The 57,671-nt window shown below is 59.9% G+C and carries 48 protein-coding genes (1 of these 48 only partly in view); 16 read left to right on the top strand and 32 right to left on the bottom strand.

Annotated features, from left to right (window positions below; all coding sequences use genetic code 11):
• A protein-coding gene (locus OK411_RS02215; protein ID WP_016772213.1) for an efflux RND transporter permease subunit crosses the window boundary here: on the top strand, positions 1-342 show its final stretch. It extends 2,721 nt beyond the left edge of the window; only the last 342 of its 3,063 coding nucleotides appear in the window; its start codon lies beyond the left edge, outside the window; its stop codon occupies positions 340-342.
• 89 nt (positions 343-431) lie between these two features.
• Positions 432-2,684 (top strand): glycoside hydrolase, encoded by a 2,253-nt coding sequence (locus OK411_RS02220; RefSeq protein WP_264364353.1) that lies wholly within the window; start codon positions 432-434, stop codon positions 2,682-2,684.
• Position 2,685: 1 nt separating this feature from the next.
• Here the strand turns inward: OK411_RS02220 and OK411_RS02225 are convergent, their stop codons facing one another.
• Together OK411_RS02225 and OK411_RS02230 are read right to left on the bottom strand one after the other, a co-directional pair.
• Entirely contained in the window at positions 2,686-3,312 is a 627-nt protein-coding gene (locus OK411_RS02225; RefSeq protein ID WP_016772211.1) for a class I SAM-dependent methyltransferase, read from the bottom strand.
• A gap of 105 nt (positions 3,313-3,417) precedes the next feature.
• Positions 3,418-3,774 (bottom strand): DUF6124 family protein, encoded by a 357-nt coding sequence (locus tag OK411_RS02230; RefSeq protein ID WP_016772210.1) that lies wholly within the window; start codon positions 3,772-3,774, stop codon positions 3,418-3,420.
• 457 nt (positions 3,775-4,231) lie between these two features.
• On the opposite strand from OK411_RS02230, the gene OK411_RS02235 reads away from it, so the two are divergent.
• Positions 4,232-7,042 (top strand): RHS repeat domain-containing protein, encoded by a 2,811-nt coding sequence (locus OK411_RS02235; protein WP_264364354.1) that lies wholly within the window; start codon positions 4,232-4,234, stop codon positions 7,040-7,042.
• Positions 7,043-7,224: 182 nt separating this feature from the next.
• Here the strand turns inward: OK411_RS02235 and OK411_RS02240 are convergent, their stop codons facing one another.
• From OK411_RS02240 to OK411_RS02290, 11 genes are all read right to left on the bottom strand, one after another.
• The gene (locus OK411_RS02240; protein ID WP_039756400.1) at positions 7,225-7,869 is read right to left on the bottom strand and encodes a methionine ABC transporter permease; all 645 of its coding nucleotides are present in this window, start codon (positions 7,867-7,869) and stop codon (positions 7,225-7,227) included.
• A complete protein-coding gene (locus OK411_RS02245; protein WP_264364355.1) occupies positions 7,859-8,980 on the bottom strand; it encodes a methionine ABC transporter ATP-binding protein in 1,122 nt (373 codons plus the stop codon). Before OK411_RS02245 ends, OK411_RS02240 begins: the two co-directional genes overlap by 11 nt.
• A gap of 2 nt (positions 8,981-8,982) precedes the next feature.
• On the bottom strand, positions 8,983-9,792 hold the full coding sequence (locus OK411_RS02250) for a MetQ/NlpA family ABC transporter substrate-binding protein (protein WP_016772206.1): 810 nt from the start codon (positions 9,790-9,792) through the stop codon (positions 8,983-8,985).
• Between the two features lie 126 nt (positions 9,793-9,918).
• Entirely contained in the window at positions 9,919-11,277 is a 1,359-nt protein-coding gene (locus tag OK411_RS02255; protein ID WP_136492450.1) for an LLM class flavin-dependent oxidoreductase, read from the bottom strand.
• Positions 11,277-12,476: an SfnB family sulfur acquisition oxidoreductase gene (locus tag OK411_RS02260; protein WP_264364356.1), complete on the bottom strand. Its 1,200-nt coding sequence runs from the start codon at positions 12,474-12,476 to the stop codon at positions 11,277-11,279. Before OK411_RS02260 ends, OK411_RS02255 begins: the two co-directional genes overlap by 1 nt.
• Positions 12,477-12,503: 27 nt before the next feature.
• Positions 12,504-13,745, bottom strand: a complete 1,242-nt coding sequence (locus OK411_RS02265) for an SfnB family sulfur acquisition oxidoreductase (RefSeq protein WP_217879140.1) — start codon at positions 13,743-13,745, stop codon at positions 12,504-12,506.
• Between the two features lie 263 nt (positions 13,746-14,008).
• On the bottom strand, positions 14,009-14,773 hold the full coding sequence (locus OK411_RS02270; RefSeq protein WP_136492448.1) for a hypothetical protein: 765 nt from the start codon (positions 14,771-14,773) through the stop codon (positions 14,009-14,011).
• A 459-nt stretch (positions 14,774-15,232) separates the two neighbouring features.
• The gene (gene tcyN / locus OK411_RS02275) at positions 15,233-15,982 is read right to left on the bottom strand and encodes an L-cystine ABC transporter ATP-binding protein TcyN (protein ID WP_076565047.1); all 750 of its coding nucleotides are present in this window, start codon (positions 15,980-15,982) and stop codon (positions 15,233-15,235) included.
• 4 nt (positions 15,983-15,986) lie between these two features.
• On the bottom strand, positions 15,987-16,652 hold the full coding sequence (gene tcyL, locus OK411_RS02280) for a cystine ABC transporter permease (RefSeq protein ID WP_016772200.1): 666 nt from the start codon (positions 16,650-16,652) through the stop codon (positions 15,987-15,989).
• On the bottom strand, positions 16,652-17,452 hold the full coding sequence (gene tcyJ / locus OK411_RS02285) for a cystine ABC transporter substrate-binding protein (protein ID WP_016772199.1): 801 nt from the start codon (positions 17,450-17,452) through the stop codon (positions 16,652-16,654). Before tcyJ ends, tcyL begins: the two co-directional genes overlap by 1 nt.
• Before the next feature lie 347 nt (positions 17,453-17,799).
• On the bottom strand, positions 17,800-18,798 hold the full coding sequence (locus OK411_RS02290; RefSeq protein ID WP_016772198.1) for a D-cysteine desulfhydrase: 999 nt from the start codon (positions 18,796-18,798) through the stop codon (positions 17,800-17,802).
• A gap of 190 nt (positions 18,799-18,988) precedes the next feature.
• Between OK411_RS02290 and epsC the strand changes: the two genes are divergently transcribed.
• Both epsC and betT read left to right on the top strand, forming a co-directional pair.
• Positions 18,989-19,915 carry a serine O-acetyltransferase EpsC gene (gene epsC / locus OK411_RS02295; protein ID WP_264364357.1) on the top strand — a complete coding sequence of 309 codons (927 nt, stop codon included), beginning with the start codon at positions 18,989-18,991 and terminating at the stop codon, positions 19,913-19,915.
• A gap of 397 nt (positions 19,916-20,312) precedes the next feature.
• The gene (betT, locus tag OK411_RS02300) at positions 20,313-22,274 is read left to right on the top strand and encodes a choline transporter BetT (RefSeq protein WP_160768576.1); all 1,962 of its coding nucleotides are present in this window, start codon (positions 20,313-20,315) and stop codon (positions 22,272-22,274) included.
• Between the two features lie 213 nt (positions 22,275-22,487).
• Here the strand turns inward: betT and OK411_RS02305 are convergent, their stop codons facing one another.
• A complete protein-coding gene (locus OK411_RS02305) occupies positions 22,488-23,525 on the bottom strand; it encodes a LacI family DNA-binding transcriptional regulator (RefSeq protein WP_217879142.1) in 1,038 nt (345 codons plus the stop codon).
• Positions 23,526-23,728: 203 nt separating this feature from the next.
• On the opposite strand from OK411_RS02305, the gene OK411_RS02310 reads away from it, so the two are divergent.
• The 3 genes from OK411_RS02310 to mgrA all read left to right on the top strand — a co-directional run bounded on the left by OK411_RS02310 (position 23,729) and on the right by mgrA (position 28,506).
• On the top strand, positions 23,729-25,954 hold the full coding sequence (locus OK411_RS02310; RefSeq protein WP_217879143.1) for a TonB-dependent receptor: 2,226 nt from the start codon (positions 23,729-23,731) through the stop codon (positions 25,952-25,954).
• Position 25,955: 1 nt separating this feature from the next.
• Positions 25,956-27,275 carry an LLM class flavin-dependent oxidoreductase gene (locus tag OK411_RS02315; RefSeq protein ID WP_016772193.1) on the top strand — a complete coding sequence of 440 codons (1,320 nt, stop codon included), beginning with the start codon at positions 25,956-25,958 and terminating at the stop codon, positions 27,273-27,275.
• A gap of 193 nt (positions 27,276-27,468) precedes the next feature.
• Positions 27,469-28,506, top strand: a complete 1,038-nt coding sequence (mgrA, locus tag OK411_RS02320) for an L-glyceraldehyde 3-phosphate reductase (protein WP_016772192.1) — start codon at positions 27,469-27,471, stop codon at positions 28,504-28,506.
• 129 nt (positions 28,507-28,635) lie between these two features.
• Here the strand turns inward: mgrA and tauD are convergent, their stop codons facing one another.
• From tauD to OK411_RS02355, 7 genes are all read right to left on the bottom strand, one after another.
• Complete coding sequence (tauD, locus tag OK411_RS02325) at positions 28,636-29,478, bottom strand: taurine dioxygenase (protein WP_264364358.1); 843 nt, start codon at positions 29,476-29,478, stop codon at positions 28,636-28,638.
• Positions 29,479-29,622: 144 nt separating this feature from the next.
• The gene (tauC, locus tag OK411_RS02330; protein WP_264364359.1) at positions 29,623-30,456 is read right to left on the bottom strand and encodes a taurine ABC transporter permease TauC; all 834 of its coding nucleotides are present in this window, start codon (positions 30,454-30,456) and stop codon (positions 29,623-29,625) included.
• Positions 30,453-31,247 carry a taurine ABC transporter ATP-binding subunit gene (gene tauB, locus OK411_RS02335; protein WP_110602205.1) on the bottom strand — a complete coding sequence of 265 codons (795 nt, stop codon included), beginning with the start codon at positions 31,245-31,247 and terminating at the stop codon, positions 30,453-30,455. The genes tauC and tauB overlap by 4 nt, the downstream gene beginning before the upstream one ends.
• A gap of 15 nt (positions 31,248-31,262) precedes the next feature.
• Complete coding sequence (tauA, locus tag OK411_RS02340) at positions 31,263-32,240, bottom strand: taurine ABC transporter substrate-binding protein (protein WP_076565061.1); 978 nt, start codon at positions 32,238-32,240, stop codon at positions 31,263-31,265.
• Between the two features lie 238 nt (positions 32,241-32,478).
• On the bottom strand, positions 32,479-34,062 hold the full coding sequence (gshA, locus tag OK411_RS02345; RefSeq protein WP_041477477.1) for a glutamate--cysteine ligase: 1,584 nt from the start codon (positions 34,060-34,062) through the stop codon (positions 32,479-32,481).
• A gap of 304 nt (positions 34,063-34,366) precedes the next feature.
• On the bottom strand, positions 34,367-34,750 hold the full coding sequence (locus OK411_RS02350) for a PaaI family thioesterase (RefSeq protein WP_122611138.1): 384 nt from the start codon (positions 34,748-34,750) through the stop codon (positions 34,367-34,369).
• A complete protein-coding gene (locus tag OK411_RS02355) occupies positions 34,750-37,074 on the bottom strand; it encodes a Tex family protein (RefSeq protein WP_264364360.1) in 2,325 nt (774 codons plus the stop codon). Before OK411_RS02355 ends, OK411_RS02350 begins: the two co-directional genes overlap by 1 nt.
• A 358-nt stretch (positions 37,075-37,432) precedes the next feature.
• On the opposite strand from OK411_RS02355, the gene ompR reads away from it, so the two are divergent.
• Entirely contained in the window at positions 37,433-38,173 is a 741-nt protein-coding gene (gene ompR / locus OK411_RS02360; protein WP_016772186.1) for a two-component system response regulator OmpR, read from the top strand.
• A gap of 114 nt (positions 38,174-38,287) precedes the next feature.
• Positions 38,288-39,601, top strand: coding sequence for an ATP-binding protein (locus OK411_RS02365; protein ID WP_016770645.1), 1,314 nt, complete (start codon positions 38,288-38,290; stop codon positions 39,599-39,601).
• A 127-nt stretch (positions 39,602-39,728) separates the two neighbouring features.
• Here OK411_RS02365 and rimK read toward each other — a convergent pair whose 3' ends face one another.
• The 3 genes from rimK to OK411_RS02380 are packed head-to-tail and all read right to left on the bottom strand — an operon-like array spanning position 39,729 to position 41,906.
• Positions 39,729-40,634 carry a 30S ribosomal protein S6--L-glutamate ligase gene (gene rimK, locus OK411_RS02370; RefSeq protein ID WP_024011184.1) on the bottom strand — a complete coding sequence of 302 codons (906 nt, stop codon included), beginning with the start codon at positions 40,632-40,634 and terminating at the stop codon, positions 39,729-39,731.
• A complete protein-coding gene (locus OK411_RS02375) occupies positions 40,631-41,092 on the bottom strand; it encodes an ATP-dependent zinc protease (protein ID WP_172667902.1) in 462 nt (153 codons plus the stop codon). The genes rimK and OK411_RS02375 overlap by 4 nt, the downstream gene beginning before the upstream one ends.
• A gap of 34 nt (positions 41,093-41,126) precedes the next feature.
• Positions 41,127-41,906 carry an EAL domain-containing protein gene (locus tag OK411_RS02380; protein WP_136492441.1) on the bottom strand — a complete coding sequence of 260 codons (780 nt, stop codon included), beginning with the start codon at positions 41,904-41,906 and terminating at the stop codon, positions 41,127-41,129.
• Positions 41,907-42,022: 116 nt separating this feature from the next.
• On the opposite strand from OK411_RS02380, the gene OK411_RS02385 reads away from it, so the two are divergent.
• Positions 42,023-42,430, top strand: a complete 408-nt coding sequence (locus OK411_RS02385; protein WP_016772182.1) for an RNA-binding S4 domain-containing protein — start codon at positions 42,023-42,025, stop codon at positions 42,428-42,430.
• Positions 42,431-42,527: 97 nt separating this feature from the next.
• On the opposite strand, the gene OK411_RS02390 is transcribed toward OK411_RS02385, so the two are convergent.
• Entirely contained in the window at positions 42,528-43,328 is an 801-nt protein-coding gene (locus tag OK411_RS02390) for a phosphatase PAP2 family protein (RefSeq protein WP_150741778.1), read from the bottom strand.
• A gap of 107 nt (positions 43,329-43,435) precedes the next feature.
• Between OK411_RS02390 and hslO the strand changes: the two genes are divergently transcribed.
• Both hslO and OK411_RS02400 read left to right on the top strand, forming a co-directional pair.
• Positions 43,436-44,338: an Hsp33 family molecular chaperone HslO gene (gene hslO / locus OK411_RS02395; RefSeq protein ID WP_136492440.1), complete on the top strand. Its 903-nt coding sequence runs from the start codon at positions 43,436-43,438 to the stop codon at positions 44,336-44,338.
• Between the two features lie 181 nt (positions 44,339-44,519).
• Complete coding sequence (locus tag OK411_RS02400) at positions 44,520-46,061, top strand: phosphoenolpyruvate carboxykinase (RefSeq protein WP_136492439.1); 1,542 nt, start codon at positions 44,520-44,522, stop codon at positions 46,059-46,061.
• 177 nt (positions 46,062-46,238) lie between these two features.
• Here OK411_RS02400 and OK411_RS02405 read toward each other — a convergent pair whose 3' ends face one another.
• The 3 genes from OK411_RS02405 to OK411_RS02415 form a co-directional block, all read right to left on the bottom strand.
• The gene (locus OK411_RS02405) at positions 46,239-46,511 is read right to left on the bottom strand and encodes a type II toxin-antitoxin system RelE/ParE family toxin (RefSeq protein WP_136492438.1); all 273 of its coding nucleotides are present in this window, start codon (positions 46,509-46,511) and stop codon (positions 46,239-46,241) included.
• Positions 46,511-47,161: a hypothetical protein gene (locus tag OK411_RS02410; protein ID WP_264364361.1), complete on the bottom strand. Its 651-nt coding sequence runs from the start codon at positions 47,159-47,161 to the stop codon at positions 46,511-46,513. Before OK411_RS02410 ends, OK411_RS02405 begins: the two co-directional genes overlap by 1 nt.
• A gap of 121 nt (positions 47,162-47,282) precedes the next feature.
• Positions 47,283-48,425, bottom strand: coding sequence for a hypothetical protein (locus OK411_RS02415; RefSeq protein ID WP_217879150.1), 1,143 nt, complete (start codon positions 48,423-48,425; stop codon positions 47,283-47,285).
• A 273-nt stretch (positions 48,426-48,698) separates the two neighbouring features.
• Here OK411_RS02415 and OK411_RS02420 point away from each other — a divergent pair, with 273 nt between their 5' ends.
• The 3 genes from OK411_RS02420 to OK411_RS02430 all read left to right on the top strand — a co-directional run bounded on the left by OK411_RS02420 (position 48,699) and on the right by OK411_RS02430 (position 52,626).
• Positions 48,699-50,633, top strand: coding sequence for an ATP-dependent DNA helicase RecQ (locus OK411_RS02420; protein ID WP_264364362.1), 1,935 nt, complete (start codon positions 48,699-48,701; stop codon positions 50,631-50,633).
• Positions 50,634-50,757: 124 nt separating this feature from the next.
• Positions 50,758-51,984 (top strand): 3-hydroxyacyl-CoA dehydrogenase, encoded by a 1,227-nt coding sequence (locus OK411_RS02425; RefSeq protein WP_264364363.1) that lies wholly within the window; start codon positions 50,758-50,760, stop codon positions 51,982-51,984.
• 216 nt (positions 51,985-52,200) lie between these two features.
• On the top strand, positions 52,201-52,626 hold the full coding sequence (locus OK411_RS02430) for an acyl-CoA thioesterase (RefSeq protein WP_016772173.1): 426 nt from the start codon (positions 52,201-52,203) through the stop codon (positions 52,624-52,626).
• A 55-nt stretch (positions 52,627-52,681) separates the two neighbouring features.
• Here OK411_RS02430 and OK411_RS02435 read toward each other — a convergent pair whose 3' ends face one another.
• From OK411_RS02435 to OK411_RS02450, 4 genes are all read right to left on the bottom strand, one after another.
• Positions 52,682-53,167: a glycine zipper domain-containing protein gene (locus tag OK411_RS02435; RefSeq protein ID WP_016772172.1), complete on the bottom strand. Its 486-nt coding sequence runs from the start codon at positions 53,165-53,167 to the stop codon at positions 52,682-52,684.
• A 332-nt stretch (positions 53,168-53,499) separates the two neighbouring features.
• Entirely contained in the window at positions 53,500-55,848 is a 2,349-nt protein-coding gene (locus OK411_RS02440; protein ID WP_056787127.1) for an FdhF/YdeP family oxidoreductase, read from the bottom strand.
• Positions 55,845-56,684: a formate dehydrogenase accessory sulfurtransferase FdhD gene (gene fdhD / locus OK411_RS02445; protein WP_071174078.1), complete on the bottom strand. Its 840-nt coding sequence runs from the start codon at positions 56,682-56,684 to the stop codon at positions 55,845-55,847. Before fdhD ends, OK411_RS02440 begins: the two co-directional genes overlap by 4 nt.
• Positions 56,685-56,776: 92 nt before the next feature.
• On the bottom strand, positions 56,777-57,664 hold the full coding sequence (locus OK411_RS02450) for a LysR family transcriptional regulator (RefSeq protein ID WP_024011190.1): 888 nt from the start codon (positions 57,662-57,664) through the stop codon (positions 56,777-56,779).
• Positions 57,665-57,671 lie beyond the last annotated feature (7 nt).

The raw sequence follows: 57,671 nt of genomic DNA on the forward strand, positions 1-57,671 counted from the left end.
TTCGTGGCGATCCTCGGGATTCTCGCGCTGATCGGCATCATCATCCGCAACTCGGTGATTCTGGTGACGCAGATCGATGAGTTCGAGCAGAAAGGCTATGCGCCATGGGACGCAGTCGTGGAAGCCACCGAACACCGACGCCGGCCGATCCTGCTGACCGCAGCGGCAGCGAGCATGGGCATGATCCCGATCGCCCGCGAAGTGTTCTGGGGGCCGATGGCTTACGCAATGATTGGTGGCATCGTCGTGGCGACGCTGCTGACGCTGTTGTTTCTGCCGGCGCTGTATGTCGCCTGGTACAAGATTCGCGAGCCGCAGAAGGATGAAAAGCCGGCGCAGTGAGATAGCCCCTGCGATCTTTGGGAAAGGTCTGACTTACAGGGTGAGCTGACTGCGCTAACGTCCCTTCTTCATTCGAAGAGGGACGTGCCATGTCGACTGTTTCCGGCTGGTTACGCGGATGGTTGCTGCTCGCTGGCTTGAGCCTGTCGCCGGCAGTACTGGCCGAAGTGCTGCTGGAAAACCAGCTTTGGCGGGTGCAGGTCGATCCTGCGACGCTGGCGGTGCGCGTTGAAGCCGCCGGCGCTGCGCCGGTGCAGGCCTCGGCCGGTATGCTGCGGCACAAGGTCAGCGACATGGTCAGGCGCGGCAATCGCATCGAATGGCAATGGGACGACGGGCGATGGTTGCTCAGTGTTGACTTGGACCAGCGTGACCTGACGTTTTCGATTACGGCTAACTCGCCCTCGCAAATCGAGTTTATTCATCAGCCCACCAGTGCAATGGGCCAGGCGCTGATCTGGCCGCTTGCCGAGGGGCGCTACGTGCCGCGCGGTGACCGGGTGTGGCAGAAGTTCCTGCTCGCGCAGGGCGCGCTCGATACCACCCAGGACTTGAGCCTGCCGCTTTGGGGAATGGAGTACGAGAATTTCAGCCTGCACTGGCTGCTGACCAATCCTTACAACAACCAACTGCGCTTCAAGACCAATGGTGATGCACTGGGGCTGTCGGCCCGGCATCGATTCACATCGCTTGAACCCGCAAAACCGCTGACCTTCAGCCTGTTTCTTGGCGATGTCGATCCCTTGGCTGGCGCCAAGCGCTACAAGCAGTGGCTCATCGAAAGCGATCAATATGAAACCTTGGCGAACAAGCTGATCAAGACCCCGCAAGCCGCCAAGCTGATCGGTGCCGCGCATGTCTATCTGTGGGGCAACGATCTCCTCGGCCCCGACGATGTGCGCAACTGGCCGCTGCTGATTGCCCGGTTGCGCGGCTCGGGTGTGCTGGTCAGTGAACTTCGGGCAGCGATGGATCCTGAAGCGCTGCGGTTGCTCGCCAGCGGGACCGTACTCAATCGCTATCAACAGACTGTGATGCTGCGCAGTCTCAATCGCGCGCTGAACGTTCAGGCGCGCAAAACCTGGCAGGCGCGTGCGGTGCCGGACATGCAGGCGCTGGTCAAAGGGTACGCTGAGGTGCGCGAGCAGCTGGCCGTTGTTCTGAAGGATACGTTGGCGCCTGATCCTGCGCGCTGGGGGCGCACCTTGTCGCGGCGAACCATTGAACGATTGCAGGGCGCAGGACTTTCGCGTTTATGGCTTGGGCTCGGCGAGGGCTGGGAAGGTGGACTCTGGCACCCGGAGACGGTGCGCGCCGCCGTCTCTGCGGGATATCTGATTGCCCCCTATGACTCCTACGAAACTGCGTTGCGCGAGGACGAAAATCCGGACTGGGCCACCGCGCACCTCGGCGATCGGGCCAATACCGAGTGCGCGATCGTGGAGGAAAACGGTGCGCTGAAAAGCGGGTTTCAGCAGTCCGGTCACTATACCGATCCGCGATGTGTGCGACCGTTGCTTGAGCGGCGCATCGATGCAATCCAGAAGGTTGCCGGGTTCAACAGCTGGTTTCTCGATGCCTATGCCGCTGGGATGCTCTTTGACAGTTATCGTCCCGGCGCACCGATGACCCAGGCGCAGAATGCCGCGGGCAACGTCGGAGCATCGCGCTGGATCAGCGAAGTGTTGCAGCTGCCGAGCGGCTCCGAGGATGGCAATGCGGCCACCGCTCAAGGGGTTTTGTTCGCACATGGCATGCAGACGCCAGTGATCGGTTGGGGCGATCGCGACATGCATCAGCCGGGCACAGCGGACTTTTTCGTCGGCCAATGGTACCCACCGGAGCAGCCAGCGGTGTTCTTCAAACCGACCCGGTTGAAGGCTGACTACCGACGCGTTCATTTCGCCCCCGTCAGCCGTTTACCGTTGTATCAGGCGGTGTTCCACGGCTCTGTCATCACCAGTCATCACTGGTTGTTCGATAACCTGAAACTGAGCGACGTGCGGGTGGAAAACGAGCTCACGCAGTTGCTCTACAACGTACCGCCGCTGTACCACCTGAGTGCGGCCAGCCTTGATCAGCGCTTGCCGTTGATCGTGCGTCAGGATCGATTCTTTCGTCCGCTGCACGAACGTCTGGCGACGCAAGCGCTGACCGCTTTTGACTGGTTGAGCGAGGATCGCCTGGTCCAGCAGACGACGTTTGCCGACGGCACGCGACTGCTGGCCAATTTCGACGCCGCTCCACGCAACTGGCAGGGCCGGACGTTACCGGGACACAGCATGACTGCACTGTTAGCGGACGGCAGCGACAGCCAGTATCAGGTACAAGCGGCGCCCTGATTCAGACTTTGCGCCACACGCTCGCCAGCCACGGCTGCTGTTCGCGCGGCAAGCCCGCAGGCCGGTAATAATGCTCCAGCTCGACAAAACCCGCCGCCGTCAGCAACCCGCGCCAGGCCTCGAGATCGTGATACGAGCCATAGCGCGGCCCGTTCCAGCCCTCTTGGTTGTCGCCACGCGGATTGGAACTGAACAGCGCGCCACCCGGTTTCAAGGTGCCGTGCAGTTGCCGTAGCACTTGCGGCAACACCTGCAACGGCACATGAAACAGCACGGCATTGGCGAAGATGCCGTCGAAGCGCTCGGCCGGCAGATCAAGCTTGAGAAAGTCCTGCTGCCAGACTTCGCAACCGCTGTCCTGGCGGGCCATGCGCGCGAATTCCTGTGAGCCATCAAGGCCGATCGCGACGTGGCCCATGCGCGTGAAGGTTTGCAAATCCCGGCCCGGACCGCAGCCGAAATCGAGAATCGAGAAGGGTGCTTCACCGTGAATGTGGCGCAGCAAGGCCTCGATGTTCTGGCTGACATCGTGGTCGCGAGTGCCTTCGCGGAAATCCTCAGCCACCGAGTTGTAGTGACCGAGGGTAGTGGCGGTGATCTGTTCGAGGTCGCTGGGCGTTTGCTTCATGATCGATGCTGTATTGGCGGTGTGAGGGCGGACTATAAGCTTTTTCACCGGCAAAAAAACGCCGCCTGCGCTGGGGCCAGTGCAGGCGGCAATGGGTGCCAGGCTTCAGTGCTGCTTGGCTCCCAGACAATCGATCGAGCGGTCCATCATCGCCTTGGCCATTTCCAGCAGATGCCAGACCGAGAACACCATGGCCCGATCCGCGCCCCCGAGCTGGTCACCGCATTGATGGACGGTCACCGAAGCGCAGCGCAGCAGATCGGCAACATACAGTTGGGCGTCCTCCAGCGTCACATCTTCGCTGATACTGTAGACGCGTTTCTGTCCAGCCAACGTGACCTGATTGCCGGCCAGATGTGAGTCGACGGCGCGGCACAGTGCAGAGCGATCCTTGAGCAAATCCTCGGTGAACCGCTTGCTTGAGGTAAGGCTGAGTGGCGGATCGGCAAGTTTCTTTTCCATGGGTAAACTCCTGACTTCAAGTGGGAGCCAACCATTTCGCGACTAAACGAGCAGGACGGCGGCTGCACGCGGATCAGTTGCCGGCCGGACAACTGAATCCAGTCACCGCAAAACAGTGACGACCGGAGATTAGCTACAGGATATTTCGGGTACAAGCGGGCAAATTATTCTAGGAATCGTCCTGCAAACCCGCGTGCTTCAGGCTGGCGAAACGACAAAAGTGGTGTAGGAAGCATCTGATTTTTGCGAAGGGCGTTGCCCAAAATACTGCGATCACATGGGCCTGGTTGATGGCCACCTGCCGCCATCGACCTTAGCGCTTATTCAGCCCCCGCGCCAGCCTGTCTGAATGACCGCATGGGTGCGCAAACCTGAATGCAACTGGTAGTTCTTACAGTATCGGGACGGAGAAAACTGGTTCAGTCTCAGCGTATAGACATCAGGGACTCGCGTAGCCGTGAATACCCGCCATGACACCGCCACTCCGACCTTGTCGGTCATTGACCCGCGCGCACTGGTGGTTCGCAGCGTTGCCTATTGCCGACACCCGGATAAAGCCGACATCGAATCGCGCATTACCCGGCAGATCTTTGATGAGGCGGGGCGTCAGGTAGCGTCGTGGGATCCGCGTTTGTACGGCGTTGCGCCCAAGCCGAATCTGGCCACGATCTACGCATTGAGCGGTCAAGCGTTACTCGCAGACAGCGTCGACGCCGGTTGGCAGGTGCGGCTGTTGAATGAAGCGGGCTCGATGTGTTCTGGCTGGGATGCGCGGGGCAGTCAGAGTCACCGCCAATACGATGATCTGCTGCGACCGCTAGCCCTCACCGAGCAGGCGCACGACGGGCAGCCTCACGTGGTCGAGCGCTGGACCTATGCAAAAGCCACCGATGATCGTGCGCTGCACAACCAGTGCGGTCGAGCGATCCGCCACGACGACCCGGCCGGCAATCGGCAATTTGATCACTATGGCCTCGGCGGTGCAGTGGTGGTGGAGTCGCGACGTTTTTTGATCGAACTCGAGACACCTGACTGGCCACTCGATCCCGACCGCCGGGATGACTATCTCGAGGAAACCATCTACGTCACCCGACAGAACTTCAACCCAACCGGCGACTTGCAGCATCACACCGACGCGGTTGGAAACCTCAGAACGCAGCATTACAACGTCGCTGGGCAATCCTGCGCGACCTGGCTGTCACAGGCCGGCGAGGGCAGGCAGCCGAAGTGCCTGGTCAGCGCCATTCGCTACAACGCGCAGGGTCAGATCGAAAGTGAAACGGCCGGCAACGGAGTCATCGCCCGTGCCGAATACAGCCGCGATGACGGCCGGTTGCTCAGACTGCTCGCCAGTGTCGGCACGCACCCTCCGTTGCAGGATCTGAATTACGTCTACGATCCGGTGGGCAACGTCATCAGTCTGGAAGACAAGACTCAAGCCGTGTCGTGGTTCAACAACCAGCGCATCGATCCGGTCAGTCGGTATCGCTACGACAGCCTTTATCAACTGATCGAGGCCAGCGGCTGGGAAGTCAGCCAGCCCAGCCATGGTCCGGCCTTGCCGGAGCTGCTGCCCACACCACTGGACCCCAATCAACGGCGCAACTACACGCAGAAATTCGACTACGACGCAGCGGGCAACCTGATCACTCGCCAGCATAGCGGTGCGCCGGGTTTTTCGATGTACACCTCCCAGCGCAGCAACCGAAGCCTGGCGCAGCGTGACGATGGTTCTTTGCCCGGGGAAACGGAGATAGCGCTGGGATTTGATGCGGCGGGCAATCAGTTGGAGTTGCAACGCGGTCAGGCCATGTACTGGAACGTACGCAATGAGTTAAGCCGGGTTGTGTTGGTGAAGCGTGCGAATGAAAGCGATGACTACGAGTGTTATGGCTGCGACGAGCCGGGCCATCGGTTGCGTAAAACGACTGTCAGCCAAGCGTCCGGTCAGACGCTGACGGTAGAAGTTCGTTATCTGCCGGGGCTCGAGATTCATCGCGAAGTCGATGGTGTCGAGCGACATGTCGTCAATGTCGACACCGGGCGCAATCAGGTACGACTGCTGCACTGGCCAAGCGCGGTGGACGGAGACCAACTGCGTTACAGCCTCAGTGATCATCTTGGTTCCAGCACGCTGGAATTGGATGATGGTGCGGGGATTTTGACTCAGGAGCACTATTACCCGTTTGGTGGCACCGCGTGCTGGGCGGGTAAAAATGCATTGGCGGCGAAAAACAAAACGATTCGTTACTCAGGCAAAGAGCGGGATGCGACCGGTCTTTACTATTATGGCTATCGTTATTACGCGCCGTGGTTACAGCGGTGGTTGAACTCCGATCCTCTTGGTGATATTGACGGCCCCAATCGTTATTTGTTTACGGTTAATAATCCGGTGTCCAAGTTGGACTTTTTTGGTGCGAACTCCACGCCTCCGCTTGATGTGGCTCATGCTTACGATCTCATGTTCAGTGAGGGTGAAGTATGGGACGGATTGAGTTTGGTATCTGAAAGTGGAGTTGACACGATTGCACGTGTCTCCTGTGCTAATGTTATTCTCTTGGATAGCGAGGTCGATAGTGAGCGACAAAGAAAGCTTGTTAAGAGTTTTTCGCGTTTTTCGATTGATGATTATTCAATTACGCATTTCAGTAACGCAGATTTTACTGATCAGGATGGAGTTCATTTCAAAACGTTATTCACGTTGCGAAGCGAAAGAACCAAAGAGGATTATCTGGGTAACTCAGGAACAATTAATATTTCGCGTTATGGAAATCACGATTTTGTTTTTTTTGCCCTGGACGCTGGTGCTCAGCCCCAAAAGACCACCTCAAAATTCGGGGAGTTTCGCTACCACGCATCTTTCGCAGCCTTGAATGCCAAGTATCAATATACGCATATGGAGATAGGAGACTTATTGAGACCGAACTCTCGTGATATTAGTATCGGGCGAGCCAAAAGCTTGCCTTGGTTAGCTGCCGCCAGTGACGATGAGTTAATAGATTTTAAAAATAGAGCGGGGCTTCGGCCTGACAATGAGAAAGATCTGTTGTTTTACGGAAAGGATATGCTTCAAGGTTTGGGTTTGAAAGTTGCCGTGGATCTCGGGTCTCTGAACGATTTCGTACAGGAGGCGGTGATTGAGTGGGCTGATGGAGATCGTACAATTGATAATATAACCGAAATAATTAATGTTTTTTATCGTCCGCAAATTTTGGTTCCGGGAGGGATCAAGTTCAGGGGCGGTGAATTTATATTGCGCAAGCCTTAGAGTTCAGGTTTATTGCCTATCCGCTAGTAGTGCCCTGCTCCACTCGTTTGTCGTTGTAAGCGACGTGCACCAGCGGAGCAAAGTCGAAGATGCAAATGTTAGTTGCGGGTTTGACGTAGCAGTTGGTAGTCGGCCGGTTTTAGTGTTGGCTCACTTCACGTAGCCAACATCACAAGATTTGCTCACCGCTTGTTCAGCCCCCGCGCCAGCCTGTCGCCACCCAACTGAATCACCGCCACCAGCGCCACCAGCAAGACGATCACCGTCAACATGATCTGGCTATCGAAGCGCTGATAACCGTAGCGGTAAGCGATATCCCCCAGCCCACCAGCACCAATTGCCCCAGCCATGGCCGACGAATTGATCATCGTCACCAGGGTGATGGTGAACCCGCCGACGATCCCCGGCAGCGCCTCGGGCAGCAGCACATGCCAGACGATATGCCAGCGCCGGCAACCCATGGCCTGTGCGGCTTCGATCAGACCATGATCGACCTCGCGCAGACTCACTTCGGCGATCCGCGCGAAGAACGGCGTTGCGGCGATTGTCAGCGGCACCACAGCTGCCCACACGCCATAGGTAGTGCCGACGATCAGGCGGGTGAACGGAATCAGCGCAACCATCAGGATCAGGAACGGGATCGAGCGGAACAGATTGACGAATGCACCCAGCGCACGGTTCAACAGCGGCGCCTCATAGATCCCGCCCTTGTCACTGGTGACCAGAATCACCGCCATGGGAATCCCCACCAGCAGCGCGATCAACGAGGACACGCCAACCATCAGGAAGGTGTCGATAAAACCCTGCAGCAAGCGATCAAACCACATAGCCCAATACCTCCACTCGTTGCGCCCATTGCCCGGCGCGTTCGCGCAATTGCTCGGCGCTGAACGCCGAGCCGCTGACGGCCAGTAAAAGCTGCCCCAGCGCATGACCCTGAATCCGTTCCACGCCGCCCTGAAGCAGCTTCACTCGGCCACCCAACGCCGCAAACAACGCGGCCAGATCCGGCTCATCAGCGGCACTGCCGGTGAACTGCAAACGCAATACCACCGCTGCATCAGAAGCCGTGGATTGCGCCTGCAAGCGGCTTTGCAGTTCTTCCGGCAAGGCGTGTTGCAGCGGTGCGAGCAAGGTCTGGCTGACTGCGTGTTGCGGATTGCCGAGCACTTGCCATACCGGGCCTTGCTCGACCACATGACCGTGCTCGAGCACGACGACGCGATCGCAGATCTCGCGGATCACTGCCATCTCGTGAGTGATCAGCACAATGGTCAGGCCCAGGCGGTTGTTGATCTCGCGCAACAGGCCGAGGATCGACTGCGTGGTCTCCGGATCCAGCGCCGATGTCGCCTCATCGCAGAGCAGAATGTCCGGGTCATGCACCAGCGCGCGGGCAATGCCGACACGCTGTTTCTGCCCACCGGAGAGCTGCGCCGGATAAGCCTTGTGCTTGCTGTGCAGGCCGACCAGTTCAAGCAGTTCGCGGACCTTGTTGTCGCGCTGCTCCTTCGGCACGCCGGCGACTTTCAGCGGCAACTCGACGTTCTGCCAGACGGTCTTGGCCGACATCAGATTGAAGTGCTGGAAGATCATGCCGATGCGCCGGCGCAGGGCGACGAGGCGGTCTTCATCGAACTCGCCGATATCCACCTGATCGATCAGCACCCGCCCTGACGTTGGCTGCTCCAGGCGATTGATCGTGCGAATCAGCGACGACTTGCCGGCGCCGCTGCGGCCGATGATGCCGAACACTTCGCCGCGTTGAATCGCCAGGTCGATGCCCTGCAAAGCCGCGACCGGACCTTGCCGGCCGTCGTAGGTTTTGCCCACGCCAATAAAGCGTACGTGGGCGCGATTCAACTCGGGGTGCAGCTCGGTTTTTTCAGCATTGTGTGGCTCTGGAAGCTCCAGTCGCCGTTGGATCGCCGCAGTCATGTTCAGCTTTCCCAACCGGCCTGATAGAGCTTGCCGTGGGCCTTGTCCAGTGCCGCGCGAACGGCCGGCGAATGCTGATAGATGTCGACGAACTTGATCAGGCGCGGGTCGGTTTTGCTCTTCGGCTGGATGACGAACTGGATCACGTATTCCTTGTGGTCCAGACCGTCGAACAGCAGCGCCGAGCCGGCATCGAAGGTCTTCGCCAGGCGGATATAGGCTGGATAACCCTGGACCAGGTCGGCGTCGTCATAGGCGCGCACCAGTTGCACGGCTTCGACCTGAAGGATCCTGATTTTCTTCGGATTGGCGACGATGTCGTCCTCGGTGGCTTTGTAGCCGACGCCCGGTTTCAGGGTGATCAAACCGGCCTTGGCGAGCAATTGCAGACCGCGACCGCTGTTGATCGGGTCGTTGGCGATGGCGACACTGGCGCCTTCGGGCAGTTCATCGAAGCTTTTGTATTTCTTCGAATACAGGCCGACGTTGTTGATGATCCCAGGAGCGAATGGCACCAGATCGAAACCGGACGCGGCTTTGGCATTTTCCAGGAACGGGATGTGCTGGAAGTAATTCACGTCGATGTCGCCAGCGGCGAGGCTGACGTTGGGCGCGATCCAGTCGGTGAACTCCACCAGCTCGACTTTCAGGCCCTGTTTGGAGGCTTCTTCGACGGCGGCTTCCAGCGGAATGGCGAAAGCGGCGGTGGTGCCGATTTTCAACGGGGCGTCGGCGGCGAAGATAGCCGAGCTGAACAGGCCGAAGGCCAAGGCCAGTGCTTTGACTGGGTGGGACAGGTTTTTTTTGGTCATGGTGGTTTTTCCAGTCAGTGCATAAGATTTGTGGTGTCTGTTGTGGCCTCATCGCTGGCAAGCCAGCTCCCACAGGTTTTGTGTGCGCCGCAGACCCTTGTGGGAGCTGGCTTGCCAGCGATGCTTTTAGCGTCGGTACGAAGAGCCGGTATGTTGTTCAGGCAACTGCGCCTCGCCGTGAAACAACTTCTCGCGCAAGGTCCCGCTGTCATACGCAGTCTTGTACGAGCCGCGCCGCTGCAACTCGGGAATCACCAGTTCGATGAAATCGACATAGCTTTCCGGGGTGACGATGCGGGTCAGGTTGAAGCCGTCCAGACCGGTTTCGGCGATCCACGATTCGAGTTCATCCGCCACTTGCTCGGGCGAGCCGACCACGGTGATGTAACGACCGCCGAGGGCGTGCTGGTCGAGCAATTTGCGCCGGGTCCAGTCATTGTTCTGCAGGTTTTTTGTTGCCGATTGAATGGCGTTGCTCTTCACGTACTGGATCGGTTCGTCGATTTCGTACTGGGCAAAGTCGATACCGGTGGAGGCGGAAAAATGCGCCACGCCGGCCTCGGCGCTGGCATAGCTGAGGTACTCGGCATGCTTGGCCCACGCTGCTTCTGCGGTGGCGCCAACGATTACATTGAGGCCCATGAACACCTTGATGTCTTGAGGATTGCGTCCGGCTTCGACGGCGCTGGCGCGGACGTTGTCGACCTGCACTTTGGTCGATGGTTTGTTCTGGCCGCTGATGAACACGCACTCGGCATGACGCCCGGCAAACAGCAAGCCGCGGTCGGAGCTACCGGCCTGAAACAGCACCGGCGTGCGCTGCGGTGACGGTTCGCAGAGATGATAACCCTCGACCTGATAGAACTCGCCCTGGTGCTCGACCTTGTGCACTTTGTCCGGGTTGGCGTAGATGCGCTGCTCGCGGTCGTTGCGCACCGCGCCGTTTTCCCAGCTGCCTTCCCAGAGCTTGTACAAGACCTGCAGATATTCTTCGGCCTGGTCGTAGCGGCGGTCATGTTCGACCTGCTCGTTGAGACCCATGGCTTTGGCGGCGCTGTCCAGGTAACCGGTGACGATGTTCCAGCCAACGCGGCCGCGACTCAAATGATCGAGCGTCGACATGCGTCGGGCGAACAGATACGGCGGTTCGTAAGTGAGATTGGCAGTCAGGCCAAAGCCGAGATTTTTGGTGACGGCGGCCATCGCTGAAACCAGCAGCAGCGGATCGTTGACCGGCAACTGGATCGACTCTTTCAGCGTGACGTCCACCGAGTCCTGGTAGACGTCGTAGACGCCGACGATGTCAGCGATGAACAAGCCATCGAACAATCCACGCTCAAGCAACTGCGCCAGTTCGGTCCAGTACTCGATCGTGTTGTAGCGGGTCGAGGTGTCGCGCGGATGCGTCCACAGGCCGTGATTGATGTGGCCGATGCAGTTCATGTTGAACGCGTTGAGCAGAATCTTCTTTTTCGCAGCAGTCATCAGATCGTCCCTCGCAGCGGAGGGTTTTCATCGTTGAGGTAGTAATTGCCCACGGCGTGATATTTCCAGCGCACCGGGTCGTGCAGGGTGTGCACGCGCGCGTTGCGCCAGTGCCGGTCGAGGCCGTGTTCACTCAGCGTCGCCTGGCTGCCGGCCAGTTCGAACAGCGTGCTGCCGGCGGCGAGGGAAATTTCCGTGCTGATCGCCCGCGCCTCGGCAACCGCGATCGACGCGGCGGCGACGGTTTCCGCGTTGGTTTCGGCTTGCGCGGCATCGAGGATTTCGCCGGCACATTCGAGCAAGGCTTCGGTGGCGTGCAGCCGAATGCTCAAGTGGCCGAAGCTCTTCAATGTCAGCGGATCTTCGGTGGCCGTGTCGTTGCCGGAATCGATCCACGGACGGGTCTTGCTGCGCACGAAATGCAAGGCGTCTTCGTAAGCAGCGCGGGCAATGCCGGTGTCGATGGCGGCGTGGAGAATCTGCGCCAGCGGGCCGACCGTGGTCGGGCGCTCGAAAGCGCTCTGGAACGGCAGCACGTCTTCCGCCGCTACATACACATCTTCGAACACTACCGAGCCGCTGCCAGTGGTGCGCTGGCCGAAGCCGCTCCAGTCGTCGATCACCGTCAGGCCCTTGCTTTCGCGCGGGAGGAAGGCCAGTTGCTGTACGCCGTTTTCATCGACCACCGACGTCGGAATGCGCTGCGCGTAAATCGCCCCGGTCGAGTAGAACTTGCGACCGTTGATTCGATAACCATAACCATCACCATCGCGGGTGAGACGGGTGACGCGGTCGTGAGCGGTTCTGGTGCCCAATTCTGCCAAGGCATTGCCAAAGCGCTGGCCGGCGAGCACCTCGGCGTACAGGCGCTGTTTCTGTTCATCGCTGCCATTCACGCGCAGCACTTCCAGTGCGTAGAAATGGTTCTGCGGAATCTGCCCGAGCGAGCCGTCGGCCTGAGCGATGAGTGCGATGACTTTGCCCAGGGTGACGTTGGATACGCCCGCGCCGCCATATTCTTTCGGCACGCTGATGCCCCACAGGCCGGAGCGGGAAAACACTTCCAGCTCGGCCAATGGCAGGCGGCGTTCGCGGTCGCGCAGGGCGCTGTCGCGTTTGAAATCTTCGGCCAGGTCGCTGGCGACGATCAGGGCTTGCTCATCGCTGGTGATGAGCGCGACGTGATGGGAAAGCGTCATAGGGGGTTCTCCAGATGACTGGTCGTCTCAGATCCAGGAATGGCGAGCCGGCAAAGTGCCGTTCAGGCGATAGGCGCCGACCGTGTGATATTTCCAGCGCACCGGGTCGTGCAGGGTGTGCACGCGGGCGTTGCGCCAGTGGCGGTCGAGATTGAATTCGGCAAGGGTCGCGCGGCTGCCGGCCAGTTCGAAGAGCTTTTCGCTGGCCAGCAGCGAAATCTCGGTGGTCAGCACTTTTGCTTCGGCCACGGCGATCGAAGCGCGTGCGGCGGATTCGGCAGTCAGCGGCGCGGCGTGGACTTCATCGAGCACTTTGCCGGCCTTGCGCAGCAGCGCTTCGGCGGCGTGCAGTTCGATTTTCAGTTTGCCGATATCGGCGATCACGTAGAGGTCATCGCTGGCGCGCTCGACCTTGGCGTCGATCCATGGCCGTGCGCGGGTTTTGACGAAGTCGATGGCGTCGTCGATGGCGCCACGGGCGATGCCGGCGTCAATGGCCGCTTGAATCAGCTGCGACACTGCGCCTTGGGTGTTCGGCTTGTCGTTGATCTTCCAGTTGTCGATGACCAGGCTCGACTCGACGCGCACGTTGTTCAGCAGGATCGTGCCGCTGGCCGTGGTGCGCTGACCGAAGCCCGACCAGTCATCGACGATGCGCAAACCCGGCGTGCCGCGACGGACGAAGGCCAGCACCTGTTTACCGTCATCGTTGAGCGCTTTCACCGCGACCCAATGCGCAAACAGCGCGCCGGTGGAGTAGAACTTCTGGCCGTTGATTACGTAATCGTCGCCGTCGGCGCTGATTCGCGCCTTCAGTTCCAAGGTGTTTTTCGTGCCACGTTCCGGTCCGGCATTGCCGATGCGCCAGCCTTCCAGAACACTCTGGAACAGCTGCTTTTTCTGCGCTTCGGTAGCGGTGCCGAGCAGCAGATGGATGATGCCGAACTGGTTCTGCGGGATCTGCCCGAGCGCCGGGTCGGCGGCAGAAATGATCGCGAATACTTCGGCCAGCGTGACGAAGGAAACTTGCGGGCCACCGTACTCACGCGGGATGGCAATGCTGCCCAGACCGCTGCGGGTGAACTGTTCAATTTCCGACCAAGGCAGCTTGCGCTGCCGGTCGCGTTTGGCCGCCTGCACTCGGGCGGCTTGCGCCAGATCAAAGGCGGCCTTGATCGCTTGAGCGTCGTTGCGCAGTACTTGCGCGGGCAACAACAGCGGGGCGATGTCCAGATCGGACTGCACGTTGGCATCTGCAAGACTGGACATCAGTGCCGCTCCCTGGCTGCACGCAATGCCCTGGCGATCTGCACTGGGGTGATTGTGTTCTGGACCATACCTACCTCACATCTCATGAAAAACGTCGCGATGGCGACGATTGAAAGAATGTCCGGTGGTCCGGTGCATATACCCTAAGCGTGTATAAAAATTAAATAAACTAACTTTTAGGAATATGTATAGAAGGGTGGATGTTCGGCTTGGTTAACGAGGGTCAGGTGAGAGATAACTGACCTCCCACCCCTGAGCAGGTCTCACTTGGTAGGTGATTCAGCGGCCTTGAATTCGGGTTTCCACGGGACTTTTACGTACGGATTCACGCAACCGATTTTCAACGTGCGCGGCGGTGCCCAGCGCGAGTTGTTACCGACCCGATCGAGGATGCAGTACGTCACGTCCAGCCGCAGATCCTCGCCTGCTTCGACGATGACAGTCGGTGGTATCCAGACCTGAATCGGCAGGCCGACATCCGCTGCCGTGACTGGCGCCAGATCCATGCGCACATCGCCCCAGCGCAGGGTGATGGCGTCGTCTTCGGCCATGTTCAGATAAGGCTCGATGGTCAGCGGCACGCCGCGTTTGATCTGGCTGGGATTCACGCCCTGACGGCGAATCGCTTCGGGGATGATCACTGGTGCCAGTTGCTGATTTTCGTCTTCGCACTGCCCAGTGGGCTGGCCACCAGGGCAATCGAGTTTGACCTGCACCCGAGTCGCCGCCGACAGTGCCGGACCCTGGCCGACCTGCATCACGCGGTAGTGAATGCGCGCGGTGCCATTGGTGATGAAACTCTCCGGCACCCGCAGGCTGACCGACTCGCCCACATCGGCCGCGCTGAGGACTTTTGACGCGACATAGCATTTGTCCCAGAACAGTTCGATCAGATCGCCAACGTCCATGTCGCAGTAGGGCGGCACGTCGATGAGCAGGTGAGCTGCTGTTGCCAGGTTAATGCCGGTTTTTTGTGCGCATGCCAGCGTTGGCGCTGCAAGTTCGGGTGTATGCGAAGTGCGGGTCATCGGTTTCTCTCCTTGAAGTCTTGCAGCGAAATCCGTTTCTGGAAAAAAAAGGCGCGAATCAACTGGCAATAAAAGCGACAAGTATTTGCTCGGTATTAGTGCGGGTTATTTGAACTAAGGGGCGCCGGTTGCCGACTAGATAAAAGTCTGCGGAGAGGGGTGTCAATAGAGGGGGTTAGTTAATGCGTAAATTACAAGTTAATCAGAAAGCTCCTACGTCACCGAGGCACTAAGCCTAGGTGTAAGCGCGAAATCAGCTACAGATAAACAGCGGTTTCGCGACGTTTTGTGCGGGTTCGTTCACCGGCAAACGTATGGAAATATGACGAATCGAGAATGTGCGTCATCGTTGCGCAATGTATATCTGCGCGCACAAGTAATAAATGTTCAGAAGAATGAAATACCGGGGCAGGGATAACTTCCGTCCGTGGAAGTTGAGGGCTGTGGCAGAGAAAGTTCTCAGGCGTGATTCAGAAACTTGCTGAGAAACTGTTTGGTGCGTTCTTCTTTCGGGTTGGCAAACAGTGCCTTGGCTTCACCCTGTTCAACAATTACGCCCTTGTCGAAAAACACCACGCGATTGGCCACGTCACGGGCAAAACCCATTTCGTGGGTGACAATCACCATCGTGCGATTTTCTTCGGCAAGACCGCGAATGGTCGCCAGCACTTCACCGACCAGTTCCGGGTCGAGCGCTGAAGTCGGTTCGTCGAACAGAATCACTTCCGGCTCCATCGCCAGCGCCCGGGCAATCGCCACGCGCTGTTGCTGGCCACCGGAGAGACGGCGCGGGTAGGCGTCCTCTTTGCCGGCAAGCCCCACTTTGGTCAACAGCTTTTTACCCAGAGCAACTGCCTGGTCGCGCGGCATCTTCTTGACCACGATCGGGCCTTCGATGACGTTTTCCAGGGCGGTGCGATGGGGAAACAGGTTGAAGTTCTGGAACACGAAGCCGACGTGCTGGCGCAGGTTGCGCACCAGACTTTGCTGCTGGTTCAGCGGGCGGCTGGTATCGATTTCGATATCGCCGACCTTGATCCGGCCGCTGGTGGGTTCTTCGAGGAAATTCAGGCAACGCAGGAACGTCGTTTTCCCCGAGCCGCTGGGGCCGATGATCGCGACGACTTCGCCTTCCTTTACCTCAAGGTCGATGCCGTTGAGCACGACCTGACCCTTGAATTGCTTGGTCAGTTTTTCCACGACAATCATCGCGTCAGGACTCCTGGTCGTGCCGATTGACCCGCTCTTCCAACTTGTTCTGCAAGTGCGAAAGCACCGTGGCCAGAATCCAGTAGATCAGTGCGGCGGCAAGATACATGGTGAAGACTTCGAAAGTCCGGGCGGTAATCAGCTGCGCCTGACGGAACAGCTCCGGCACCTGAATGGTCGCGGCCAGCGCCGTGTCCTTGACCAGCGAAATGAAGCTGTTGCCCAGCGGCGGCAAGGCCGTGCGCATCGCTTGCGGCAGGATGGCCCGGCGCAGGGTCTGCGCGCGGGTCATGCCGATACTCGCAGCAGCTTCCCACTGACCGCGTTCGATCGAACCGATCGCGGCACGCAGGATTTCACAGGCGTAGGCGGCCATGTTCAGCGAGAAACCGATCAGCGCTGCTGGCAGCGGATCAAGCTCCATGCCCAATTGCGGCAAGCCGTAATAGATCACGAACAGCTGCACCAGCAACGGCGTGCCGCGAAAGAACGACACGTAGATGCGGGCCAGCCAACTGACCGATTTGAAGCGTGACAGACGCATCAGCGCGAGGCCGAAGCCCAGCAGCAGACCGAAGAACATCCCGCCGAGGCTGAGGACTACCGTGTAGTACGCGCCCTTCAACAGAAAGGGCGCGGAATCCAGCGCGAGTTGGAAAGCCTCTTCCATTATTTAGTGACGTCTGCGTTGAAGTACTTCTTCGACAGTTTCTCAAGGGTGCCGTCGGCACGCAGTTCATCCAGAGCCTTGTTCACCGCAGCCAGCAGTTCCGGCTCGCCTTTGCGCAGGGCGATACCGGATTCCTGACGCGAGAAGGCCTCACCGGCTGCGACGGTTTTCGGGGCTTTCTTGGCGTATTCGAGGGCAGCCAGACGGTCGATCAGGATGGCATCGGTACGACCGTTGTTGAGGTCGGCGAACTTGGTCGGATCATCGTCGTAGGTGCGCACGTCAGCACCCGGCACGTTGGCGCGAACCCACTGCTCGTAGTTGGTGCCCAAGCCGACACCGACTTTCTTGCCGGACAGGTCAGCGGCAGTCTTGATGTTCAGCGCCGACTCTTTGCTTTTCAGCACGAGGGCCTGGATGCCGGACACGGTGTAGGGTTCGGAGAAGTCATACTTCTTCTTGCGCTCGTCGGAGATGGTCACTTGGTTGACCACCAGATCCAGACGCTTGGATTCCAGCGCGGCGAGGATGCCGTCCCATTTGGTCGGCTGGATCTTGGCCTTGACGCCGAGCTTTTGCGCCAGCGCTTCGGACAGCTCGACTTCGAAACCGGACAGCTTGCCGTTCTCGTCGACGTAGCTGAACGGTGGGTAAGTGCCTTCCAGGCCGACGTTGAGCACGCCTTTGTCCTTGATCTGTTGCAACTGCTCACCGGCCACTGCCTGACCGATCAGGCCAGCGCTGAGCGCAAGACCCAGCGAACCGACCAGCAGAGTGCGACGTAGTGCGGAAAAATTCATGACAAGCCCCTGTGTTTTCTTATGGAAGACGCTTAAGGAATGTAGGCAAATTGGTGATTTGAACGACAGCGCTATCCTGCCTTAAAGCAGCTTAAGCGTCTCGCCCGAAATTCGCCTGCGGCGAGACTATAAGATGTCTGTTTTAGACTTGAAAATACTAGATTGTGTTTCTTTTAGGGTTTTTTGGAATATGCGTCCGTTCAGTTGTGGCGAGGGGATTTATCCCCGTTCGACTGCACAACAGTTGCAAAGTCCTGCGACGTGTACTCACTTGCGAAGGCAAGGGGCCGCTCCACGACCCAACGGGGATAAATCCCCTCGCCACAGGTATCTGCAATCTGCAGTGATCATCTTGTCAGAAAATCCTTGTAGGCAAACAACGCCGGCGCGCCGCCGGTGTGCAGGAAGATGATCGGGCCGTCATCGAAGCGCTGCCGGCCGATCCCGTCGAGCAGACCGGCCATGGCCTTGCCGGTGTAGACCGGGTCAAGCAACAGACCTTCCTGTGCGGCCAACAGTTTCACCGCCGCCAGCGTTCCGGCATTCGGCTCGCCATAACGCGGGGCGAAATATTCGTCCCACAGCTCGACCTTGAAGCTGGCCGGCAACTCGACGCCCAGCAGCTCTGCCGTGCGTTCGGCCAAACCCTGCACCTTCGGGCGCTGATCTTCTTCACTGCGCGAAACGGTCACGCCGATCACCGGCAGTTGCGGCAGCGCCTGACTCAGCGCCAGCCCCAGACCACTGTGGGTCCCGGCACTGCCCGACGCCAGCAACACAGCGGCGAAATCGAGGCCGCTGTCCTTGATCTGCTCAGCCAGCTCCAGCCCAGCGCGCACATAACCCAGAGCACCAAGGGCGTTGGAGCCGCCGATCGGCACCAGATACGGCTTCTTGCCGTTGCTGCGCAGGCGCACGGCCAGTGCGGCCAGTTGTTCGTCGGCATTATCGAGGTTGTCGACCAGTTCGACCTTGGTGTCGAACAGATCGAGCAGCAAGCGGTTGCCGTTGCCGGTGTAATTTCCGTCATCGGTGCCCAGCGGATTTTCCAGCAGCGCCACACAACCGAGGCCGAGTTTCGCCGCCAGTGCGGCGGTCTGGCGCACGTGGTTCGATTGCAGCGCACCGGCCGTGATCAGCGTGTCAGCACCTTGCGCGAGCGCGTCAGCGGCGAGGTATTCGAGTTTACGCAGCTTGTTGCCGCCCATCGCCAGCGGCGTCAGGTCATCGCGTTTGATGTACACCTCGCGACCGAGCCAGGTGGACAGGCGTTCGAGTTTTTCCAGCGGCGTGGGGTGGCTCAGCAGTTCGAGACGGGGGAAGCGTTGCAGCTGTTGTTTGATCATGGGTCCGTACTGGCGCAGAAGAATGAAAGGACTATAGGCACGCGTTTTTGCCCGGGCAACCGCCAATCGCTTATAGCCAAATGGACTGAGGCCAGCACTATCGGTTCTTAATTCGTCGGCAAAGGCATGCCGTAAAGTAGGCGCCGATGACGCGGCCAGACAGTCCGGCCGCCCGTGAGGAGTCTTTACCGTGAGCGAGCGTTCCAGCCATTGGCAATTGCAGACCATCGTCAGCCAGCTGCGCAGCGCGCGGGATCAGTGGCGCGCACTGAATGGCCGGGCTTCAGGGGAGCAGGGCGGCCGCGAATTGCCATCGCGAGCGGCGATGGCGGAAATCCTCGAGGCGCTGTGTGGCGCGCTGTTCCCGATGCGTCTGGGGCCGGTCGATCTGCGTGAAGAAAGTGAAGATTTCTACGTCGGCCACACGCTTGATGTAGCGCTGAATGCCTTGCTGGCGCAGACGCGCCTGGAGTTGCGTTACGTTGCCCGCCACAGCGCGCAGGACGACAGTGAAGTCGAAACCCGCGCCATTCAGATCGTGCAGGATTTCGCCTTGGCCTTGCCGGGCCTGCGCACGCTGCTCGACACCGATGTGCTCGCGGCCTATCACGGCGACCCGGCGGCACGCAGCGTTGATGAAGTGCTGCTGTGCTATCCGGGCATTCTTGCGGTGATTCACCATCGCCTGGCGCACCATTTATACCGTGCAGGGCTGCCGCTGCTGGCGCGGATCAGCGCGGAAATCGCGCACTCGGCGACCGGCATCGATATCCACCCGGGCGCGCAGATCGGCCGCAGCTTCTTTATCGATCACGGCACCGGTGTAGTGATTGGCGAAACCGCGATCATTGGTGAGCGAGTGCGGATTTATCAGGCGGTGACCCTGGGGGCCAAGCGCTTCTCGGCGGATGAGGACGGCCAATTGCAGAAGGGCCATCCGCGTCACCCGATCGTTGAGGATGACGTGGTGATTTACGCCGGGGCGACGATTCTCGGACGGATCACCATCGGCAAGGGCTCGACCATTGGCGGCAACGTCTGGCTGACACGTAGCGTGCCGGCGGGGGCGAATCTGACGCAGGCGAATCTGCAGCATGATGACGGGACGCAGAAGTAAGTCTTGAATCTGTGTTGTTGTATCGGGCCTCTTCGCGAGCAGGCTCGCTCCCACATTGGAATGCGTTTCAGATGTGGGAGCGAGCCTGCTCGCGAGATTTCCAGGCCGGATCAAGGTAGTGGCCTTAAGCCAATTCATCAGTGAACGAATCTCTCCAAACCCGCGTCATACCCCTCTTTGGGCGCTGTAGGAAACCTACCGCCCAGCCCTGCGATTAGTCCTTACCACCCCATTCATGTTTAACTTGAACGTTCATTCAAGTTAAACCGGTGGTTCGCTGCCCGCTCACAACAGGAGGCTTGCCTTTGCTGAGTCCGATCATTTCAGCCACGCTTCAAACCTTCGAGGTGCACCTTTCATGAGTGCATCGTCTACCCCCGCCAGCGGTCTGGTACGCATGAATCCGCCGGTGTTCTACTTCGCCGCGACGGTCATTCTGCTGTTTGGTCTTGTCGTCATCGCCATCCCTGAGCAGGCCGGCGCCTGGTTGCTGGAAGCGCAAAACTGGGCGGCCAACACGGTCGGCTGGTACTACATGCTCGCGATGACCCTGTATCTGGTCTTCGTGGTGGTCACCGCCTTATCCGGCTACGGCAAGATAAAACTCGGTGCCGACCACGACGAGCCCGAATTCAGTTACCTGTCCTGGGCCGGCATGCTGTTCGCCGCCGGGATCAGCATCACGCTGTTTTTCTTCTGCGTTTCCGAACCGCTGACCCACATGCTGCAGCCGCCGCAAGGCGAGGCCGGCACGGCGGACGCGGCGCGCCAGGCCATGCAGATTCTGTTTCTGCACTGGGGCCTGCATGGTTGGGGCGTGTTCGCCTTCGTCGGCATGGCACTGGCCTATTTCGCTTATCGGCACAATCTGCCGCTGGCCCTGCGTTCGGCGCTGTATCCGCTGATCGGCAAACGCATCAACGGCCCGATCGGCTATGCGGTGGACGGCTTCGGCATCATCGCCACGGTGTTCGGTCTTGGTGCCGACATGGGCTTCGGCGTGTTGCACCTCAACTCGGGCCTGGATTATCTGTTCGGCATCGCCCACACCCAGTGGATTCAGGTCGGCCTGATCACGCTGATGATGGGCGCGGCGATCATCGTTGCGGTCTCCGGTGTCGATAAAGGCGTGCGGGTGATGTCCGACATCAACATGCTGCTGGCCTGCGGGCTGCTGCTGTTCGTGTTGTTTGCCGGGCCGACACAGCACCTGCTCAACACGCTGATCCAGAACGTCGGCGACTACCTCGGCGCCCTGCCGATGAAGAGTTTCGACCTCTACGCCTACGACAAACCGAGTGACTGGCTGGGTGGCTGGACCGTGTTCTACTGGGCCTGGTGGATTGCATGGTCGCCGTTCGTGGGCCTGTTCATCGCGCGGATCTCCCGTGGCCGCACTATCCGTGAATTCGTCTTCGGCGTGCTGTTGATCCCGCTCGGTTTCACCCTGGCGTGGATGTCGATCTTCGGCAACAGCGCCTTGGACCAGGTGCTCAATCACGGCATGAGTGCGCTAGGCATGTCGGCCATCGACAATCCGTCGATGAGCATTTATCTGCTGCTGGAAACCTACCCATGGAGCAAGACCGTCATCGCCGTGACGGTGTTCATCAGCTTCGTGTTCTTCGTGACGTCTGCGGACTCTGGCACCGTGGTGCTCTCGACCCTGTCGGCGAAGGGCGGCAACCCGGATGAAGACGGGCCGAAATGGCTGCGGGTGTTCTGGGGCGCGATGACCGCGCTGATCACCAGTGCGCTGCTGTTCTCCGGCAGCATCGATGCGCTGAAGTCGGCGGTGGTGCTGACCTCGTTGCCGTTCTCGTTGATTCTGCTGCTGATGATGTGGGGCCTGCACAAGGCGTTCTATCTGGAATCGCAGAAGCAGATCGCGCAGTTGCATTCGCTGGCGCCGGTTTCCGGTTCGCGGCGTGGCACCGGTGGATGGCGTCAGCGTCTGAGCCAGGCCGTGCACTTCCCGTCCCGCGACGAGGTGTACCGCTTCATGGAAAGCACAGTGCGCCCGGCAATCGAGGAAGTGACCGCCGTGTTCGTCGAAAAAGGTCTGCACGTCGTCACTCAGCCGGATCCGGCGCATGACAACGTCAGCCTGGAAATCGGTCATGGCGAGCAGCATCCGTTCATCTATCAGGTGCAGATGCGCGGCTACTTCACGCCATCGTTCGCGCGCGGCGGCATGGGTTCCAAGCAACTCAACAATCGCCGCTACTACCGCGCCGAAGTGCACTTGAGCGAGGGCAGTCAGGACTACGATTTGGTCGGTTACACCAAAGAGCAGATCATCAACGACATCCTCGACCAGTACGAACGGCACATGCAGTTCCTGCATCTGGTGCGTTGATCCAACGGCTGAGCGCCGAGAGTTTTTTACGCCTCGGCGCTCAGCACTATGAACAGCACCACCGCCGCCACCGGGGCAAGCCCGCTCCCACAGGGTTTTGCGCCGTTCACAGATTTTGTATCCAACACTGAAACCTGTGGGAGCGGGCTTGCCCGCGAAGGGGCCACCTCGGTATGACCTAGAGCATAGCCAATCCAGCCCCCGCCATATTCATCAGATGCTTTCGCGCTCGATCACTTGGCATCGCAGCAGATTCAGCCGCTGCACTTTGTCGCTCGGCAACACGCCAAGGCTTTCCAGCACGCGTGTCGCGGCGAGTACACCGATCTCCAGTGCCGGTGGTTTGATCGTGCTCAGACTGGGCAATAACATCTCGGCAAACGGGTAATCGCCGAAGCCGAGCACGGCGCAGTCTACGGGGATTTTGATACCCGCGCGCTGTCCGGCGAGGAGACCTCCGGCGGCGAGGTTGTCGTTGGCGAAGATGATCGCGTCGGGGCGTGGTGAGGCGTTCATCAGGGCGTCCATCGCTTGCTTGCCGGCTTCGAACGGCGCGCGGTCGGCGTCCGGGGCGAAAATCCATGGCTCACGTCCTGCTTCACGCACAGTGGCGGCATAACCATCGCGGCGCTCCAGTGCACTGAAGTCGCCCGGCGCACTGTTCTGTACGAAAGCAATGCGTTGGTAGCCTTTCTTGAGCAAATGCCTTGCTGCCGTCACGCCCACTTCGAAGTGCGAAAAGCCAATCTGCATGGGCTCGCGCTCCGGCTGGTAATCCCAGGTTTCGATGACCGGAATATCGGCCTCGGCGAGCATCTTCTCGGTGCCTTCGCTATGGAAGTGGCTGGTCAGCACCAGGGCTGCCGGCGACCAGCCGAGAAAGGCGCGCACGGCATTTTCTTCCTGCTCGATATCGAAATAACTCGACGCCAGCAACAGTTGATAACCGTGACGACTGAGGGTATCGCTGAAGCCCTGGATCGTGTTGGCGAAGATCGGCCCGGAGATGTTCGGAATGACCATGCCGACGATTTTCCCCCGCGCCGAGGCCAGACCACCCGCGACCAGATTAGGCACATAACCGAGCTCGGCGACCACCGCCGCAATGCGCTCGCGCCGCTCAGGCGAAACCTGCTCGGGCTGATTGAAATACCGCGACACGGTAATCGCCGACACCCCGGCTGCACGCGCCACGGCGTTCAGCGTCACACGTCCGGCGCCCCGGCGTTTACGCGGCTTTTCAACGTTCAAGACTCGATCCTTTCTAAAAACCAAATCGCATATAAAAGTAATTTTTCAGTATTGGACGCTCTATAGCCAGATCGCCAATATTCGCGATGTTAGCGCTAACAATGCGTGTTGTCTGCTACTCGCTCGAGCGAATGCCCACGACAGATTCAGGCGCTGTCGTCACAGAACGGCAGCGGTTCAGGGCCATTTTCGAGCGAACATCTATGCGTAATTTTCTTGGGGCATTACACACACTGACGCAGTCGATTCGCGCGGCGGGCTGGATTTTTACCGGGCTGGCGGCGCTGCCGCTGCCCACGGCGTTTGCCGCTGACAGCAGCGATCAGGAACCGACGCTGAAATCCGTCACGGTGACCGCGACTCGCCGCGAAGAGTCACTGCAAAAAGTACCGGTGGCGGTTTCCGTGCTCGACGGCGAACAGCTCGAACGCGACAACCGCAACGGCGTGGCGAGCATCGTTCAGCAAGTGCCGTCGCTGAATTTCCGCACCGGCGCCTCGAACAAGGACACCTCGTTATTCGTGCGCGGCGTCGGCACCATTTCCACCTCGCCCGGCGTCGAGCCGACCGTCGCCACGGTCATCGACGGCGTGGTGTATGCGCGTCCCGGCCAGGCCACGCTGGATCTGCTCGATCTGGAGCGCGTCGAAGTGCTGCGCGGCCCGCAAGGCACGCTGTTCGGCAAGAACGCCTCGGCCGGTGTACTCAACATCACCAGCAAAGCACCGACCGTCGAGACCCACGGCTATATCGATCAGGCGTTCTATAGCGGCAACGAAAGCCGCAGCCGTTTCGGCCTTGGCGGCAGTCTGATTCCGGACACGCTGAAGGGCTCGATCAGCACGCTGTTCGGCAGTTACGACGGCAATGTCGACAACCAGCACAACGGCCACGAGGTCAACGGTTACAACCATCGCGGCGTGCGCGGCAAACTCGAATTCACTCCGAATGACGACATCACCTTCACCCTGATCGCTGACTACATGCAGTCCCACGACGACGCGCCCAATGGCGTCGTCAGCCAAGCGTTGACGCCGGCCTTCGGCAACGCGCTGAGTCCGGTGAATGCGACCAGCCACAATCGCGACATCAACACCGACACCCGCTCTCACATCGAGGACATCAACAAAGGCCTGTCCGGCCAGCTCGACTGGCAACTGGGTGATTTCACGCTGACGTCGATCACCGCGTGGCGCGGCTGGGACAACACCCAGTATCAAGATGGTGATCGCCTCGGCACCGTGACGGCGGCGTTCCCCGGCACCGCCGACAAGGGCGATCTGGCCTTCGACCAGTATTCGCAAGAGCTGCGGCTGGCCTCACCGAAGGGCGAGTTTCTCGAGTACGTCGGCGGCCTGTTCTACATGCACGGCAAGGACGACGAGACCTATCAACGCACCCTCACCACGACTAATCGCACCGACCGTGGCGTTGCCGATTACAGCACCACCAGCGACAGCTACGCGGTGTTCGGCGAGAGCACGCTGAACTTCACTTCGCACTTTCGCGGCATCGCCGGCCTGCGCTACACCCACGATGATCTGGAATACGATCACCGCCGCGTTTCAACATCAGCAACCACCGTCAGCGGCATCCAACCGGCGACCAGCAGCTCCGGCTCGGTGGACGAAGATGGCTGGTCCGGTCGCCTCGGTTTGCAGTACGACCTGAGCGATACCGTCACCAGTTACCTGACCTATTCACGCGGCTACAAAGGCCCGGCCTACAACGTGTTCTTCAATATGCAGCCGCGCGACACCGAAGCGCTGAAACCGGAGACTTCCAACACTTGGGAAGCGGGGATCAAAGCCACCTCCTGGAACAATCGCCTGACCACCAATCTGGCGATCTTCCATAGCAAGTACGACAACTATCAGGCGAACTTTTTCGACACCGTCGCCGGGCAAGTAGTGACGCGTCTGATCAACGCCGGCAGCGTGACCAGCGAAGGCGTCGAACTCGATTACGCCCTGCAAGCCACCCAGCAACTGAAGTTCTCCGGCGCTCTGGCCTACACCCGCGCACGCATCGACGAGTTCGCCTGCCCCGCCGGCGCGGCGGCGTCGTGCAACGTCAACGGCAAACCATTGCCGTTCAGCCCGGACTGGAAAAGCTACGTGCGCGCCGACTACACCATCCCGCTCGACAATGGTCTCGATATCGAACTGGGCACCGATTACAGCTGGCAAAGCGAAGTGCAGTACGACATCAGCCAGAACCCCGATACCAAACAGGGCGCTTACGGGCTGTGGAATGCCAGCGTCGCCCTGGCCGATTACAGCAATGGCTGGCGCGTCGCGCTGCTTGGCAAGAATCTCGCCGACAAGTCCTATTCGCCGTTGCTGGCCAGTGGCGGTAGCTACATCTATCGCGCCGTGCCTCGCGATGACGAGCGCTACTTCGGCGTGCAATTGCGCAAGGATTTCTGAGATGAGCAGACAGATGAAACTCGGTGCATTTCTCATGGCCACCGGGCATCACGTGGCGGCGTGGCGGCACCCCGATGTGCCTGCGGATGCGGGGCTGGATTTCGCCCACTACAAACGTCTGGCGCAGATCGCCGAAGCGGCAAAGTTCGATGCGCTGTTTGTCGCCGACAGCGTCGCCGCACCGACCGAAGATATCGCCAGCCGCATGGCGCGCTCCGATCACTTCGAGCCGCTGACCTTGCTCTCGGCACTGAGCGCGGTGACCGAGCACATCGGCCTGATCGCCACGGCCACCACCAGTTACAACGAGCCGTACCACGTGGCGCGCAAGTTCGCCTCGCTCGATCACTTATCGGGCGGACGGGCCGGGTGGAATCTGGTGACTTCGGACAACGCCGCCGAGGCGCTTAATTTCGGCCGCGACGCACACATCGGCCATGCCGAACGCTACAGCCGCGCCCGTGAATTTCATCAGGTGGTCACCGGGCTCTGGGACAGTTGGGAAGACGATGCCTTCCACCGCGACAAGGCCAGCGGCGCCTATTACCACCCGCACAAGCTGCATGTGCTCGATCATGTCGGTGAACATTTCCGTGTCAAAGGCCCGCTGAACGTCGCGCGCTCGCCGCAGGGGCAACCGGTGATCGTCCAGGCCGGTTCTTCCGAAGCCGGGCGCGAACTGGCGGCGCAAACGGCGGAAGTGGTGTTCACCGCGCAGACTTCGCTGGCCGCCGCACAGTCGTTTTACGCTGATATCAAGGGACGCTTGGCCAAGTTCGGGCGCAGCACCGATTCGCTGAAAATCATGCCCGGTGTGTTCGTGGTGGTCGCTGCTACCGAGGCTGAAGCGCAGGAAAAGTGTGAAACGTTTCAGCAATTGGTCGAACCCGAGGTGGGCGTCGCGCTGCTTGGGCGTATGCTGGGCAACTTCGATTTATCGAAGTACCCGCTGGACGGGCCGCTGCCGCCATTGCCGCTGACTGACAGCGGTCAGCAGAGCCGACAGAAATTGCTGACCGAGCTGGCCGGGCGGGAGAACCTGACCCTCGCCGAGCTTGGTCGCAGGATCGCTGGCGGGCGGGGGCATCACAGCCTGGTCGGCACGCCGGCACAGATTGCCGATTGCCTGCAGGAGTGGTTCGAGCAAGGCGCGGCGGACGGCTTCAATGTGCTGGTGCCGCACCTGCCGGGTGGGCTCGAAGATTTCGCCAACGGCGTAGTGCCGGAACTGCAACGGCGTGGCTTGTTCAGAACCGAGTATGAAGGGCGCACGTTGCGGCAGAACCTGGGGCTCGCCCGACCTGTAAACCGCTTCGCATGATTGATGGGGCCTTTGTGGTGAGGGAATTCATCCCCGTTCGGCTGCGAAGCAGTCGTAAAACCAGCGCACTCGGTACACCTGATTCACCTAGGTTTCAGGTTTTGGGGCGGCTTTGCCACCCATCGGGGATAAATCCCCTCGCCACAAAGGTGTCCGGTTTCTGATGACTAAAAGACAGACAAGAGAGGATTCGATGACATACACCGCTGCCGAAAACCGCTATGACTCCATCCCTTACCGCCGCGTCGGTCGCAGCGGTCTGGTGCTGCCGGCATTGTCGCTGGGCCTGTGGCACAACTTTGGCGACAGCACGCCGATCGAGACCCAGCGTGCCTTGCTGCGTACCGCGTTCGATCTGGGCATCAACCATTTCGATCTGGCCAACAACTACGGCCCGCCGTATGGCAGTGCCGAGATCAATTTCGGTCGCCTGCTGCGCGAAGACTTCAAGCAGTATCGCGACGAACTGATCATTTCCAGCAAGGCTGGCTGGGACATGTGGCCCGGCCCGTACGGTCAGGGCGGCGGCTCGCGCAAATACGTGCTGGCCAGCCTCGACCAGAGCCTGCAACGTCTTGGTCTCGACTACGTGGACATCTTTTATTCGCACCGCTTCGACCCGGACACTCCGCTGGAGGAAACCGCCAGCGCCCTCGCCACCGCCGTGCAGCAGGGCAAGGCGCTGTACATCGGTATCTCGTCTTACTCAGGCGTGAAAACCCGCGAGATGGCCGCGCTGCTGAAAGAGTGGAAAGTGCCGCTGCTGATTCATCAACCGGCGTACAACCTGCTCAATCGCTGGGTGGAAAAGGATCTGCTCGATACCACCGATGAACTCGGCACGGGCGTCATCGCCTTCACGCCGCTGGCGCAGGGTTTGCTCACCGACAAATACCTCAACGGCGTGCCGGCCGATGCGCGAGTCAATCGTCCCGGCGGCGGCTCGTTGCAGGCTTCGCACTTGTCCGAGGCCAACATCGCTCACGTGCGAGCGTTGAACGAGATCGCCCAGCGTCGCGGCCAGAGTCTGGCGCAACTGGCCCTGGCGTGGACACTGCGTGATCCACGAGTGACCTCGGCACTGATCGGCGCGAGCCGGCCGGAGCAGATCATCGAGAACGTCGGCGCGCTGAAGAATCTGAACTTCAGTGCTGAAGAGCTGGCGGAGATTGACCGGTTTGCCCAGGAGGGTGGGATCAATCTTTGGGAGAAGCCTTCGACAGCCGAATAAGCCGCTGAGAGGATCGTTCCCACGCTCTGCGTGGGAATGCCGCCCGGGACGCTCTGCGTCCCATCTAAAGCCGAACGCGAGCGTCCGTTGATGCATTCCCACGCAGAGCGTGGGAACGATCATCAGCAATCACTTGAAGAACGGCACATCCCCCAACACCGTCGCCCGCTGCATCACCCGCCGCGCCGGTCGGTAATCATCCACCGCGTAATGCTGCGTCACGCGGTTATCCCAGAAGGCAATATCGTCTTTCTGCCAGCGCCAGCGAATGGTGAATTCCGGTCGCGTCGCATGGGCGAACAGAAACTTCAGAATCGCCTCACTCTCGGTTTCCGACAGCTCGTTGATCTTCGAGGTAAACCCTTCATTGACGAACAGTGAGCGCCGGCCGCTCACCGGGTGCGTACGGATCACCGGGTGCGACAGCGGCGGATTCTTGCGCCGCGCTTCTTCCCACTGCGCCACCGCTTCAGGCGTGTTGCCGTAGCGCTCGAGTGGAAACGATCGGGTGAAATCGTGGGTAGCGCTCAGACCTTCGAGCAGGGTTTTCATCGGTGCCGACAACGCTTCATATGCCGCGATACCGCTGGCCCACAACGTGTCGCCACCGAACTCCGGCAGCAACTTGGCGCTGAGCACTGCGCCCATTGCCGGCGTCGGCAGGAAGGTCACGTCGGTATGCCAGATCGCGTTATCGCGCACGTCGGTGACGGCGGTATCAAGAATCAGCACTTCCGGTTGTTCCGGCACGTTCGGGTAGATCGGGTGAATGTGCAGGTCGCCGAAATAATGCGCGAAACGTGCCTGTTGCGCTGGCTCGATCGGTTGGTTGCGGAAGAACAGCACCTGATACTTGAGCAGCGCCTGCTCGATGGCGTCGCGGTGTTCCAGGCTCAGCGGCTGGCTGATGTCGACGCCGTTGATCTGCGCACCGAGGGCCGAGCTTAATGGGGTGATGCTGAAGGTGCTCATGGTCGTTCTCTTCGAATTCGGAGTGTCATGCTTTTGTGGGAGCGAGCCTGCTCGCGAATGCAGAGTGTCAGGCGACAGTGCAGTGACTGATCTGACGCTTTCGCGAGCAGGCTCGCTCCCACAGGGGAATTTTCACAAAACGATTTAGTGCGCCTGGCCGTGCCATGGCACCAGTCTGCGCTGCAATGCGCGCAGGCCCATTTCCATGGCGAAGGCGATCAGGGCGATGACCAGAATTCCCAGCACCACGACATCTGTGACCAGGAATTGCGCGGCCGACTGCACCATGAAACCCAGGCCACTGGTGGCCGCGATCAGTTCAGCGGCGACCAGGGTCGACCAGCCGACGCCCAGACCAATGCGCACGCCGGTGAGAATGTCCGGCAGAGCGCTCGGCAAAATCACATGGCGAATCAACTGCGCGCGCATCGCGCCCAATGACTGCGCCGCGCGCAGTTTTGCTGGATCAACCGTGCGCACACCCGTCGCGGTGGCGATGGCAATCGGCGCAAAAATCGCCAGATAGATCAGCAGCACTTTCGACAACTCGCCAATGCCGCACCAGATCACGATCAGCGGCAGATAGGCCAGCGGCGGGATCGGGCGGTAGAACTCGATCAGCGGATCGAGCACACCACGGGCGATGCGGTTGGCGCCGATGGCAATGCCCACCGGCACGGCGGTGAGAATGGCAAAAGCGAGACCCAGGCCGATGCGGCTCAGGCTCGCGCCCAGGTGCTGCCACAGCGTCGAATCCATATATCCCGAGGTCGCCAGCAACCAGCCCTTTTGCAGGACGGCGGAGGGTGGCGGCAGGAACAGCGGTTCGATCATCCCGGTAGCGGTCACCGCCCACCAGACCGCCAACAGGCCGAACAGGGTCAGCAGGCTGATCCAGCGAGTGCTGAGGCTGCGGCGCACCGGGATGCTCACCGAAGGTGTTTTCACCGCCGCAGCGGAAACGTCGTAACTGCTCATGCGCGCTCCTGCCGGGGTACGGCGCTGCGTTGCGAGAAGACTTTGCTCAGCACGTGCTCGCGGGTTTCGATAAAACGCGGATCGGATTTGATCGCACGGGCCGACTCGCCAGCGGCATAACGCTGACCGAAATCCAATTGCAGACGCTCGACGATCTGCCCCGGATTCGGCGCCAGCAGAATCAGGTCCGTGGCGAGGAACACCGCTTCTTCAATATCGTGGGTAATCAGGAAAACCGGCTTGGCCGTGCGTTGCCAGACTTGCAGCAACAGCTCCTGCATCTGCTCGCGAGTGAATGCATCAAGCGCACCGAACGGCTCGTCCATCAGCAACACGCGCGGGTCGGCGGCGAGGGCGCGGGCGAGGCCGACGCGTTGTTTCTGGCCGCCGGACAATTGCCAGATGCGCCGCTCTTCGAAGCCGGCGAGATCGACCAGCGCGAGCATTTCCCGGGCGCGCTGTTCGCGTTTGTCCTTGCCGACACCGGCCAGTTCAAGGCCGAAGGCGACGTTGGCCAAGACGTCCTGCCAGGGCAGCAAGGCGTCGTCCTGAAACACCACGCCACGTTCGGCGCTCGGGCCTTTGACTGGCACGCCGTCAAGGGTGATGCGTCCTGAACTCGGTTCGACGAAACCGGCAATCAGGTTCAACAGCGAAGTCTTGCCACTGCCGGACGGGCCGAGGGCGACCAGCAATTGCTGCGGCCCCAGGGTCAGAGAAATATCCGCCAGCACCGGCTCCGGGCTGCCCGGGTACTGTGCGCTGATGCGCTCCAGCTGTAGCAAGGCCATCGCTGTATCTCCCGATCAGTTGGTGATGTATTTGGCGCTGACGTAAGGCGCGTAGTCCGGCAGGACGGCTTCGACCTTGCCTTGCTCCTTGAGGAACGCGGCAGTGTCAGTGATGGCTTTGGTGGTCGGCGCGCCGAGATCACTGACCTGATCCGCCGCCAGCGGGTAGACGTTGCCCTGCAGCAGCAATGGGATGTCGCTGGCCTTGGCGCCGGATAGTTTGACCAGTTTGTCGACGTTGCTCTGGTTGGCCAGCCAGGCCTGCGGATCCTTGCGGTAATCGGCATAGGCGTCGAGGGTGACCTTGGCGAACGCGGTGACGATTTCCGGGTGCTTCTCGGCGAAGTCCTTGCGCACGATCCACGCATCGAAGGTTGGCGCGCCGAACTTGGCCAGCTCGCCGGAGGTGATCAGCACTTTGCCGTTTTCCTTGGCCACGCCCAGTGCCGGATCCCACACGTAAGTGGCGTCGATATCGCCGCGTTTCCACGCCGCGATGATCGCTGGCGGCGCGAGGTTGAGCACGGTGACTTTCGACGGGTCGATGTTCCAGTGCTTGAGCGCGGCGAGCAGGCTGTAGTGCCCGGTGGACACGAACGGCACGGCGATTTTCTTGCCGATCAGATCCTGCGGAGTCTTGATGCCGGAGCCGTCGCGCGCGACCAGTGCTTCAGCGGCGCCGATCTGCGTGGCAATCAGGAAGGTTTCGACCGGCACTTTGCGGGTGATCGCGGCGGTCAACGGACTCGAACCGAGGTAGCCGATCTGCACATCGCCGGACGCGATGGCGGCGATGATATCGGCGCCGTTATCGAACTTGCGCCAGCTGATGTCGGCCTTGGTGGCTTTCTCGTAGGCGCCGTCGGCCTGAGCGACCTTGGCCGGGTCGACGGTAGTCTGGTAGGCGACAGTGAGGTCGGCCGCCTGGGCCAGGAAGCTTGCAGCGGCCAGTGAGGCGGCGGCGAGCAGGCGAAGCGGGAAATTCAGTTTCAATTGAGAGCTCCAGATCAGGCGACCGAATGTCGGCGTGAGTGGAGACTAAATGATCTAAGAATACCGAAATAAATAACTTTTTCGAATGAGCTTATGAGCGGAAAAATCTAAGGCAGGAGAGGATGTGAGCCTTTGACTGATCGTTCCCCCGCTCTGCGTGGTAACGCCTCAAGGGACGCGGAGCCTCACAGGCTGCATTCCCACGCAGAGCGTGGGAACGATCAAGGCCGGGGCGGCTTTAATTGCTGATGGCGAGAATACTCGCCTGATACGCGCCGACAAACACATCGAAATCGCCGACTTCGTTCTGCTCAAGCTCGGTCTGCTGCGCCAGCGATGCGCGCGCCAGTTCTTCAAACTTCGCTTGCTCGTCAGCCGCCAACGGCTCGCTGCGGAAGAACTCGGCGTGGGTCTGGCTCTGGCGCAGGGAGAACTGCGCAAAGCTTTCCTTGTGCTCGGCCATGGCCGCCAGCACCTGCGCCGATGGCGTCAGGGACGGATCGTTGACCTTGGCCAGTTGCGCATCCAGTGCCTTGCTGTGGGCATCGCCGCCGACGCTCTGGTCGAGCATCGCCGCCAGCGGAGCAATCTGTTCCAGCAGTTCAGCGGCCCATTGCTTCATCTCGACCGGCTGACCGTCACGCTGCAATTGCAGGCCCGGACGGCGACCTTCCTTGACCACGCTGAGGAAGTTCGAGGTGGCGTTGCCGCACGAAGTGTTGGTCAGCAGCGGGCTGTCGTTCAGCGCGCAGTACAGCAGGAAGGCGTCGATGAAGCGCGATTCGGTGAGGTCGATGCCCATCGGCAGGAACGGGTTGATGTCCAGGCAGCGCACTTCGACGTACTGGATGCCGCGCGCCATCAACGCCTGGATCGGCCGCTCGCCGGTGTAGGTCACGCGTTTCGGGCGGATGTTGGAGTAGTACTCGTTTTCGATCTGCAGGATGTTGGTATTGAGCTGCACCCACTCGCCATCCTTGTGCGTGCCGACTTCCACGTACGGCGCGTAGGGCGTGGCCACCGCTTCGCGCAGGCTGTCGGTGTAGCTCGCCAGATCGTTGTAGCACGGTGTCAGGCCGGCCTGGGCGTTGCTCTGATAACCGAGATCGCTCATGCGCAGGCTGGTGGCGTACGGCAGATAGAGGGTGTCCGGATCGAGCTGTTCGAGCTGATGCGAACGCCCGCGCAAGAAACCGGCGTCCAGCGCCGGCGAGGCACCGAACAGGTACATCAGCAGCCAGCTGTAGCGACGGAAATTGCGAATCAGCGCGATGTAGGACACCGACTGGAAATCGCGATCGGTGCCGACGAAACCTTCGGCCTCGCGCAGCAATGGCCAGAGTTGTTCCGGCAGGGAAAAGTTGTAGTGAATCCCGGCAATGCACTGCATGGTCTTGCCGTAACGCAGGGCCAGGCCCTTGCGATAGACGTATTTGAGCTGACCGATGTTGGAGGTGCCGTAGTAGGCAATCGGGATGTCTTCCTCGGCCGGCAACGGGCACGGCATCGATGGACTCCACAGGTACTCGTTGCCGAGTTTGCTGTAGGCAAAACGATGAATCTTGTCCAGGCTCGCCAGCGTGTCGGCAGGATCCGGCAGGGCGGGCGTGATGAATTCCAGCAGCGACTCGGAGTAGTCGGTGGTGATCTGTTCGTTGGTCAGCGCGGAACCCAGGGCTTCGGGGTGCGGCGTTTGCGCCAGGCGACCTTCACTGGTCACACGCAGGCATTCACGTTCGATACCGTGCAGGCACTGCTTGAGCAGAGAGAGGTTAGCGCGCTCGCCAAGCAGAGCCAGGCGGCGGTTGAGAAGTTCGCTCAATTTGGATTCCTTCACGCGTCAGTCGCCCCAATATGGGGGTGGGCAGGACGGTCTACAAGGGTGAAGTTGAAACTGGCGTTATCGCCTGGTTTTTCGGGCCTGTCAGCCCCCGTTGAATCGCCAACTTCATTCCCTGAATCTGGCGGATGCACGCGAACTGTGGGAGCGAGCTTGCTCGCGAAGGCGGAGTGTCAGGCGACTTGAGGCTGACTGAAATGCCCTCTTCGCGAGCAAGCTCGCTCCCACAGAAAAGCTCGACGCTGCGATCACAGCGCCGAAATTAACTCAAAATGATGAGCAACATCTACAGGACAGCGAAGGTGCCTTGCGCTTTTGCGACCAGTTTGTCGCCCTGCATCACCTCGGCTTCGACCACCAGCGTGCGCCGGCCCGGATGGATCACCCGCGCCGTGCACAGCACCTCGCCCTCGGAAACGGCGCGGATGTAGTTGATCTTGCATTCGATAGTCGCACTCTGCTGATCGAAGCCATGGCTGCTGGAACAAGCCAGGCCCATGGCAATGTCGACCAGACTGAACAGCGCGCCGCCGTGCAGTTTGCCGCCACGGTTGCGCAGTTCGGGCTCAAGCGCCAGGGCGACTTGCGCCACCCCGGTTTCGAGACTGTGCAGGCGACAGCCCAACAGCTTGAAAAACGCGCTCTCGACGAGCCCGGCCGGCATTTCCATCAGCGTTTCTTCAACTGCTTGGCGTTGGCGAACAGCGAGGCCATCGCATTGTTCACCGGCGCGGCGGTGGCGGTTTCCTTGCGCGGCGCGTTGCCCGAAGACTGGCGCGGTGCCGAGCCCGGACGCGAGCCACGGGCGCCATCGATTTTCTCGCCGGGAGTGTCACTCATGCGCATCGACAGGCCGACGCGTTTGCGCGGGATATCGACTTCCATGACCTTCACTTTCACCACGTCACCGGCCTTGACTGCTTCGCGCGGGTCCTTGATGAACTTTTCCGACAGCGCCGAGATGTGCACCAGACCATCCTGATGCACGCCGATGTCGACGAACGCACCAAACGCCGTCACGTTGGTCACCACGCCTTCGAGGATCATCCCCAGTTGCAGATCCTTGAGGTCTTCGACGCCTTCCTGGAACTCGGCGGTCTTGAACTCCGGACGTGGGTCGCGACCGGGTTTTTCCAGTTCTTGCAGGATGTCGGTGACGGTCGGCAGACCGAAGGTTTCGTCGGTGAATTTCTTCGGATCCAGACGCTTGAGGAACGCGGCATCGCCGATCAGCGAGCGAATGTCGCGGTCGGTTTCAGCGGCAATACGCTGCACCAGTGGATAGGCTTCCGGGTGAACCGCCGACGAATCCAGCGGGTTGTCGCCGTTCATCACGCGCAAGAAACCGGCGGCCTGTTCGAAGGTTTTCTCGCCCAGTCGCGCGACTTTCTTCAGCGCTGCACGGGTCTTGAACGCGCCGTGTTCGTCACGGTGAGCAACGATGTTTTGCGCTAGCGTTGCGTTGAGGCCGGAGATCCGCGCCAGCAATGCCACGGAGGCAGTGTTCACATCCACGCCCACGGCGTTCACGCAGTCCTCGACCACGGCATCCAGACCGCGCGCCAGTTTCAGCTGCGAGACGTCGTGCTGGTACTGGCCGACACCGATGGATTTCGGATCGATTTTCACCAGTTCGGCCAGCGGATCCTGTAAGCGACGGGCTATCGATACGGCGCCACGGATCGACACGTCCAGATCCGGGAATTCCTTGGCCGCCAGTTCCGAGGCCGAGTACACCGAGGCGCCGGCTTCGGACACCATGACCTTGGTCATTTTCATCGCTGGATATTTTTTGATCAGTTCGATCGCCAGCTTGTCGGTCTCACGGCTGGCAGTACCGTTGCCGATGGCGATCAGATCCACCGAGTGCTTGGCGCACAGCGCGGCCAAGATGGCGATGGTCTGATCCCACTTGTTGTGTGGCACGTGCGGGTAAACCGTGGCGTGGTCGAGCAGCTTGCCGGTGGAGTCGACCACGGCAACCTTGCAGCCGGTACGCAGGCCCGGGTCGAGGCCCAGGGTCGCGCGCGGGCCGGCCGGAGCGGCCAACAGCAGGTCGTGCAGGTTGTGCGCGAACACGTTGATCGCTTCGGTTTCGGCACCGTCGCGCAACTCGCCCAGCAGGTCGGTTTCCAGGTGGGTGTAGAGCTTGACCTTCCAGGTCCAGCGCACCACTTCACCGAGCCATTTGTCCGCCGGGCGGTTCTGGTTCTGGATGCCGAACTGCTGAGCGATCATGCCTTCGCACGGGTGCATGGTGCCGGGCAGCTCATCGCCGACTTTCAGCGCGGAGCTGAGAATGCCTTCGTTGCGGCCACGGAAAATGGCGAGGGCGCGGTGCGAGGGCATGGTTTTCAGCGGCTCGTCGTGTTCGAAATAATCACGGAACTTGGCGCCTTCCTCTTCCTTGCCGGCGATGACGCGGGCACTGAGGATCGCTTCCTGTTTGAGGAAATTACGCAGCTTTTCCAGCAGGCTGGCGTCTTCGGCGAAGCGCTCCATGAGGATGTACTTGGCGCCTTCCAGCGCAGCCTTGACGTCGGCCACGCCTTTTTCGGCGTCGACGAAGCGCGCGGCTTCGGTTTCCGGCGACAGGTTCGGGTCGTTGAACAAGCCGTCGGCCAGTTCGCCGAGGCCGGCTTCGAGGGCGATCTGGCCCTTGGTGCGGCGCTTCTGCTTGTACGGCAGGTACAAGTCTTCGAGACGGGTTTTGGTGTCGGCGAGCTTGATGTCGCGCTCAAGGGCAGGGGTGAGTTTGCCTTGCTCCTCGATGCTGGCGAGGATGCTGATGCGCCGTTCGTCGAGTTCTCGCAGGTAGCGCAGGCGCTCTTCCAGATGACGCAACTGGGTGTCATCGAGGCTGCCGGTGACTTCTTTCCGGTAACGGGCGATAAAGGGAACGGTAGAACCTTCATCGAGTAGCGCGACGGCCGCTTCGACCTGTTGTGGGCGTACGCCGAGTTCCTCGGCGATGCGGCTGTTGATGCTGTCCATAAAACCACCTGACATAGTATGAAAGCAGGCTCGCAGGCACGCAGATAATGGCCTGGAGGCTGATTGAGCGGCTGGAAAATTGCCGCTGCCTGGATCAAGAAGCTGCCCATTGACCCGTGAAATCGAACAGTTACTGCACAGGGCCGGAAAAAATACCGGCCACTTACGGTAACGATTCAGACGTTGCCTGGCGCAAAACGCCGCGCATTATAACCAGCGTTCTGTCATTCGGGGGCGTTGCAGGCTGTAGGCATAAACCCCGGTTTTCTGGCAGTGAAGGAAAAATCTGCTAACAATGCACACGGTGCGTATAACGACAGCTACGCCATAATGCGCGCCGAGCTAAAAGGAGCATCCAATGAGCAGCACTGCACAAACGGCTGAAGGCGAAAAAATTCTTATCGTTGATGACGATCCGGGGCTGAGCAGCCTGCTGGAGCGTTTCTTCGTCAGCAAGGGCTACCGTGCCCGTACCGTTCCGAACACCGAGCAGATGGACCGTCTGCTGGCGCGTGAAGTGTTCAATCTGGTCGTTCTCGACCTGATGCTGCCGGGCGAAGACGGCCTGACCGCGTGCCGCCGCCTGCGCAGCGCGAACAACCAGATTCCGATCATCATGCTCACCGCCAAGGGCGATGAGCTGAGCCGCATCAAGGGCCTTGAACTGGGCGCCGACGATTACCTGGCCAAGCCGTTCAACCCGGACGAGCTTATGGCGCGGGTCAAAGCGGTGTTGCGCCGTCAGGCCGCACCGGTACCGGGCGCACCGGGCAGCGAAGACGAAAACGTCACCTTCGGTGATTACGTGTTGTCGCTGGCCACCCGCGAACTCAAGCGTGGCGATGAAGTGCACATGCTCACCACCGGTGAGTTCGCGGTACTCAAGGCGCTGGTGATGAACGCTCGTCAGCCACTGACCCGTGACAAGCTGATGAATCTCGCCCGTGGCCGTGAGTGGGATGCGCTGGAGCGTTCCATCGACGTGCAGATTTCGCGTCTGCGCCGGATGATCGAACCCGATCCGTCGAAACCGCGTTACATCCAGACCGTCTGGGGCGTGGGTTACGTGTTCGTACCGGATGGCACCGCCACCAAGTGATCGGTGATTTGTAGGAGCGGGTCTGCAAGGCTCTGGTCGCACGGCCATTGCCACAGACTCGCAATCCGCAATATGCGAGCATTGCTCGCTCCTGCAAGTGTGTAGCGGTTAAAGATGAAAACCCCCGTCTGGTTCCCCCAAAGTTTTTTCTCCCGCACCCTCTGGCTGGTGCTGATCGTCGTGCTGTTTTCCAAGGCGCTGACCCTGGTTTATCTGTTGATGAACGAGGACGTGCTGGTGGACCGCCAATACAGCCATGGTGTCGCTCTGACGCTGCGCGCCTATTGGGCCGCCGACGAAGAGAACCGCGCAAAAATTGCCGATGCCGCGACCCTGATTCGTGTGGTCGGCGCCGGTGTGCCGGAAGGCGAGCAGCACTGGCCGTACAGCGAAATCTATCAGCGGCAGATGCAGGCGGAACTGGGCGCTGATACCGAGGTGCGTTTGCGCATGCACTCGCCGCCGGCGCTGTGGGTGAGGGCACCGAGCCTGGGCGATGGCTGGCTGAAAGTGCCGTTGTATCCACATCCGCTGCGCGGCCAGAAAATCTGGAACGTGCTCGGCTGGTTCCTCGCCATCGGCCTGTTGTCGACAGCCTCCGCATGGATTTTCGTCAGCCAGCTCAACCAGCCGTTGAAGCGCCTGGTGTATGCCGCGCGGCAACTCGGTCAGGGCCGCAGCGTGCGTTTGCCGATCAGCGACACGCCGAGCGAAATGACCGAGGTTTATCGCGCCTTCAACCAGATGGCCGAGGACGTCGAACAGGCCGGACGCGAACGTGAGCTGATGCTGGCGGGGGTGTCCCATGACTTGCGCACGCCGCTGACACGCTTGCGCCTGTCGCTGGAACTGATGGGCGATCACACCGACCTCACCGACGACATGGTCCGCGACATCGAGGACATGGACGCGATTCTTGACCAGTTCCTCGCGTTCATTCGCGATGGTCGAGACGAGTCGGTGGAAGAGGTCGACCTCAGCGATCTGGTGCGCGAAGTCGCCGCGCCGTACAACCAGAACGAAGAGAAAGTGCGCCTGCGCCTGGAACCGATCCAGCCGTTTCCGCTGCGTCGAGTGTCGATGAAACGCCTGCTCAACAACCTGATCGGCAACGCCTTGAACCATGCCGGCACCGGTGTTGAGGTCGCGGCTTATGTGTCCGGAGATACCAGCGCGCCGTATGTGGTTCTGAGCGTGATGGACCGTGGCGCGGGGATTGATCCGTCCGAGCTTGAAGCGATCTTCAACCCGTTTACCCGAGGTGATCGGGCTCGCGGTGGCAAAGGCACCGGGCTGGGGCTGGCGATCGTCAAACGGATTGCTGCGATGCATGGCGGCAATGTCGAATTGCGCAACCGGTCCGGGGGTGGACTGGAGGCGCGGGTGAGATTGCCGCTGGGGTTGATGTTGCCCCGAGATGCAGTCTAGAAGCAGCTGCAAGCTGCAAGCTGCAAGCTGCAAGCTGCAAGCTACAAGCTACAAGCTACAAGCTACAAGCTACAAGCAAGAGCGCTTTTCACTTGCCGCTTGAGGCTAGCCGCTAGCAGCTGCTTCTCTAGCCCTTGCCCTTGGTGCGAGTCATATTCGGCCCGCCATTCTTTTCCAGGTGCTCGATGATGATCCCGGCGACATTCTTGCCCGTAGTGGTCTCGATGCCTTCCAGTCCCGGCGACGAGTTCACTTCCATCACCAGCGGTCCGTGATTCGAGCGCAGGATATCCACACCTGCCACCGCCAGTCCCATGACCTTGGCCGCGCGCAATGCGGTCATGCGTTCTTCCGGAGTGATCTTGATCAGGCTGGCGCTGCCGCCGCGATGCAGGTTGGAGCGAAACTCGCCCGGTTTGGCCTGGCGCTTCATTGCCGCGATCACCTTGTCGCCGACCACAAAGCAGCGGATATCCGCACCGCCGGCTTCCTTGATGTATTCCTGAACCATGATGTTCTGCTTCAGGCCCATGAACGCTTCGATCACAGACTCTGCCGCCGTCGCGGTTTCGCACAGCACCACGCCGATGCCCTGAGTGCCTTCGAGCACCTTGATCACCAGCGGTGCGCCGTTGACCATGGCGATCAGATCGGGGATGTCGTCCGGCGAGTGGGCAAAACCGGTGACCGGCAGACCGATTCCGCGTCGCGACAGCAGCTGCAGTGAACGCAATTTGTCCCGCGAGCGGGCGATGGCCACCGACTCGTTGAGTGGGAACACGCCCATCATTTCGAACTGACGCAATACCGCGCAACCATAGAACGTCACCGACGCGCCGATCCGCGGGATCACCGCGTCGAAACCTTCCAGCGGTTTGCCGCGGTAATGGATCTGCGGCTTGTGGCTGGCAATGTTCATGTAGGCGCGCAAGGTGTCGATCACCACCATTTCATGCCCGCGCTCGATTCCGGCTTCGACCAGACGGCGGGTGGAATACAGACGCGGATTACGCGACAGCACAGCGATCTTCATGCAACACCTGTGGAGGAGGTAGATACCGGGAACACCGGCTTGTCTTGTACATACTTGATGCCCGGATTGACCACCAACTGGCCATCGATCAGGGCTTTGGAACCGAGCAACAGGCGATAACGCATGGACTTGCGGCAGGCCAGGGTGAACTCTACCGGCCAGACCCGATCGCCGAGGGCCAGCGTGGTGCTGATCACATAGCGCACTTGCGCATGGCCGTTGGAGCTCTTGATGGTTTTGCGCGTGACCAGTGGCGCTTCGCAGCGCCGGTGACGCAACTGCACCACGGTGCCGAGATGCGCAGTGAAGCGCACCCATTTCTCGCCGTCGCGTTCGAACGGTTCGATATCGGTGGCGTGCAGGCTGGAGGTGCTGGCGCCGGTGTCGATTTTTGCGCGCAGGCCGGCGACTCCCAGGCCCGGGAGCGCCACCCACTCGCGCAGACCGACAACGGTCAAATGATCAAATGTCTTCAAAGAAAAAAACCAAGGGTTAACGCTTCCAGGCCTCGTCCGGCACCTGGGCCAACGCTTTGAATGCGGGTCTGGCGAACCAGTAGCCCTGCATCAGAAATATTCCACAGTCCGCGAGGAAATCCCGTTCCCCGGCGCTTTCTATGCCTTCGGCAATGACTGTAACGTCCAACTCCGCACACATTGTGACAATCCCCCGCACGATCACCTGACGGACACGGTCCTGGTCAACATCGCGGATCAGCGCCATGTCGAGTTTGATCAGGTCCGGTTGGAAATCAGCCAGCAGATTGAGCCCCGAATAACCGGCGCCGAAATCGTCGATGGCGGTCTTGAAGCCGAATTCGCGGTATTCACGCAGAATATTGGTCAAATGGCGATAATTATCTACGTGCTCGATTTCCAGGGTTTCGAAAATCAGTCGGTCGATCGGAAAGTTGTGTTTGCGTGCGGCCTCCAGTGTGCTGCGAATGCATAGCTCTGGACGGTAGACGGCGTTGGGCAAAAAGTTGATCGACAAGTGTGTCTGCATATTAAGACTCGCCGCGCCTTCGATGGCGCGGGTCCGGCAGAGCTGGTCGAAACGGTAGCGGTTGTGTTCTGTAACCTGATTTAACACCGACAGTGCACCTTCCCCTGAGACGCCTCGCACCAGCGCTTCGTGGGCAAACACCGATTGGTCGCGCAGGTCGACGATCGGCTGGTAGGCGAAGGCAAAATCGAAATCCAGCGGTTCGCTCTGCTGGCAGCCCTGGCAACCGCCCTTGGGTGAGGTCAACGAAGTTGGAAATTTAGTCACGCGGTCACTCCAGGCCGGTCAGGCGGCGAAGATCACAGTCTATCTGGAGGGCCGAGTTCTTGCGCCCGACAGAAACGGTAGTACAGTTCCGACTACTGGCTGAGCGAGGAATTCATATGGGACAGAAGCAGGAGGAGGACGACAAGGTCCGTCTCGATAAATGGCTATGGGCAGCGCGTTTCTACAAGACCCGTGCATTGGCCAAAGCCGCCATTGAAAGTGGCAAGGTGCATTGCCGTGGCGAGCGCTGCAAACCGGGCAAGGAGCCGCGCATCGGTGATGAGTTCGAGATTCGTACCGGCTTCGAAGTGCGCACGGTGAGGGTCGAGGCATTGTCGATCGTGCGTCGTGGCGCACCCGAGGCGCAGACCTTGTATGCCGAGACCGAGGCGAGTGTCGCCAAGCGTGAAGCGGCTGCGGCAATGCGCAAGGCAGGGTCGTTGGGCGTGAGCACCGATGGCAAGCCGAGCAAGAAACAGCGGCGTGATCTGTTCAAGTTTCGCGGTAGCAGCAACGAAGATTGAAACGTTGTGCCGGCCTCTTCGCGAGCAGGCTCGCTGCCACATTCGATCGAGTCGTCTGTGGCAGCGAGCCTGCTCGCGAATCGAGTACGACGCGGTATCAGGCGCTACGCACCACACTCATCCGCGACACCATCGGCAGCTTGCCCAGCAACGCGAAAACCGGCGCGGTCAGCTTCAACCAGAAGTTCGACGCGTGATAGGCAAACGGCGTGTAGTAACCCCAGCCCAACGCCCACACCGCCAGCAGCACGCCGCCGATGTAGTCGTCCTGTCCCCAATGCGCACCGGCCACCAGACGCGGCAGCATGAACAACACGGCCAGACCCCATACTGTTAGAAATTGTCCGACGGTGCGGCTGAACACGCCCATGAACAATGCCCAGATCAACAGCACTGAGGCATGATCACCGGGAAAACTCTGGCCGGAACGGTCCTTCAGCTCCCAGGTTTTTTCCAGATGCGGAAAGTAATCGCTGATGTGCACGGCGCCCTCAAGCACCATTGACGGGCTGCTGTGCTGCCAGCCCATGTGATCGGCGAATTTGGAAAACAGCGCGCGGATCACCACCATCAGCAGCAGGATAGAGAAAAAACCGAAGAACGCGCGACGCACGTCGATCGCCCTGAAGACCCAGTCGCCCTTGATCAGCAGCGTCAGCAGAATCAGTCCGACGACGATGTCGAACGGGCGCAGACTTGCAATTGCCCAGATGTGGAGCCATATCGGGTTGCTGGCCAGCGGCGCATTCAGCGAGCGGAACAGCCACTCGTCGAAAATCACACACAGCATCTGGCCGGTAGGCCATAACCAGAAAGCCAGTAGCGCCAACGGCACTACGTTACACAGAACCAGCCGGCCGAGGTTCCACCTTGATTGGAACAAACCCGGATTGTTCATAAAATGCCTCCCATGGCGAAAAAGCGCCGGCACCAAAAAAAGTGCCAGCAAGCGCAAATTTTCACGTTTTGTAATCATTTTGTCATCACATTCAGATACCCAGACCTATGACCGACCTAGCGGATACCGATTTCACTCAACGCTTCATCTTCGATGACAGCGACACTCGCGGCGAACTGGTAGCGCTGGAGCGCAGCTACGCCGAAGTCCTCGCCAAACACCCGTACCCGGAACCTGTCGCGCAGTTGCTCGGCGAACTGATGGCGGCCGCTTCGTTGCTGGTCGGCACGCTCAAGTTCGATGGCTTGCTGATTTTGCAGGCACGCTCGGAAGGGCCGATTCCGCTGCTGATGATCGAGTGCTCCAGCGAGCGTGAGATCCGTGGTCTGGCGCGTTACGACGCCGAGCAGATCGCGGCTGACGCGACCCTTGCCGAATTGATGCCGAACGGCGTTCTGGCCCTGACTGTCGACCCGACTGTTGGCCAGCGCTATCAGGGCATTGTCGATCTCGACGGCGAAACCCTGTCGGATTGCTTCACCAACTACTTCGTCATGTCGCAGCAGGTTGGCACGCGCTTCAAGCTGTTCGCCGACGGTCGTCGTGCCCGCGGCATGCTGCTGCAACAACTCCCCGCCGATCGCTTGAAAGACGAAGAGGATCGCGCCGCCAGCTGGCAGCACCTCACCGCGTTGGCCAGCACTCTGAGCGCCGATGAGCTGCTGAGCCTGGACAACGAAACCGTCCTGCATCGTCTGTACCATGAAGAACAGGTGCGCCTGTTCGATGTGCAGCATTTGCGCTTCAGTTGCAGTTGCTCGCGGGAACGCTCCGGCAATGCGCTGGTCAGTCTTGGGCTGGAAGATGCGCTGGCGCTGGCCGCCGAGCAAGGCGGCAAAGTCGAGATCGATTGCCAATTCTGCAATCAGCAGTACCTGTTCGACGCGGCCGATATTGCTCAATTGTTCGCTGGCGCGGGCGTCGATACGCCGTCAGATACCCGTCACTAAAACGGTTCAGCGCAGGTAAATTCACTGCGTAATGACGGAATATCGCCGTTACGACGGGAGGACCCTACTCTTTTTGGGCTTTTCTGGCATAATCCGGCCCACTTTTTTCGCGGTAGTAGTGCACGACTTTCTACTACAAAACGTTTGGAGCACACTCGGCCACTGGCCGACGGGGAACCTCATGACGCAAGCCAATAACGCCGTGTACACCGATCTGAGTGTTGATGATCTGGTAAAAGAAGCCCTGAATCGCGGTGAAGGCGAGCTTGCCGATACCGGCGCTCTGGTTGTTCGCACCGGTCACCGCACCGGCCGCTCGCCAGTCGACCGTTTCATCGTTGAAGAGCCTTCCACCCAGGCTGCTATCGCCTGGGGCCCGATCAACCGCAAGTTCCCGGCCGACAAGTTCGATGCCCTGTGGGCTCGCGTCGAGGCCTTCAACAACGCGCAAGAGCACTTCGTTTCCCACGTGCATGTAGGCGCGGCGGAAGATCACTACCTGGCCGTGAAAATGACCACGCAGACTGCCTGGCAGAACCTGTTCGGTCGTTGCCTGTTCATCAACCCGGCCCGGTACAACCCGGCTGGCCGTGAAGAATGGCAAGTGCTCAACGTCGCCAACTTCGAGTGCGTGCCTGAGCGTGACGGCACCAACTCCGATGGTTGCGTGATCATCAACTTCGCGCAGAAGAAAGTGCTGATCGCCGGCATGCGTTACGCCGGCGAGATGAAGAAAGCCATGTTCTCGGTGCAGAACTTCCTGCTGCCGGCCGCTGACGTGCTGCCAATGCACTGTGCTGCCAACATCGGCGAAGACGGCGACGTGACCCTGTTCTTCGGTCTGTCGGGCACCGGTAAAACCACCCTGTCGGCCGACGAAAGCCGTTACCTGATCGGTGACGACGAACACGGCTGGGGCGAAGGCGTGGTGTTCAACATCGAAGGCGGTTGCTACGCCAAGTGCATCGACCTCTCCGAGAAGAACGAGCCGGTCATCTGGAAAGCCATCAAGCACGGTGCAGTGCTGGAGAACGTCGTTATCGACGACGCCAAGCACGCCGACTACGCCGATGTCAGCCTGACCCAGAACAGCCGCGCCGCCTACCCGCTGGAGCACGTTGCCAAGCGCTCCGAGAAGAACCTCGGTGGCGAGCCAAACGCGGTGATCTTCCTGACCTGCGACCTGACCGGCGTGCTGCCGCCAGTGTCGATCCTCAACGAAGAGCAAGCGGCCTACCACTTCCTTTCCGGCTACACCGCACTGGTGGGCTCGACTGAAATGGGTTCGGGCAGCGGCATCAAGTCGACCTTCTCCACCTGCTTCGGCGCACCGTTCTTCCCGCGTCCGGCTGGTGAGTACGCAGAACTGCTGATCAAGCGCATCCGCGGCTTCGGCTCCAAGGTCTACCTAGTCAACACCGGCTGGACCGGCGGCGGCTACGGCGTCGGCCAACGCTTCAACATCCCGACCACCCGCGCGGTGATCGCAGCGATCCAGAGCGGCGCACTGATCGGTGCCGCCACCGAGCACCTGGACACCATCAACCTCGACGTGCCTCTGGCCGTACCAGGCGTCGACACCAACCTGCTCAACCCACGCAACACCTGGGCTGACAAGGCTGCGTACGACGAGGCGGCGAAAGCATTGGCCGGTCTGTTCATCGAGAACTTCAAGAAGTTCGAAGTGAGCGACGCGATCAAGGCGGCTGGGCCGAAATTGTAAGTAGTGGTTTGCAGTGAATAAAAAACCGCCCTTTGGGGCGGTTTTTTCATGGGCGAAGATTTGGGTAAGCTCATCTCAACGGCGGTTCGTCACTTGCCGTGTAGCAGTATTCGTTCATTTTTGGCGTGATACGGCCAGAGTAATGCCACTTAACATTCCTGCAAAATGATCCTCTAGCTAAGGCCATTGCCGCCGTGCATGCATGACACGGAGCACTTCCACCCGGTCTTTTTTGATTGCGTAGACGATGACGTAGTTGGCGGCCGCAACGATTTCACGTGTTCCGAGGACCCTGCCCTTTCGGTACAAGGTTGGGCGCTGTCTTGCTATTTCCCCTTTTGATTCGAACATTTCATCGAGATCCGCAGCAGCGACTGGGTTGTCCTGACCGATTCGATCCATTATCCGGTCACGGTCAGCAAGCGCTTCCGGGCGCCAGACCAACTTCATCAGCGCCCTCGTTGACGCAGGGCATCACGCTTGGCGGCGAATATTCGGCGAGCATCTTCATCGCTGATACTTGGCCTTGGATCATCGATGCTGATCTGCACCTGTCGCTTGAACCATTCCTCATAAGCGGCCGCTTCATGGGCTTGTTTCAACGCTTCAGAGCGATCGGGCCGGGCGTAGGTTTTCAGTTGCAACGGGTCATAACCGGAGGCATCCACGTTGAACTGGCTGATGCCCAAGCCCTGCAGATAGGTCACCAGCGTCTCCAGCCTCTTGAACAGGCGCACCTGACCACTGCGTTGTGCTGTCAGCGCGCATTTGCGGCTGCCTTGCCGAATCTCGACCGACCAGCCTCCTGGTTTCGCGACGATGATTGTGCCGCTCACAGAACCGTTTTCGACCAAGCGAAGGAGGGCGCTGTGGTCGATGTTTTCAGTGCTGGCCATAAATGCGAGCCCTTCGCTGAGTAATGGCTCCCATCGTACGCAATCAATAGTAGTTTGCAAAATTTGACTCCTGATGCTGGATACGCCGTGTGCAGCGATGATGTTTCGTTTGTTGCTGGGCCGGGGCTTTCGGACTTGCAGCAGGTCGCAGCCGTCCTGTGTCAGCGGATACAGAGCGTAGGTGATGTGGGTGTCGCTGACCAAAGCAGTGACACCCAGGACTATAGGTTCGCACCACCACCTCGTGATAGCCGACAAGGCATCGCGTGAAGTAGGAATGGGACGAACAGAGCGCCAGACGTTGCTACCGATTCTTCAACGCCTTTCAACGCAGATGCTGGTAACCGGAAATATCCAGCAGGCTTGTGGTCAGTCCGGTTGCAGGGCGGTAAATCGTGCCTTTGACTGCTGAAAACGGCACGCCTTTGCTGCCCAGCGAGACATAGCGCTCGCCTTTGTCCAGTTCGGTGAAATAGGTGTAGGACTGGCTGTGCATCTTCTTGTAGCGGGCTTCGTCGCTGACGATGGCGCCGGTGAGGCGGCGCAGGTCGGTATCGCTCAGGTTGAGCGTTTTGCTCAGTGGCACGCCCCAGCGCTTGAGGCAGGTTTCCGCCAGATGGCGAACGATGCGGCCGGGCTCGATCAGTGCGTTGAGGTCGCTGCTGCTGCTCGGCTCGCCGCCGAGCGCCGTGGCGTTGCCAGCAAGGGTGGCGTGGCGACCGGCCATTGGATAGATCGAAGTCCTGGTGCCGGTAGCGGTTTGCGGGATCACGCAGCTGAAGCCTTTTGAGCGCTCGTCGCGGGCATAGAAGGCGATGTATTCCTTGACGTTGGATTCGAGTTTGACGCGGTTTTCCTGGAAGTTGCCAATTCCCGGGACTGGATCAATCGCAAAGATATTCACCGGAATATGTTTGAGCGCAGCGTCCCTGGACATTGCATTGGCAAGCATATGGCAACTGATACCACCCCGGCTCCAGCCGAGCAGATTGACACGCGTCGGAATATTGCCGTCCTTGCGGAAAGTCTTGATGATCTGTTCCTGCAACTTCTGTTGCGTGATACTTCGGTCGCCATAGTTATACTGGCGCCAGAACCAGGAGCCTTCCTCTTTTACATCTTCAATAGGAATGCCTGCCGCTTTCAGACGGTTATATTCTGCCTCGGTAAGTTGTTTACGCTGCCAATCGCATTTGCCTTTGATGATATTCAACGCGTGCTGCACGTTTTCATCCCAGCCTTTGCCGAACAGCGTGCCGGACAAGCCGTATTCAGAGGTCTTGGTGAACAGGTCGTCGGCTTGCAGATTGCCGCTGCCAGGGCCATCGACGACGATCCACTCGGCGAATTCGCGTCCACTGTGGTGTGCAGCGAGCGTAGAAACGATTTCGCCGTCCCAGAAGTTTTTATGTTTGTCATCAAACTTGTTGGAGCCGGTACCGCAGAAAAAGATTGTTAAAGTTGTCATTTCGTTGCTCTTGCTTATGTATAAGAGCAGTCAAGTTAGTTTTAGGCGGTGTTAAAAATAAAGGGCGTTGTTGTGTCTGCGTTTGTAATGTGAAGTTTGTTATATATATGTAGCTGAGCTTTTCGAAAGCATGTCGAGGCGCTTTGATTGTTAAACGCTTGGTTTTCGCTTCCCATGTATCATTCAGTATCGATTCAACCCCGACCTTTTCTCGACTCGCTGCAATCGCCCGCTAGGCTTTGGGCATGGCAGCAGTCAAAGGAGTGACAGTAAATGCACCACACCCTGGAACAGGTTTTTGGTTATCCACAGTTTCGCCCCGGTCAGGAGGCCGCTGTCAGCGCGGTCCTGGCGGGGCGCTCCGCGGCGGCGATCTTTCCCACCGGCTCCGGCAAATCGCTTTGCTATCAGCTGCCGGCGCTTTTACTGCCACACCTGACATTGGTGGTTTCGCCGTTGCTGGCGTTGATGCAGGATCAACTGGCGTTTCTCAAGCGCCACGGTATCTCCGCAGGCAGTATCGATTCGGCGCAGAGCCGCGAGGATGCCAACGACGTCATGGCCCGTGCGCGTTCGGGGGAATTGAAGATTCTGATGATCTCCGTCGAACGCCTGAAAAATGAGCGCTTCCGCAATTTTCTGCAGCAGGTGCCGATCTCGTTGCTGGTAGTCGACGAGGCGCACTGCATTTCCGAATGGGGCCACAACTTTCGGCCGGACTACCTGAAATTGCCGGACTACCAACGTCAGTTCAACATCCCGCAGGCCTTGCTGCTCACCGCCACGGCGACACCAAAAGTCATCGCCGACATGCAGGCCAAATTCGCCATATCTCCGGACGATGTAGTGACCACCGGTTTCTATCGGCCCAACCTCAACCTGCTGGTCGAGCCTGTACGCGGTCAGGACAAGCGCCGGCGTCTGGTCGAATGGATGAGCGAGCGTCCCGGGCAACCGAGCATTGTCTACGTGACGTTGCAGAAGACCGCCGAGCACATCGCCGAGCATCTTCAACGCAACGGAATTCAGGCCGAGGCATACCACGCAGGTTTGCCCCACGATCAGCGTGAAGACATTCAACGTCGCTTCATGGCCGGGCAGTCCAATTGCATTGTCGCCACCATCGCCTTCGGCATGGGCATCGACAAGAGCGACATCCGTAACGTCGTGCATTTCGATCTGCCCAAATCCATCGAAAACTACAGCCAGGAAATCGGCCGCGCCGGACGCGACGGACAGCCCTCCGACTGCCTGGTACTAGCGAATCGCGACAGCCTCAATGTGCTGGAAAACTTCGTCTACGGTGATACGCCCGAGCGCGACGGGATTCGCTATGTGCTCGATGAACTCAAAGCCTCGGCCCCGGAAGGGCAATGGGAATTTCTGCTTGGGCCACTGGCGGATCAGAGCAACATTCGCTCGTTGCCGTTGAAGACTTTGCTGGTGCAGCTGGAACTGCGGGTCCTGATCGCGCCGCGCTACGCTTATTACGCTGAATACCGCTTCAAATATCTGCTTGAGCCTGAAGCATTGCTCCAGCGCTTCGAAGGCGAGCGCAGGGATTTCGTTGCGGCGATCATCAGAACGTCCACGCGAGCACGCACCTGGGCCACAGTAGATTTCGAGGCGATGTATTCGCAGTATTCCGCCGAGCGCAATCGCGTAGTGACAGCGCTTGATTACTTCCAGGAAAAAGGCTGGGTCGAGCTTGAAAGCAAGCAAATGACCGAGGTTTACAGTCTGCTGCAAAGTGATTTTGCCAGCGACGCCCTGAGCGCTGAGCTGCACGAGTACTTCACTCGTCACGAAGAGACTGAAGTGGCGCGAATTCACGCCATGCTTGAGGTGTTCGCCACCGAACGCTGCCTGGGTTATCGCCTGGCCGAGTATTTCGGTGACCACAATGCCCCTGAACATTGCGGCCATTGTTCGGTATGTCACGGCCAGATCGCGCGGTTGCCGGAGCCGCCGCCATTGCCGCCGCTTGTGGATAAAAACTTCGCGCAGCTGTGTGGTGAATTTATCCACAGGCATGAGCAGCACATAGGCAGCCTTCCGACGGCCGAACGCCTGACACGGTTCCTGTGCGGAATCAGCGTGCCGTTGTTCACCAAACTCAAGGCGCGGGCGATACCGGGTTTTGCTGCGTTGGAAGAGTATCCCTACGCAGAGGTCCGCGAGTGGGCGGACAGTCACTTGCTCGATTAAGCAGAGAGTCTGTGGTCGCTGCATCCATCCGCTGAATGTCGATCATCACGCTAATAAACTTCAAAAAGCGTCGTGGCCTGACTAAGGTTGGAATCTGTCTTTGGGCCACTCACAAGAGAACAACATGAGCCAGACAAGCTTCGAGATTCAGCAAGCTGCCGTGATCGGCGCGGGCACCATGGGCCGTGGCATCGTCATGTGCCTGGCCAATGCTGGCGTGAACGTGCAATGGGTGGATAACAATCCACAGATGCTTGAGCAGGCGCTGACGACGGTCGCGCAAACTTATGCACACAACGTGCGCCAGGGCCGCATTGATCAGGCCGAGGCGGATGCGCGAATGGCTCGGGTATCTGCAGCGGCGGATTACGCGTCGATCCGCAACGTCGATCTGGTGATCGAAGCGGTGTACGAGAACCTCGAACTGAAGCAGAAGATTTTTCGCGAGCTGGATGGCCTGCTCAAGCCTGAGGCCCTGCTGGCGAGCAACACCTCGGCGCTGGACATCGACGCCATCGCAGCTGCGACCCGGCGCCCGGCACAGGTGCTGGGTCTGCACTTCTTCAGCCCGGCGCACATCATGAAACTGCTGGAAATCGTTCGCGGTGCGCAGACCTCGCCAGCGGCGCTGGAGGCCGCGCTGGCACTCGGCAAGCGCATGGGCAAGGTCAGCGTAGTGTCGGGCAACTGCCACGGTTTTATCGGCAACCGCATGCTGCATCCGTATGTACTCGAAGCGCGCAAGATGCTCCTCGAAGGTGCTTATCCACAGCAGGTGGATGCCTCGCTGCAAGGTTTCGGCTTCGCCATGGGGCCGTTTCGCATGTACGACGTGGTCGGCATCGATCTGGAATGGCGTGCTCGGCAGCTAGCTGGCAAGGGGCAGGATGCGCCCGAGGTTCAGGTGGATAACCGCCTGTGTGAGATGGGTCGGTTCGGGCAGAAGTCCGGCAACGGCTACTACCACTATGAGCCGGGCAGTCGCCAGGCCGAGCATGATCCCGAAGTGGATGCACTGGTGCTGCGGGTCAGCGAAGAGCTGGGTTTCCAGCGTCGCGACATCGGTCCTGAAGAAATCCTTGAGCGCTGTTTGCTGGCGCTGATCAACGAAGGCGCGAAGATTCTGCAGGAAGGCATTGCCGGCTCGGCCCACGACATCGATCTGGTGTACTTGAACGGCTATGGTTTTCCAGCGGATAAGGGTGGACCGATGGCCTGGGCGGATCAGCAAGGGCTGGCGGATATTCATCAGCGCTTGCTGGCACTGGAGACGCGCCAGGGCGATCAGTGGAAGCCGGCGCGGCTGATTGGCGAACTGGCGGCGCAGGGCAAGGGGTTTGCTCACGCATAGTGTTACGGCGAAAATCTATCCCCTCACCCCAGCCCTCTCCCCCAAGGGGAGAGGGGGAAAGGGAGCCGATCTTCGTGATTTTCGAATGTGAGCTCGACTCGACAGTTCAGGTCGGTGTATTTCGAGAGAACACATCGGTCAGTCCCCTCTACCTCTGGGAGAGGGCTAGGGTGAGGGCAAGCGCCCTCACTGAAAAACAAGAGAACCAGCACAACCATGTCCACCCCTCAGCGCATCGACTACCCCCACTTCCAGCCCATCACCACACGCTGGCATGACAACGACGCCTACGGTCACGTCAACAACGTTACCTACTACAGCTTCTTCGACACGGCGGTGAATACCTACCTGATTCAGGTCGGTGGCCTGGATATTCATGACGGCGAAGTGGTGGGATTCGTGGTCAGTTCCGCCTGCGATTACTTTGCCTCGATCGCTTTTCCCGATCTGATCGAGATCGGACTGCGGGTCGGCAAGCTGGGCAACAGTTCGGTGCAATACGAACTGGCTGTGTTCAAGGTTGGCGAAAGCGAGGCGTGTGCGGCGGGGCGGTTCGTGCATGTGTTTGTTGATCGGGCGAGCAATCAGCCGGTGCCGATTCCTGCCGGTTTGCGCGGGGCGCTGGAACGGTTGGTGGTCTAGGCGCGCAAAAAAAATCGCAGCTCAAAAGCTGCGATTTTTTGTTCATGCCTTCGCCTTAATGGTGGCGATAGTACTTGTGATGCTTGCGGTGGCCGTAGGCATGGCCGCGACCTGGATGACCACGGTCGCGGTAGTAGCGACGGTCATCATGGCCACGGTCGTAGCGACGATCATCGTCGTCGCTCTTGTTGCCCATGTAGTTACCCAGCGCGCCGCCCGCGCCGCCACCTGCGGCAGAGCCGATCAGGCTGCCGGTGGTGCCGCCGAGGCTGCGGCCGACAACGTTACCGCCGGCTGCACCCAGTGCACCGCCGATGGCCGCTTCGCCACGGCTGCGCTTGTCGGCGCCGACCGCACTACCACCCGCGCCGCCCAGGGCTGCGCCGATGGTGGAACCTGTATTGCCGCCTAACGATTGACCGACGACCGAGCCAAGAACCCCGCCCAATGCGCCGCCCACACCTGCTTCGGTGGTGCCTCCGGCAGAAGCGAAGCCACTGACCAGGCCAAGGGACAACAAGAGAATCGAGGAGAACTTCATAGAGGATGAGCCTCAAAGGGATGACGGCGCCGATCCTGAGGCTCTGCAATGGGCGTGACAATCAAAATCCGACGAATAACACGACTTGTATACAATAATGCAAGTTACTGTTTTTTCACCGGAACTTAACCGATTTTCGCCGGTCTTTAGCTACTTCGGACAGGCCGTTTTCATGCAGAAACGGCCTTTTTTGTGGGCGGTCGAAAATCTTTGCCACGGCAGATCCGTTGACAGGTCGATGGCTTTCGCGAGCAGGCTCGCTCCCACATTTGAAATGCATTCCAACTGTGGGAGCGAGCCTGCTCGCGAAGGGGCCGGATCTGGCTCCGCGGTTAAGCGGATTTAGCCATGATCAACCCCGTCTCACTCGCCGCTTCCAGCCGGATCGCAATGAACTTGGACGTCGGCGTGTGGCTGCCGTCGCCAGTGCTCTCCAGCGGCACCAGCGGATTGACCTCCGGATAGTACGCCGCCGCCTGCCCCGCAGGAATGTCGAACGCCAACAATGTAAAACCTTTCACCCGACGCTCGCGACCGTCGTCCCAGATCGACACGATGTCGGCCTTCTGCCCCGGACGGAAGCCCAGACGAATGATGTCGGCCTCGTTGGCGAACAGCACGTCACGCTGGCCCTTCACGCCACGGTAGCGGTCGTCGAGACCATAGATCGTCGTGTTGTACTGATCGTGGGAGCGCATCGATTGCAGGATCAGATCCGGCACCTGGCCGGTGGCGCGGGTGCGTTCGTGGACCAGATCTTTCGGCAACTGATTGGCGCGGAAGTTGGCGCGGCCTGACGGCGTGTTCCACTTGCGGGCGCCAGCCGAGTTGCCCAGATAGAAGCCGCCCGGGTTTTTGATCTTGTCGTTGAAGTCTTTGAAACTCGGGATGGTGTCGGCGATCAGTTCGCGAATGCGCCCGTAATCGGCTACCAGCCAGTTCCAGTCCACCGGTTGGCTGCCGAGAGTGGCGGCAGCGATGCCGGCGATGATCGACGGCTCCGAGCGCATCTGGTTCGACAGCGGCTGCAACTGGCCGTTGGAAGCGTGGACCATGCTGAACGAGTCTTCCACGGTCACCGCTTGCGGGCCTTCGGTCTGGATGTCGATGTCGGTACGGCCCAGGCACGGCAGGATCAGCGCGTCTTTGCCGTGAGCGAGGTGGCTGCGGTTGAGTTTGGTGCTGATCTGCACGGTTAGGTCACAGTTGCTCAGCGCTTCGAAGGTGCGCGAGCTGTCCGGCGTGGCCTGGGCAAAGTTGCCGCCCAAGCCGATGAACACCTTGGCGCGACCTTCGGCCATCGCATGAATCGCCTCGACCACGTTGTGGCCATTGTGGCGCGGCACCTTGAACTGGAAGCGACGCTCCAGCGAGTCGAGGAACGCCACCGGTGGACGCTCGTTGATGCCCATGGTGCGGTCGCCCTGCACGTTGCTGTGACCACGCACCGGGCACAGACCGGCGCCAGGTTTGCCGATATTGCCGCGCAGCAGCATCAGGTTGGCGATTTCCTGAATGGTCGGCACCGAATGACGATGCTGGGTGATGCCCATGGCCCAGCACATGATCACGTTCTTGCCTTTGGCGTACATGCGCGCGGCTTGCTCGATCTCGACCAGGGTCAGCCCCGATTGCTCGACGATCTGCTCCCACGAGGTGTCGTCGACAGTGGCGAGGTACTCCAGCACGTTGGCGCTGTGGGCATTGAGGAAATCATGGTCGAACACCGCCGGCTCGCCAGCCTTCTGCGCATCGCGTTCCCATTGCAGGAGGAACTTGGCCATGCCGCGCAGCACCGCCATATCACCGCCGAGGGCCGGACGGAAGTACGCGGTGTTGGTCGGCTTGTCGCCGTTGGTGAGCATTTCGATCGGGTGCTGGGGATGCTGGAAACGCTCCAGACCGCGCTCCTTCAGCGGATTGATGCACACCACCTGGGCGCCGCGTTTCACCGCTTCCCGCAACGGTTCGAGCATGCGCGGATGGTTGGTGCCGGGGTTCTGGCCCCAGACGAAAATCGCGTCGGCGTGTTCGAAGTCGTCGAAGGTCACCGTGCCTTTGCCGACCCCGACACTCTGCGCCAACGCCACGCCGCTGGCCTCGTGGCACATGTTCGAGCAGTCAGGAAAATTGTTGGTGCCGTAAGCTCGCACGAACAGCTGATACAGATACGCCGCTTCGTTGCTGGCGCGTCCCGAGGTGTAGAACTCGGCCTGATCCGGGCTTGGCAGATTGCGCAGGTGCTTGCCGATCAGGGCGAAGGCATCTTCCCAACTGATCGGCTTGTAGCGATCGGACTCGGCGTCGTAGACCATCGGCTCGGTCAGGCGGCCCTGATATTCCAGCCAGTAATCGCTCTGCTCCAGCAGGGAAGTGACGCTGTGCTTGGCGAAGAACTTCGCATCGACGCGACGCTTGGTCGCTTCCCAGTTCACCGCTTTGGCGCCGTTCTCGCAGAACTTGACCATGCCGCTTTCCGGCGAATCACCCCAGGCGCAACCCGGGCAGTCGAAGCCGCCATTCTGGTTGGTCTTGAGCATCATGCGCAGGTTTTTCAGGGCGTTGTCGCTGGTCAGCCACGCCTGGGCCACACTGATCAGGGCGCCCCAGCCGCCAGCGGCACCTTTGTAAGGCTTGTAGCGCGGGACAGGTTTCTGGTCGGCTTGATGATGTTGGCTCACGCTTGATTCTCCATCGCGGGGCTGTACACCCGCGGCGCACTTTTCTGCGGCAGGTGGATGAGATTGAGGTTGTGGCGCCGGGCCCATTGCACGGCCAGGCCGGTGGGTGCCGACAGGCTGACCAGGGTCTGGATGCCGGCACGCAAGACTTTCTGGATCAATTCGAGGCTGCAACGGCTGGTGACAATCGCCAGGCCGCCTTCGGTAGAAATCTTCTGGCGGATCAACCCGCCGATCAGCTTGTCGAGGGCGTTATGGCGGCCGATGTCTTCACGACCGAGCAGCAATTCACCGCTGGCATTCATGAACACCGCAGCATGCACCGCGCCGCAATGCTGGCCGAGCGGCTGGAAGGCGCCGATGCGCTGGCGCAAACCGTCGAGCCATTCGATCGGTGGCAAGGCTGCGCCCGGCAACACTTTGAGCTCAGGCAGCGCCTGTTCGACGGCTTCGACGCCGCACAGTCCGCAGCCACTGGTGCCGGCCAACTGCCGACGCTGCTGTTTGAGGTTCCAGAATGCGCGATTGGCGATGGTCACTTGCGCGTATTGCGCCGAGCCTGCGCCTGTCAGTTGCAGATCGTAGATATCGCTGGCGTCTTCGATGATGCCGCTGCCGAGGCTGAAGCCGACAATGAAGTCTTCCAGATCGGTCGGGGTCACCAGCATCACCGCCTGGCTGATGCCGTTGTAGGCGATCGCCAACGCGACTTCCTCGGCCAGCGCGGTGCTGGCCGATGCCTCAAAGGGTAGATCGCTGTAGCTGTAGGTCTGGCTGGCGGCAGGCGCGGGCGTTTCAATTGCTGGCGCCGCGCAGGCTGGGCGCTTGGCGTTCATGGCATCACCGACGGTTTGATCTAGGTCAAGACTAGGCGCGGCAAGTTGTCGCGTCTAATCGCTATTACCGATCTACCGATAGATGCCGTCGATCAAGCGTCTTTTGACGATTTCTGATAAAGCGCGAAACAGGCTTCTGCCAGCGCTGAACGCGGCGCGCCACGGCGCATGATCAGCCCCAGCGGGGCGAGGGTGTGGGCGTTCTCGATCGGTTGCAGGCGCAGGTGATCGGCGAGGGTTTCCGCGCCGCCGTCCAGGGGCATGATTGCGCAGCAAAAGCCGCCGTGTACCGCTTGCAGCAGTTGATGCACGGCGTCGGTTTGCAGCAGCGGCTGCGGGGTCAGGCCGCGGCTGTGGAAGTTGTGGTCGATGGACTGGCGAAAGTGCATGCCGCTGGTGAGCATGCACAGCGGCAATTCGATCAGCGATTCCCAGCTCAGGGGTTCTTCGCCGAAGTTGAACGAGCGCTCGTCATAGAGCAGGCCCATGCGCGTCTCGTTGAAGGCCAGCGAATCGAAGCGCTCGCTGTCCAGACGTTCCAGATACGACACGCCAATGTCGATGCGGTTGTTCGCCAGGTGTTCGAGCACTTGCTCGGAGCTCAGCGACGACAGCTCGAAGCGCAAGTCCGGGTGCGCCGCGTGCAGTCGTTGCATCAGCGGCAAGGGATCGAAACTCGACAGCGGCACCACGCCCAGGCGCAGCGTACCGATCAGGTTGCCGCGACAGGCCGCCGCTTCCGCCTGCAAGCCGTCGTAAGCCGCCAGCACCGTGCGCGCCCACGCCAGCACGCGCTCGCCCGGCGCGGTGAAACCTTCGAAGCGCTGGCCACGGTTGACCAATGGCAGATCAAGTTCTTCTTCGAGGCTGCGCAAGCGCATCGACAGGGTCGGCTGGGTGATGTGGCAGCGCGCGGCGGCCTGGCCGAAATGGCGGGTTTCGTCGAGGGCGATGAGGAATTTCAGCTGCTTGATGTCCATCTTCGCT

The sequence above is a fragment of the Pseudomonas sp. RG1 genome (assembly GCF_025910115.1).
In the GTDB taxonomy this organism is placed as follows: Bacteria; Pseudomonadota; Gammaproteobacteria; order Pseudomonadales; family Pseudomonadaceae; genus Aquipseudomonas; species Aquipseudomonas atacamensis.

Excerpts from the sequence above, each read along its gene's own strand:
- OK411_RS02220 (WP_264364353.1), top strand. The coding sequence starts at position 432 with ATGTCGACTGTTTCCGGCTGGTTACGCGGATGGTTGCTGCTCGCTGGC.
- tauD (WP_264364358.1), bottom strand. The coding sequence starts at position 29,478 with ATGAGCACCTTCAGCATCACCCCATTAAGCTCGGCCCTCGGTGCGCAG.
- OK411_RS02430 (WP_016772173.1), top strand. The coding sequence starts at position 52,201 with ATGTCCACCCCTCAGCGCATCGACTACCCCCACTTCCAGCCCATCACC.
- tcyL (WP_016772200.1), bottom strand. The coding sequence starts at position 16,652 with ATGGAAGAGGCTTTCCAACTCGCGCTGGATTCCGCGCCCTTTCTGTTG.
- OK411_RS02425 (WP_264364363.1), top strand. The coding sequence starts at position 50,758 with ATGAGCCAGACAAGCTTCGAGATTCAGCAAGCTGCCGTGATCGGCGCG.
- OK411_RS02255 (WP_136492450.1), bottom strand. The coding sequence starts at position 11,277 with ATGACTGCTGCGAAAAAGAAGATTCTGCTCAACGCGTTCAACATGAAC.
- OK411_RS02355 (WP_264364360.1), bottom strand. The coding sequence starts at position 37,074 with ATGGACAGCATCAACAGCCGCATCGCCGAGGAACTCGGCGTACGCCCA.
- tcyJ (WP_016772199.1), bottom strand. The coding sequence starts at position 17,452 with ATGAATTTTTCCGCACTACGTCGCACTCTGCTGGTCGGTTCGCTGGGT.
- OK411_RS02250 (WP_016772206.1), bottom strand. The coding sequence starts at position 9,792 with ATGACCAAAAAAAACCTGTCCCACCCAGTCAAAGCACTGGCCTTGGCC.
- OK411_RS02420 (WP_264364362.1), top strand. The coding sequence starts at position 48,699 with ATGCACCACACCCTGGAACAGGTTTTTGGTTATCCACAGTTTCGCCCC.
- OK411_RS02350 (WP_122611138.1), bottom strand. The coding sequence starts at position 34,750 with ATGGAAATGCCGGCCGGGCTCGTCGAGAGCGCGTTTTTCAAGCTGTTG.
- OK411_RS02290 (WP_016772198.1), bottom strand. The coding sequence starts at position 18,798 with ATGATCAAACAACAGCTGCAACGCTTCCCCCGTCTCGAACTGCTGAGC.
- OK411_RS02315 (WP_016772193.1), top strand. The coding sequence starts at position 25,956 with ATGAGCAGACAGATGAAACTCGGTGCATTTCTCATGGCCACCGGGCAT.
- OK411_RS02260 (WP_264364356.1), bottom strand. The coding sequence starts at position 12,476 with ATGACGCTTTCCCATCACGTCGCGCTCATCACCAGCGATGAGCAAGCC.
- OK411_RS02365 (WP_016770645.1), top strand. The coding sequence starts at position 38,288 with ATGAAAACCCCCGTCTGGTTCCCCCAAAGTTTTTTCTCCCGCACCCTC.
- OK411_RS02400 (WP_136492439.1), top strand. The coding sequence starts at position 44,520 with ATGACGCAAGCCAATAACGCCGTGTACACCGATCTGAGTGTTGATGAT.
- OK411_RS02265 (WP_217879140.1), bottom strand. The coding sequence starts at position 13,745 with ATGTCCAGTCTTGCAGATGCCAACGTGCAGTCCGATCTGGACATCGCC.
- betT (WP_160768576.1), top strand. The coding sequence starts at position 20,313 with ATGAATCCGCCGGTGTTCTACTTCGCCGCGACGGTCATTCTGCTGTTT.
- mgrA (WP_016772192.1), top strand. The coding sequence starts at position 27,469 with ATGACATACACCGCTGCCGAAAACCGCTATGACTCCATCCCTTACCGC.
- OK411_RS02450 (WP_024011190.1), bottom strand. The coding sequence starts at position 57,664 with ATGGACATCAAGCAGCTGAAATTCCTCATCGCCCTCGACGAAACCCGC.
- tauC (WP_264364359.1), bottom strand. The coding sequence starts at position 30,456 with ATGAGCAGTTACGACGTTTCCGCTGCGGCGGTGAAAACACCTTCGGTG.
- OK411_RS02390 (WP_150741778.1), bottom strand. The coding sequence starts at position 43,328 with ATGAACAATCCGGGTTTGTTCCAATCAAGGTGGAACCTCGGCCGGCTG.
- OK411_RS02240 (WP_039756400.1), bottom strand. The coding sequence starts at position 7,869 with ATGTGGTTTGATCGCTTGCTGCAGGGTTTTATCGACACCTTCCTGATG.
- tcyN (WP_076565047.1), bottom strand. The coding sequence starts at position 15,982 with ATGATTGTCGTGGAAAAACTGACCAAGCAATTCAAGGGTCAGGTCGTG.
- rimK (WP_024011184.1), bottom strand. The coding sequence starts at position 40,634 with ATGAAGATCGCTGTGCTGTCGCGTAATCCGCGTCTGTATTCCACCCGC.
- ompR (WP_016772186.1), top strand. The coding sequence starts at position 37,433 with ATGAGCAGCACTGCACAAACGGCTGAAGGCGAAAAAATTCTTATCGTT.
- OK411_RS02225 (WP_016772211.1), bottom strand. The coding sequence starts at position 3,312 with ATGAAGCAAACGCCCAGCGACCTCGAACAGATCACCGCCACTACCCTC.
- OK411_RS02385 (WP_016772182.1), top strand. The coding sequence starts at position 42,023 with ATGGGACAGAAGCAGGAGGAGGACGACAAGGTCCGTCTCGATAAATGG.
- OK411_RS02245 (WP_264364355.1), bottom strand. The coding sequence starts at position 8,980 with ATGACTGCGGCGATCCAACGGCGACTGGAGCTTCCAGAGCCACACAAT.
- OK411_RS02405 (WP_136492438.1), bottom strand. The coding sequence starts at position 46,511 with ATGAAGTTGGTCTGGCGCCCGGAAGCGCTTGCTGACCGTGACCGGATA.
- OK411_RS02415 (WP_217879150.1), bottom strand. The coding sequence starts at position 48,425 with ATGACAACTTTAACAATCTTTTTCTGCGGTACCGGCTCCAACAAGTTT.
- OK411_RS02230 (WP_016772210.1), bottom strand. The coding sequence starts at position 3,774 with ATGGAAAAGAAACTTGCCGATCCGCCACTCAGCCTTACCTCAAGCAAG.
- fdhD (WP_071174078.1), bottom strand. The coding sequence starts at position 56,684 with ATGAACGCCAAGCGCCCAGCCTGCGCGGCGCCAGCAATTGAAACGCCC.
- hslO (WP_136492440.1), top strand. The coding sequence starts at position 43,436 with ATGACCGACCTAGCGGATACCGATTTCACTCAACGCTTCATCTTCGAT.
- tauB (WP_110602205.1), bottom strand. The coding sequence starts at position 31,247 with ATGGCCTTGCTACAGCTGGAGCGCATCAGCGCACAGTACCCGGGCAGC.
- OK411_RS02435 (WP_016772172.1), bottom strand. The coding sequence starts at position 53,167 with ATGAAGTTCTCCTCGATTCTCTTGTTGTCCCTTGGCCTGGTCAGTGGC.
- OK411_RS02310 (WP_217879143.1), top strand. The coding sequence starts at position 23,729 with ATGCGTAATTTTCTTGGGGCATTACACACACTGACGCAGTCGATTCGC.
- OK411_RS02270 (WP_136492448.1), bottom strand. The coding sequence starts at position 14,773 with ATGACCCGCACTTCGCATACACCCGAACTTGCAGCGCCAACGCTGGCA.